This is a genomic window from Streptomyces sp. NPDC051018 (assembly GCF_044456085.1).
GTDB lineage: Bacteria > Actinomycetota > Actinomycetes > Streptomycetales > Streptomycetaceae > Streptomyces.
In genome coordinates this window covers 173,015-227,898 of sequence record NZ_JBITFN010000013.1, presented here as the reverse complement: position 1 = coordinate 227,898, position 54,884 = coordinate 173,015, and the positions used below count along the sequence as shown (strand labels likewise).

Annotated in this window: 37 protein-coding genes and 2 pseudogenes (1 of these 39 cut by a window edge); 13 read left to right on the top strand and 26 right to left on the bottom strand. The window is 72.3% G+C overall.

What is annotated here, in order from left to right:
* The first annotated feature begins 66 nt into the window (after positions 1–66).
* From ACIBCM_RS23150 to ACIBCM_RS23140, 3 genes are all read left to right on the top strand, one after another.
* Entirely contained in the window at positions 67–390 is a 324-nt protein-coding gene (locus ACIBCM_RS23150) for a transposase (protein WP_399246078.1), read from the top strand.
* 117 nt (positions 391–507) lie between these two features.
* On the top strand, positions 508–840 hold the full coding sequence (locus tag ACIBCM_RS23145; protein ID WP_399246076.1) for a hypothetical protein: 333 nt from the start codon (positions 508–510) through the stop codon (positions 838–840).
* A 127-nt stretch (positions 841–967) separates the two neighbouring features.
* Entirely contained in the window at positions 968–1,774 is an 807-nt protein-coding gene (locus ACIBCM_RS23140) for a class I SAM-dependent methyltransferase (protein ID WP_399246074.1), read from the top strand.
* Between the two features lie 515 nt (positions 1,775–2,289).
* Here the strand turns inward: ACIBCM_RS23140 and ACIBCM_RS23135 are convergent.
* The 3 genes from ACIBCM_RS23135 to ACIBCM_RS23125 form a co-directional block, all read right to left on the bottom strand.
* Complete coding sequence (locus ACIBCM_RS23135; protein WP_399246072.1) at positions 2,290–3,504, bottom strand: hypothetical protein; 1,215 nt, start codon at positions 3,502–3,504, stop codon at positions 2,290–2,292.
* A gap of 781 nt (positions 3,505–4,285) precedes the next feature.
* Positions 4,286–5,140 carry a glycoprotein gene (locus tag ACIBCM_RS23130; protein ID WP_399246070.1) on the bottom strand — a complete coding sequence of 285 codons (855 nt, stop codon included), beginning with the start codon at positions 5,138–5,140 and terminating at the stop codon, positions 4,286–4,288.
* 2 nt (positions 5,141–5,142) lie between these two features.
* Positions 5,143–5,673 carry an RNA polymerase sigma factor gene (locus tag ACIBCM_RS23125; protein ID WP_399246068.1) on the bottom strand — a complete coding sequence of 177 codons (531 nt, stop codon included), beginning with the start codon at positions 5,671–5,673 and terminating at the stop codon, positions 5,143–5,145.
* Positions 5,674–6,194: 521 nt separating this feature from the next.
* On the opposite strand from ACIBCM_RS23125, the gene ACIBCM_RS23120 reads away from it, so the two are divergent.
* Positions 6,195–7,004: an SAM-dependent methyltransferase gene (locus tag ACIBCM_RS23120; RefSeq protein WP_399246066.1), complete on the top strand. Its 810-nt coding sequence runs from the start codon at positions 6,195–6,197 to the stop codon at positions 7,002–7,004.
* Between the two features lie 114 nt (positions 7,005–7,118).
* On the opposite strand, the gene ACIBCM_RS23115 is transcribed toward ACIBCM_RS23120, so the two are convergent.
* Positions 7,119–8,864: a SulP family inorganic anion transporter gene (locus tag ACIBCM_RS23115; RefSeq protein ID WP_399246064.1), complete on the bottom strand. Its 1,746-nt coding sequence runs from the start codon at positions 8,862–8,864 to the stop codon at positions 7,119–7,121.
* Between the two features lie 202 nt (positions 8,865–9,066).
* Here ACIBCM_RS23115 and ACIBCM_RS23110 point away from each other — a divergent pair, with 202 nt between their 5' ends.
* Positions 9,067–10,641, top strand: coding sequence for an oxidoreductase (locus ACIBCM_RS23110; protein ID WP_399246062.1), 1,575 nt, complete (start codon positions 9,067–9,069; stop codon positions 10,639–10,641).
* A gap of 335 nt (positions 10,642–10,976) precedes the next feature.
* On the opposite strand, the gene ACIBCM_RS23105 is transcribed toward ACIBCM_RS23110, so the two are convergent.
* Complete coding sequence (locus tag ACIBCM_RS23105) at positions 10,977–12,863, bottom strand: glycerophosphodiester phosphodiesterase (RefSeq protein ID WP_399246060.1); 1,887 nt, start codon at positions 12,861–12,863, stop codon at positions 10,977–10,979.
* 422 nt (positions 12,864–13,285) lie between these two features.
* Here ACIBCM_RS23105 and ACIBCM_RS23100 point away from each other — a divergent pair, with 422 nt between their 5' ends.
* Positions 13,286–15,241: a TerD family protein gene (locus tag ACIBCM_RS23100; protein WP_399246058.1), complete on the top strand. Its 1,956-nt coding sequence runs from the start codon at positions 13,286–13,288 to the stop codon at positions 15,239–15,241.
* Between the two features lie 227 nt (positions 15,242–15,468).
* Here ACIBCM_RS23100 and ACIBCM_RS23095 read toward each other — a convergent pair whose 3' ends face one another.
* The 3 genes from ACIBCM_RS23095 to ACIBCM_RS23085 form a co-directional block, all read right to left on the bottom strand.
* Positions 15,469–17,022, bottom strand: a complete 1,554-nt coding sequence (locus ACIBCM_RS23095; RefSeq protein WP_399246056.1) for an MFS transporter — start codon at positions 17,020–17,022, stop codon at positions 15,469–15,471.
* A gap of 488 nt (positions 17,023–17,510) precedes the next feature.
* On the bottom strand, positions 17,511–17,909 hold the full coding sequence (locus tag ACIBCM_RS23090) for a RidA family protein (protein WP_399246054.1): 399 nt from the start codon (positions 17,907–17,909) through the stop codon (positions 17,511–17,513).
* Complete coding sequence (locus tag ACIBCM_RS23085) at positions 17,906–19,165, bottom strand: acyl-CoA dehydrogenase family protein (protein ID WP_399246052.1); 1,260 nt, start codon at positions 19,163–19,165, stop codon at positions 17,906–17,908. The genes ACIBCM_RS23090 and ACIBCM_RS23085 overlap by 4 nt, the downstream gene beginning before the upstream one ends.
* A 121-nt stretch (positions 19,166–19,286) precedes the next feature.
* On the opposite strand from ACIBCM_RS23085, the gene ACIBCM_RS23080 reads away from it, so the two are divergent.
* Positions 19,287–20,903 (top strand): AMP-binding protein, encoded by a 1,617-nt coding sequence (locus tag ACIBCM_RS23080; protein WP_399246050.1) that lies wholly within the window; start codon positions 19,287–19,289, stop codon positions 20,901–20,903.
* Between the two features lie 15 nt (positions 20,904–20,918).
* On the top strand, positions 20,919–21,791 hold the full coding sequence (locus ACIBCM_RS23075) for a PaaX family transcriptional regulator C-terminal domain-containing protein (RefSeq protein ID WP_399246048.1): 873 nt from the start codon (positions 20,919–20,921) through the stop codon (positions 21,789–21,791).
* Between the two features lie 131 nt (positions 21,792–21,922).
* Here the strand turns inward: ACIBCM_RS23075 and ACIBCM_RS23070 are convergent, their stop codons facing one another.
* Complete coding sequence (locus tag ACIBCM_RS23070; RefSeq protein WP_399246095.1) at positions 21,923–24,211, bottom strand: bifunctional salicylyl-CoA 5-hydroxylase/oxidoreductase; 2,289 nt, start codon at positions 24,209–24,211, stop codon at positions 21,923–21,925.
* Between the two features lie 332 nt (positions 24,212–24,543).
* A complete protein-coding gene (locus tag ACIBCM_RS23065) occupies positions 24,544–25,371 on the bottom strand; it encodes an enoyl-CoA hydratase family protein (RefSeq protein ID WP_399246046.1) in 828 nt (275 codons plus the stop codon).
* A 416-nt stretch (positions 25,372–25,787) separates the two neighbouring features.
* On the opposite strand from ACIBCM_RS23065, the gene ACIBCM_RS23060 reads away from it, so the two are divergent.
* Entirely contained in the window at positions 25,788–26,216 is a 429-nt protein-coding gene (locus tag ACIBCM_RS23060) for an ATP-binding protein (protein ID WP_399246044.1), read from the top strand.
* Between the two features lie 111 nt (positions 26,217–26,327).
* On the opposite strand, the gene argF is transcribed toward ACIBCM_RS23060, so the two are convergent.
* From argF to ACIBCM_RS23000, 12 genes and pseudogenes are all read right to left on the bottom strand, one after another.
* On the bottom strand, positions 26,328–27,332 hold the full coding sequence (gene argF, locus ACIBCM_RS23055) for an ornithine carbamoyltransferase (protein WP_399246042.1): 1,005 nt from the start codon (positions 27,330–27,332) through the stop codon (positions 26,328–26,330).
* Positions 27,333–27,538: 206 nt separating this feature from the next.
* Positions 27,539–28,771 (bottom strand): arginine deiminase, encoded by a 1,233-nt coding sequence (locus tag ACIBCM_RS23050; RefSeq protein WP_399246040.1) that lies wholly within the window; start codon positions 28,769–28,771, stop codon positions 27,539–27,541.
* Positions 28,772–29,062: 291 nt separating this feature from the next.
* Positions 29,063–31,753: a polynucleotide kinase-phosphatase gene (locus ACIBCM_RS23045; protein ID WP_399246038.1), complete on the bottom strand. Its 2,691-nt coding sequence runs from the start codon at positions 31,751–31,753 to the stop codon at positions 29,063–29,065.
* Positions 31,750–33,330 carry a 3' terminal RNA ribose 2'-O-methyltransferase Hen1 gene (locus ACIBCM_RS23040; protein ID WP_399246036.1) on the bottom strand — a complete coding sequence of 527 codons (1,581 nt, stop codon included), beginning with the start codon at positions 33,328–33,330 and terminating at the stop codon, positions 31,750–31,752. The genes ACIBCM_RS23045 and ACIBCM_RS23040 overlap by 4 nt, the downstream gene beginning before the upstream one ends.
* 202 nt (positions 33,331–33,532) lie before the next feature.
* Positions 33,533–34,237 carry a hypothetical protein gene (locus ACIBCM_RS23035; RefSeq protein WP_399246034.1) on the bottom strand — a complete coding sequence of 235 codons (705 nt, stop codon included), beginning with the start codon at positions 34,235–34,237 and terminating at the stop codon, positions 33,533–33,535.
* 655 nt (positions 34,238–34,892) lie between these two features.
* Positions 34,893–35,858: a homocysteine S-methyltransferase gene (gene mmuM, locus ACIBCM_RS23030; RefSeq protein ID WP_399246032.1), complete on the bottom strand. Its 966-nt coding sequence runs from the start codon at positions 35,856–35,858 to the stop codon at positions 34,893–34,895.
* A 4-nt stretch (positions 35,859–35,862) separates the two neighbouring features.
* Positions 35,863–36,786 (bottom strand): LLM class F420-dependent oxidoreductase, encoded by a 924-nt coding sequence (locus ACIBCM_RS23025; RefSeq protein ID WP_399246030.1) that lies wholly within the window; start codon positions 36,784–36,786, stop codon positions 35,863–35,865.
* A 1,042-nt stretch (positions 36,787–37,828) separates the two neighbouring features.
* Positions 37,829–38,344 (bottom strand): annotated as a pseudogene (locus tag ACIBCM_RS23020) (DUF6099 family protein); the annotation flags it as partial.
* A 512-nt stretch (positions 38,345–38,856) separates the two neighbouring features.
* Positions 38,857–39,207, bottom strand: a complete 351-nt coding sequence (locus ACIBCM_RS23015; protein WP_399246028.1) for a nucleotide pyrophosphohydrolase — start codon at positions 39,205–39,207, stop codon at positions 38,857–38,859.
* The gene (locus tag ACIBCM_RS23010; RefSeq protein WP_399246093.1) at positions 39,204–40,361 is read right to left on the bottom strand and encodes an AAA family ATPase; all 1,158 of its coding nucleotides are present in this window, start codon (positions 40,359–40,361) and stop codon (positions 39,204–39,206) included. Before ACIBCM_RS23010 ends, ACIBCM_RS23015 begins: the two co-directional genes overlap by 4 nt.
* A gap of 93 nt (positions 40,362–40,454) precedes the next feature.
* Positions 40,455–40,871: a cell division protein SepF gene (locus ACIBCM_RS23005; protein WP_399246026.1), complete on the bottom strand. Its 417-nt coding sequence runs from the start codon at positions 40,869–40,871 to the stop codon at positions 40,455–40,457.
* 221 nt (positions 40,872–41,092) lie between these two features.
* Positions 41,093–44,809 (bottom strand): AfsR/SARP family transcriptional regulator, encoded by a 3,717-nt coding sequence (locus ACIBCM_RS23000; RefSeq protein WP_399246024.1) that lies wholly within the window; start codon positions 44,807–44,809, stop codon positions 41,093–41,095.
* A gap of 151 nt (positions 44,810–44,960) precedes the next feature.
* On the opposite strand from ACIBCM_RS23000, the gene ACIBCM_RS22995 reads away from it, so the two are divergent.
* The 3 genes and pseudogenes from ACIBCM_RS22995 (at position 44,961) to ACIBCM_RS22985 (ending at position 48,405) form a co-directional block, all read left to right on the top strand.
* Positions 44,961–45,872, top strand: a complete 912-nt coding sequence (locus ACIBCM_RS22995; protein ID WP_399246022.1) for a ParB/RepB/Spo0J family partition protein — start codon at positions 44,961–44,963, stop codon at positions 45,870–45,872.
* 703 nt (positions 45,873–46,575) lie between these two features.
* Positions 46,576–47,142: pseudogene (locus ACIBCM_RS22990) on the top strand (MarR family winged helix-turn-helix transcriptional regulator); the annotation flags it as partial.
* 531 nt (positions 47,143–47,673) lie between these two features.
* A complete protein-coding gene (locus tag ACIBCM_RS22985; protein ID WP_399246020.1) occupies positions 47,674–48,405 on the top strand; it encodes a gamma-glutamyl-gamma-aminobutyrate hydrolase family protein in 732 nt (243 codons plus the stop codon).
* Positions 48,406–48,736: 331 nt separating this feature from the next.
* Here ACIBCM_RS22985 and ACIBCM_RS22980 read toward each other — a convergent pair whose 3' ends face one another.
* The 4 genes from ACIBCM_RS22980 to ACIBCM_RS22965 all read right to left on the bottom strand — a co-directional run bounded on the left by ACIBCM_RS22980 (position 48,737) and on the right by ACIBCM_RS22965 (position 52,951).
* Positions 48,737–49,582, bottom strand: a complete 846-nt coding sequence (locus ACIBCM_RS22980; protein WP_399246018.1) for a fumarylacetoacetate hydrolase family protein — start codon at positions 49,580–49,582, stop codon at positions 48,737–48,739.
* Positions 49,579–50,517, bottom strand: a complete 939-nt coding sequence (locus ACIBCM_RS22975; RefSeq protein ID WP_399246016.1) for a 3,4-dihydroxyphenylacetate 2,3-dioxygenase — start codon at positions 50,515–50,517, stop codon at positions 49,579–49,581. Before ACIBCM_RS22975 ends, ACIBCM_RS22980 begins: the two co-directional genes overlap by 4 nt.
* Positions 50,510–51,979 (bottom strand): aldehyde dehydrogenase family protein, encoded by a 1,470-nt coding sequence (locus tag ACIBCM_RS22970; protein WP_399246014.1) that lies wholly within the window; start codon positions 51,977–51,979, stop codon positions 50,510–50,512. The genes ACIBCM_RS22975 and ACIBCM_RS22970 overlap by 8 nt, the downstream gene beginning before the upstream one ends.
* Positions 51,980–52,138: 159 nt before the next feature.
* On the bottom strand, positions 52,139–52,951 hold the full coding sequence (locus ACIBCM_RS22965; protein WP_399246012.1) for an acetoacetate decarboxylase family protein: 813 nt from the start codon (positions 52,949–52,951) through the stop codon (positions 52,139–52,141).
* A 251-nt stretch (positions 52,952–53,202) separates the two neighbouring features.
* On the opposite strand from ACIBCM_RS22965, the gene ACIBCM_RS22960 reads away from it, so the two are divergent.
* A protein-coding gene (locus ACIBCM_RS22960) for a glutamine synthetase family protein (protein ID WP_399246010.1) crosses the window boundary here: on the top strand, positions 53,203–54,884 show its 5' portion. Its footprint extends 1 nt past the window's final position; only the first 1,682 of its 1,683 coding nucleotides appear in the window; its start codon is at positions 53,203–53,205; only part of the stop codon is in view: it crosses the right edge, with 2 bases visible at positions 54,883–54,884.

Here is a 54,884-nt window from a genome sequence, read left to right as displayed (position 1 = left end):
CACTTGGTTGGAGGACCCCGGCCGAGGCATTCAACGAGCAGCTACTCTTGCTCCAACAAGCCGGTGTTGCAACGACCGGTTGAGTCCAAGCAATATGTATCGATTCGCTACACCGATCGGCTCGCGGACATAGGTGCTTCCGCGTCGGTCGGTTCCGTCGCGGACTCGTACGACAACGCCATGGCGGAGGCGTTGAACGGCACTTTCAAGGCCGAGCTGATCGAGATGCAAGGCCCCTGGAAGGACCCCGCCCAGGTCGAGCGAGCGATCTTCCAGTGGGTCACGTGGTACAACGAAGAGCGTCTCCACTCCGCGCTCGACTACGTGCCACCCGCCGAATACGAACGCGACTTCCGGCAGAGCCAGGAGCACACCCCACAGTCCGCCTAAAACAAGATCACCGGACTCTACGAAACTCGGGGCAGCTCAGTCCTCGTCCACCCACGGACGGAGAAGGCTGCGACCCCCGCCATCGGGGACGCGATCGCCGCACTGCGCTACGGGACCGTGGGCGTCAACTGCTGGCCGGCGATGGGGTTCCTCCTCGGCTACACCCCCTGGGGCGCCTACCCCGGCCACACCCGCCAGGCAGTCGGCAGCGGCACCGGATTCGTCCACAACGCCTTCATGCTGGGAGAGATCGAGAAGACCGTGCTCCGCGCACCCTTCGCACCGGCCCCACGTGGCCTCTTCGCCGGTTCTCCGTCACTCTCACCACGCCCGCCGTACTTCGCCACGAGTCGCACCGGGCGCGCGACTCTGGAACGGCTCACCCGCTTCGTCGCCGCACCGCGGGCCAGGCACTTGCCGGCGCTCGCCTTCTCCGCACTCAGGAGCTGACGCGAGGCCGAGCACTTCCTCGCCTTCGTCGGCATCGCCCGCACCCTCATCCGCCACCGCGGACTCACCACAGATGACTTCCACCTCGCCATACCCGACTGCCACGACGCACAAGGACCACTGAACGATGACCAGCAATCAGCCGCAGAACCCCGCGTACGGGTACAACGAGAGTTCGATCGGCCATCAGGTGCAGAGCGAACTCGACAGGCTTCGCCGCCTGGAGGACGCGTGGGATCCCGAGACCATCAGCCTGCTCTCCGACTGCAAGGTCCAGCCGGACTGGCGATGCCTGGAGCTGGGCGCAGGCGCCGGGTCGATGGCGTACTGGCTCGCCGGAACGTGCCCTGAGGGGCACACCACCGCCGTCGACCTGGACACCCGCTTCCTCGACCAAGGGGCTTTCCGCAACCTGACGATCAGTGAGCGGGACGTTCTCGACTGCGACTTCGCTCCGCAGTCCTTCGACCTGCTCCACGCACGTTCGCTGCTGGTTCATCTCCGCCGGCGAGAGGAGATCTACCGGCGCGCCGCTCAGTGGCTCGCTCCCGGTGGATGGCTCGTGACCGAGGACCCCGTGATCATCGACGACCGCGAATCGCCCTACCCGCAGTTCAGCAAGATGACCCGAGCCGTCAGTTCCCTCTTGGGAAAGCATGGCGCGGACTTTGGATGGCCGAGGTCCCTGCCCGCTCTGGCCCTGCAGAACGGCCTGACGGACCTGTCCGTCTCCGCCCGGACACTGCAGTGCGGGCAGGGGGGCACGAGTGACCGCCACTGGACGTTCATGATCAACCAAATGCGCGCTCCTCTGATCTCCGAAGGACTTCTCACGGAGGAGGAGTGGCAGGCGGGCATCGACTGCTTCAACGATCCGGCCTTCCTCGACATCAGTCTGGTCATGATCTCCGTCCGGGCACGTCGCCCTGCCTGACGGCATGCCACGTCAGGGACCGGGCAGTTGGGAAGGTGGCCGTTCCAGACGCGGGATGAGTCCGGATCGCGCCACGCCGCCAACTCCCGCGCGACCTCCTTGAGCAACCACTCACCGGGGAACCATCCGGTGTCCTCCGACGTGCGGAGCTGGGGGACATGCCGGGCGGGGAGCTGGTGCGGTGCCACCGTGTGCCCGGACGGCATGTGGTGGTCGAGTCAATGAGACGGTGACCTCGTCGGGGGTGAAGTCGCCCTGTGTCCAGGGCGATTCGCCTGGCGGGAGGGAGTGATGCCGGGCCGGATTCCCCGAGCATGCCGGAAGGCGGTACCGGTGACTCCGATACCGCCTACGACCTGCGACGATTATCGGGACTCAAGGGAATTCGCCAGTACTCACATCGCGCACAGAAGAATCTGCCGTGCGCTGCCGCGTACACCGTGCGGTCCCCGCCCGGTCTGCCATGGCTGTGCGCCGCCTTCGGTCGCGGGACCGGAGCGGCAGTCGTCAGGGCGTCAGCGCTTCCAGACGGTCGCACGCCAGGTCGTCGCGTTGCCGGCGCCGTCGGTGCCGACGGCGAATCCGGCGATCACTCCGGCGTCGTTGATCGCGAACGCCGCGGCGTAGGGACCGAGAGGCGACGGTGGCAGCGGGACGACCGTACCGTCGGGCTTCCACAGCAGGGCCTTGTCCAACGCGGGGTTACCGGTCGGCGGCCACGCGTACCCGACGGCCGTGCCCCGGTTGTTGATCGCCAGCACCTCCCCGGCCGCTTCGGCCGGGTTGGCGAGCACTGTCCGGGTGCCGTTCGCATTCCAGCGGGCCGTGTCGCCGTTCGGGTTGTCCTCCAGCGAAGCCCCCACGGCCGTGCCCGCCCGGTTGACGTCGTATCCCCGCCCGCGCCCGGCGTCGCGGACGGTGCCGTCTGCCGCCCACACCAGGACCCGGTCGTACTCCGTGCTCCCGGCCGGCCTGCCGTGACCGAGGATCACGCCGTTGTCGGTGATCCGGCTCGTCCGGGCCCCGACGAACCCCGCGGGGAGGGGCAGCGCGCTCACGGCACCCGCCGCGTTCCAGCGCACGGGGTGCGCGGGGCCACCGGTGCCGTCGCGTTTCTCGGTCCACCCCACCGCCGTGCCCGCATTGCTGATCGACGTCACGGTGCCGCTGTTGTCGCCGGGCAGCACGGGCAGGTCGGTCCTGCTGCCGTCGGACCGCCAGCGCAGGGGGTGGGAGCGGTTGTTCTCATCGGACGCGTCGCCCACCGCGACCCCGGAGTTGTTGACGGCCGACGCGTTGCCGCCGAGAGACCCGGCGGGAAGCGTCAACCGCGTCGGGGTGGCGCCCGATGTCCAGCGGACGGGGTTCGACTTGGACACGCTGTTGTAGGACAGGCCGACCACCCATCCGCCGTCGCTGAGCGCGGTCGTGCGGCTGAACTGCTCACCGGGCAGCGGCGCCAGGCGGGTGTAGCCGGGACGGCCGGCGTTCCACCGGATCGCGAGCGGCCCCTCGGAGCCCTCCACGTAGTAGTCGCCGATGACCGTGCCACGGCTGTTCAGCCCCTTGACGAAACTGTGGAGCCCTCCCGGCGGGATCGGGAGCAGCCGTGAGGTCGGGAGCAGATCGGAGGGTTCGGCGCCCGCGGCGGTGGCCGAACCCAGGAGGAGCAGGGCGGTCGCCGCCGCGGTGGCGAGGGTTGCGGTTCGGGGAACGCGCGAGCGGGCCATCCGGACACTCCTGATCTCTTCAATGACATGAACGAAAATGACATGGACGAGCAAGTGCAGGGGCATTTCGTCTGTTCAGGTCGGCAGGGAACCCGCGCGACGGCTCAAGTTTCCGCTTGTGGTCACCCGTTGGCAGCCCGATCCCCGAAACGGCCGGATTCATACACCCGTTCGCCTGGACCCGTACTCGCGCTGTCCGACGCGTCCGCCCGCCCCACGGACGGGCCCGGCCTCCAGGTGACCCGCCCCAGCAGCACTCCCGTTCCCACGGCGACGGTCACGGCCGACAGTCGGTAAGCGCCCTCACCCGCCCGTGCGCGGCAGGAGACCTCGGTGGCTTCCGGCCACCCGCTCGGCCCCACGCCCGCGCCGGCACCGAGACCCGGGCCGCCCGGGACAGCCCAGGCACCCTCAGGCGGTGCGGTCGAGCAGTGGGTGCCGGTGGCCTCCGGGGACGAGAGCGCGCCGCGGGCGCCCGCAGCCCGGGCATGTTGTGCAGCGTGACCACGGCCGGGGGGGGGACGACCTTGACCCGTGCCGCCCTACCCGTACCCGGTCCGACCCGCTCTTCAGCGCGCCGGGGAGGAGGGCGGCGGCATCCCCGGGAGGTGCCGAACGGCCGTACGGCGGCCCGGAGGTGCTTCGCGGCCTTCGCCGGACACGGTTACGGAGGCCGCGCGACCGGCCGCCGTAACCCCGGAGTTCCGGAGGCCGCCCGGACACCGGCCGGGGGCACGGGATCAGGCCCCCCGCGGGCAAGGCGCGGCGCGGCCGGGCCGGTTCAGCCGTCGGCCGTTCCCGTACGCCCCGGGACACGGCGTCGCGGCCGTGTGCAGCCCGACGCCCTGGTCCGGACGCGGATCACCGTCCGGCTCCAGGCGCGTCTCGCCGCCGCCGTCCAGGACCACTCCCGTGCGACGGGGTGGTCCTGGAGGGCGGTGAGCGTGTGATCGGGGCGCGGGACCTCGCCGAAGTCCCGGACGTCGTCCTCGACGGGAAGTCCGTGGACGAGTGCCTGGACGGCGGGCGGGAGAGCGGGGCGGTCGCCCCGGTGACAGCGCCCGATCAGCTCGTGCCGGACGCTCGCGGGCAGGAACCGCACCGGCACCCCGCCGGTGTGCGCGGCCCGCCGCGGCCGTCCGCGGTGACGGATCCGGTGCTCGGACCGGCCGGTGGCCTTGAGCAGCGCGCTCCGTTTGCGCCAGTACCGTGCCGTGCGGAACTCGGCCCGGTTCTCGTGGAGCAGGGAGAGGCAGAACGCCGCGTCGCCGTTGCCGCCGTCGGCGGCGGACTGCCACCAGAACTGGGCGCCTTCGAGGTGCCCGGCGAGATGGAGCAGGGCGGCGAAGACCAGGGCGCCGGAGGGCGCACCCCGGTGGTGGTCCAGCAGGCGGCCCAGACAGGGCGCGGCCTGCGGGGTGTTCACGATGAGGGTGGCGGCGAGGTCCAGATCCCTCCCGGCCTGCTCGCACCGCGACAGCCCCTGACCCGGCAGCAGGGGCCCGGGCCCGGACGCCGCCGGACGCGGGTCCCGGCCCAGCCGGTGCAGGGCGGCGCCGGTGTCGTAGTCGTCGTACGCGCTCTTCAGTACGGCGGCGCCCCGGAGCACCTTGTCGATCGCCGAGGGCTCGGACACGGTCAGTCACCGTCCTTCCGGTTCAGATCGTCGAGGGGGATACCGAGCCTGCGTGCGAGCCCGCCGCGCGCGTGGCGGACATGGGAGCGCACCGTCGCGGTCCCGATGCCCAGCAGGCCGGCCGTCTCGTCCTCCGTGCACGACAGGACGTAGCGGAGCACCACCACGTCCTGCTGGCGTTCGGGCAGCTCCGATATCGCGCTGTAGAGGCCGATCTCCTCACTGAGCACCGAGAACCCGTCGCACGACCCGTCCAGTACCAGACGCTGGACGGCCCGCTCGAACCCGGCCGTCCCGGCCAGTTGCGGCTCCAGCCCCCGCTGGTCCAGCCACGCGTCCACCTCCTCCTTCAGCAGGGTCCATGCGAACCGGGGCACCGACTCCTGGGTGAGCGCCTGCTCCCACGACCCGCGCAGACGGACGAACGCCTTCTCGGCCACGGCCTCCGCCGCCCGGCGTCCGACCTGGGTGTGCGCGTACCGCATCCACAGCCTGCGGTGGTACTCGTGGAACGCCTCGAACGTGACCGTCATGGCCTCCCGCGGCCCCGGCCGCCCGGGCCCGGTCACCGCCGCGCTCCCCGCACGGAGGCGGCGGGAAGGTCTGTCCGGGGCTGAAGCCCCGCCCGGGGCAGGGGCCGTCCGCTGCCGTACCCGGCCCGCGGTACGGACACGGCCGACGGACCCGGTGGGGTGGCGGGGCCGCCGCGGCCGGCTCTCAAGGCTGCCCGAGGGGGCGGGGGATGGCGCACGTCCGCAGACACAAGTGGTCCTCTGAGGGTGAAGAGACGACACGGAACCGGGCCGGGGCGGCGCCGGTTCGGATCGGGAGGTTCTCCCTCCTGTAGCCAACCCGACATCGGCCCGTTCTGTGCAGCAGGACAGCAAATTTGTCCTGTCGGACCAACATGGCTTAAAAGAAACGTATATGAGTACGCATCAGGTGGGCAGGGAGGAACGCGCGGGCGGGCTCGCCCGTTCCCGGGGCGGTGCGTGAAGGCGGATCCGAGGGGCGCCGCACCGGTCGGTGACCCGATCGAGAGCATGGAGGCGGCATGAACGACGACAGCGGTGTGGATCTCGCCATGGACCGGGCCCACTCGGCCCGTATGTACGACTTCTACCTCGGTGGCATCACCAACTTCCCCGCCGACCGCGAGACCGCGGTACAGGCGCTCCAGGCTTTCCCCGCGGCACCGATCGCCGCACGGATCAACCGCCGGTTCATGCACCGCGCCACCCGCTGCGCCGCGGCCGAACTGGGCATCCGCCAGTTCCTCGACATCGGCACCGGTATCCCCACCTCTCCCAACCTCCATGAGGTCGCCCAGCAGCAGGCCCCCGCCTCGCGTGTGGTCTACGCCGACAACGACCCCATCGTCCTCGCCCACGCCCAGGCCCTCCTGCGCAGCCATTCCGACGGCACCACCGCGTACCTCCAGGCCGACGCCCGCGACGCCGACAGCATCCTCACCCACCCCACGCTCACCGGGGCCCTCGACTTCAACCGGCCCATCGCCCTCAGCCTCATAGCCCTCCTCCACTTCCTGTCCGACGACGACGCCCGCACCGCCGTCGACCGCCTCAAGGCCGCGCTCCCCTCCGGCAGCACCCTCGCCATCAGCCACGCCACCCCCGACTTCGACCCCGAGGGCGTCGCCCGCGTCACCGCCACCTACGCCCGTGCCGGCACCAGCGTCCGCGCCCGCGCCCGCGACGAGATCGAGCGCTTCTTCGGCGGCTGGGAGATCCTCGAACCCGGCCTCGTCCCGACCCGCCACTGGCGCCCCGACCCCGACGACCCCACCGGCACCACCACCGACGCCGAGGCCTCCACCTACGCCGCCCTCGCCCGGAAGCCCTGACCCCGCCGGGCCCGGACGCGGCTGCCGTCCGCTGCCACGGGCCGCCCGCGGGAAGGAAGTCCCGCCCGGCCCCGGCCACATCAGGCCGGGAGCCGGGCCGGCGGCTCGCCCGAATCAGCCGGCGCCGTCTCCCCGCCCGCTCCTGTGCTCGTGGTACGCGGCCACCGCGGTCGGCAGCGTGGGATAGATCCGTTCGGGGTCGACCACCTCCGTCAGCCCGTACGCGTCGAGTTGCTCACGCAGGTCCTGTTTGACCCTGGCCATCGCGAACGCGATGCCCCGCCGGGCCAGTTCGGAGCGCAGCGACGCCAGCGAGTCGAGCGCGGTGATGTCGACCTCCACGTTGGCCTCGGCGTTCAGTACGAACCACAGGACGCGCTCCCCGTGCTCCTCCTGCTCGTCGACGGCGGCCAGCGCGCGGCGTCTGAAGTCCTCCGCGTTGGCGAAGAACAACGGCGAGTCGTACCGGTAGACGAGCAGTCCGGGAACGGTCCTGGCCTGCGGATAGTCGTCGATGTCGTGCATGCCCGCGACACCCGGGACCAGTCCAAGGACGGCGTCGTGGGGGCGGGCGACGCGGGTCAGGAGCTCCGCCACGGACAGTCCCACGGCCACCAGCACACCGTAGAGGATCCCCAGGGCGAGAACCCCGACCAGACAGGCGACGGCCAGGGCGAACTCACGGCGGCGGAAGGACGCCAGACGCCGGAATCCGGCCAGGTCCACCAGCCGGACCGCCGCGTAGACGACCAGCGCCCCCAGCACCGGCACCGGGATCAGCGCGAGCGCGGGGCCGAGGAACACCAGGACCGCCACGATCACCGCACCCGCCGCGAGGGAGTACATCTGCGTGTGCGCCCCCGCCGCCTGGGCGAGCGCCGTACGGCTGGCACTGCTGCTCACCGGGAACCCGCGCAGCAGGCCGGCGCCGATGTTGGTCGCGCCGAGGGCCAGCAGCTCGCGGTTGGCGTCGGGCCGGCCGCCGGGTTCCGGCCCGGCGAAGGCGCGCCCGGTGAGGATCACATCGGTGTAGCCCACCAGGAGGACACCGAGGGCGGGCAGCATCAGTTCGGGCAGGTCCCCCGCGGAGGGCAGCTGCGGCCGGGGAAGTCCCGTCGCCACCTCCCCGACCACGGCGATCCCCCGCTCCTGAAGATCGAAGGCGGCGACCACCAGGGCCCCGGCCACGACCGCGAGAAGGGGGCCGGGCAGGGCGGGCAGAAAGCGGGCGACGGCGAACAGCAGGACGAGCGTGGCGGCGCTGAGCGCCGTCGTGGCGGGTTGCAGTGCGGGCAGTTCCCGGACGAAGGTGACGAGCCGGGGGAAGAACCCGCCGTCGCCCGTCGGCACACCCGTCACCTTGGACAGCTGATCCACCACCATGATCAGCGCGATGCCGCCGAGATAGCCCACCAGCACGGGACGCGAGAGCAGATCGGCGACGAATCCGAGCCGCGCGGCCCAGGCGGCCAGACACAGCAGCCCTACGGCGATCGCGAGCCCGGCCGCGAGAGCCGTGTAGCGGTCGCCGTTCCCGGCGGCGAGCGGTCCGATCACCGCGGCCGTCATCAGCGCCGTGGTGGACTCCGGTCCCACGGACAGCAGCCGCGAGGTGCCGAGCAGCGCGTAGAGGAGGAGGGCGGGCAGGGTAGCCCACAGTCCGGTCACCGGCGGGAGCCCCGCCACGCTCGCGTACGCCATGACCTGGGGCACCAGATACGCGGTGACCGCGAGCGAGGCCAGCAGGTCCCCGCGCAGCCACACACGCCGGTACCGCAGGAGTAAGGCCGCGCCCGGAGCCACCGCCGCGACAACGCCGGGAGGACCGCCTCGCGCCGGGCCGCCGCCGCCCTGGGACATGCGCCTCCTATCGCCGTACGCCCCGCCCGGAGTCCGGGCGCGCACAGGGGATGATCAGGGCACACGGTAGCCCGGTCGCCCCCGGACCGGGACCGCCGTAACCGTGCCTCCCCCTCCGGGGCGGAACGCGGAGCCCCGGACCGGCCCCGGCGATCCCCGCCGGTTCTGGTCCGCGCCACGGAGCCCCCAGTACCCTGTACGGGTGCTCTCCTACGATGAGTTGACTCCGCCGGAGCGTCAGTTGTGGGATGCCTTCCCCGAGGGACACCGGGTGGACCTGCGCGCCGGAACTCCCGGGGACGACGAGGTGACCCGAGGCGGGCAGTGGGGGCCCGAACGCACGGTCCGGGCAGCCGTGATCGCGGCGCTGCTCCTCGGGGCGAACGCCGCGCAGGCGGGCGCCGTCTCGTGTCTGCGGCTGACGGGCGCGCGTATCTCCGGGCCGCTCAACCTCTCCGGAGGGCAGATCAACCATTCCCTGGGGCTGGAGGGTTGCTGGTTCGAGGAGAGCGTGGACCTCTTCGGGGCGTCGACCAGGACGATCACGATCACGGGCAGCAGGGTGCCGGGCGTCAACGCGGGGTCGACCCATATCGACGGACGCCTGGATCTGCGCCGATCCATCGTCGACAGCGGTCCTGTCTCCCCCTTCCACGGCCGCGTCACCGGCCTGATACTCATCCACGCCCATGTGACCGGCGAGGTGATCCTCAGCGGGTCCGAGATCTCCGTGCCCGGTGGGTGGGCCGTGACCGCGGGCGGGCTGTTCCCGGAAGGTGGTGTCTTCCTCAGGGACGGATTCACCGCCCGGGGCGGGATCCGGATGATGGGGGCGCAGCTGCCGGGCGGGCTGTTCATGAGGGGCGCGCGCCTGGAGAGCCCCGGTCCGGGTGGTGTGGCTCTCGCCCTCGACAACTGCGTCGCCTCGACGCTGAACTTCTCCGGAGGGTTCACCGCGAACGGGAGCGTGAGTCTGCGGGGTGCCCGGGTCTCGGACCGGGTGACGTTCGAGGACGCCGTGCTGAACGCGGCGCCCGAAGCCGACGGGACGGCCGAAGGCGACGGGACGACTCTGCACGCCACGCTGATGCAGGCCGTCGACTTCGACTTCGCACTCTCCCGGCGGCCGTCCGGCACCGTGGATCTGCGGGGTGCCCAGGTGTCGTATCTGCACGACAACGGCAACAGCTGGCCGGACGTGGTGGAGCTGGACGGATTCGTCTACGGCTCCATCACGGTGACCGGGGAGGGCGAGCAGCGGGAGACGGCGAGGCGGCGGGATTCCGTGGCGAACCGTCTGAAGTGGATACGGCGCAACCCCGGTTACAGTCCGCAGCCGTACGAGCAGTTGGCGGGCTGGTACCGGACGGTCGGCCACGACGACGACGCCCGCAGAGTGCTCCTGGCCAAGCAGCGCCATCGGCGCCGGACGCTGCCCTCGGCGGCACGCGTGTGGGGGCATCTGCTCGATGTGACCGTGGGCTACGGCTACCGTCCGTGGCAGGCGGGCCTCTGGCTCCTCGTGCTGAGCCTGCTGGGCGCCCTGATGTTCGGAGCGCATTCCCCGTCCCCGGTGAAGCCGGGCGAAGGCGCCCCGTTCCAGCCCCTCGTCTACACGCTCGACCTCCTGATCCCCATCGGGGGTCTGGGGCAGCGCACGGCGTGGTACTGGACCGACGACGGGCCCCAGTTGCTCGCCTATGCGCTGATCGCCTCCGGCTGGATGCTGACGACGGCCGTCATCGCGGGAGTCACCCGTACCCTGCAAAGAAGCTGATGCCGCATCACGCGTGCTCGCCCCGGGCGGGAATGCCTCCCGGTTGCGGTGTCGGGGTCCCCGCCGGAGCGAACCCGCGCCGGAGCGGCAGTGGGCGTGCGGATTCGCGTTCCGCCGGCCGGGGAGCAGCCGGAGTCCGGCTTCCCGGGTCGGAGGCCACCCGGGGGAGGTCCTGGCGCGGGCGACCGCGGCGCGCGCGTACGGGGGCGAGTCATCGGGCCGCCGGCGGGACCGGGCGCGGCCGGGGCCGGAGTCGGGTGCGGCCCCGGCGGCGCGGGTGCGCTGCCGGGGCCACGGGGCCCTGTCCGGGTCGGGTCGGGTCGGGTCGGGGCGGGTCAGCCTGCGGCCAGTGCGCGTGCCTCGGTGGCGATCAGCTTCGCGCGGTCGGCGGGGATGTGCTTGCCGGAGTGCTGCTCCACCCAGCGGGCCAGCTGGGTGTAGTGGCCGCGGCCCAGCATGGCCGTCATCGTGGAGACGCGGTTCGCGTCGGCGTCCGCGGTCAGGATCAGATGGGCGAGGCCGGTCCGGGTCGCCCGGACGGTGAACACCGACTCGGCCCGGGTGACTCCGCCGGGTCCGGTGGCCTCGGCGCGCAGGGTGTGCGGCCCGGCGGCGAGCCCCGTGAGGTCGATCGGTTCGCCGGCCGTGACGGGGGCGCCGTCCAGGGTGAGCGTGACCTCGTCCGCGCCGGTGGCCTGCACCGCGGCGACCGGGCGCTGGGCGCGGTCGAGTTCGGTACCCCGGGCCGGGGAGGTGATGGCCACCAGCGGCGCCTTCGGCGGCTCCGGGCGGCTCTGGAGCTGAGCCGCGTTCCATCCGGTCAGCTCGGCGGGCCGGTTGGTGATGATGGCGTCGACGCCCATCGCGTCGAGGGCCTTCCAGCGGTCCGCGCTGTCGACCGTCCACACCATCACCGCGACACCGGCGGCGTGCAGATCGGCCACCACGCCGGGCCGCTTGGCCAGCGCGCCGTCGGAGGGGTTGTACGATGCCAGGCGCAGTTCCTTCGCGAGGGCCACCGGGTCCTCGTCCAGGCTGCTCCGGAGCAGGCCGAGCGGCAGTTCGGGCGCCAGTTCGCGGGCGTACCGCAGATGGTCGACCTCGAAGCTCTGGACGAAGACCCGCTCGGCCATCCCGCTGTCCCGGACCGTCTTCACGATCGTGGCGACCTGGTCACGGGTGTGCGAGCCCTTGATCTCCAGCAGCATGTCACCGCCCCGCGTACGCAGATCGTCGAGCTGCGCCGCCAGGGTGGGCACCTTGGTGCCGGTGTAGGCGGGGGCGAACCACGAACCCGCGTCCAGCCCGTTCAGCTGCGTCGAGGTGAGATCGCGGATCGGTCCGGCGCCGTCGGTGGTGCGGTCGACCGTGGTGTCGTGCATCACGTAGGGGATGCCGTCCTTGCTCGGCTGCACATCGTTCTCGATGTACTCGGCCCCGCCGCGCCGGCCCACCTCGTCGGAGACCAGCGTGTTCTCGGGCGCAGCCGAGGAGCCGCCGCGGTGCGCGATGACGGTCATCGGCGAGCCCTCGGGGCGCAGGAAGCCCTGCTCGGGCAGCTCGGTGACCGTGAGGTCGTCGAACGAGACGGTGGCGCCGTTGACGACGAGGGCCTCGACGCCCCCCTCCGAGCGGACGACCCGGGTGGTGCGCATGGCCTCGCGGCCGTCGAAGAACCAGCGGGCCTTCGAGTCGTGCACCTCCACGGCGATCCGTACATCGCGTCCGACGCCGGCGGCCGACGGGGCCGCGGCGGTGTCGGTGACATTCCAGCCGCCCGCCGTGGTGCGCTGGGCGAACTCCAGCCCGTTGGCGGCGGTGGTACCGCTGCGCATGGTGGCGATGGACCACGGCACCGAACCGTCGGCGGGGACGTCCATGCCCATCGCCACCCAGCGCGCCGAGTCCCTGACGGACTCGAACCGTGCGGTCACCTCCATACGGAAGTCGTCGAGGTGCTCGCCGAAGGTGATACGGCTCTGCTGGCCGGCATCGGCCGACGTGCCGTACAGACGGCCGTCCTTGACCTCCCACTTGCCTTCGACGGCGCGGAAGCCCGCGGGGAGGGAGTTGCCCGAGAAGTCGGCCGAGAGTACCTTCCGGCCCTCCACGGCGACGGCGGCGGGAACCGTCCCCGCACCGGCGGACGACGCGGTGAACAGGGAGGCGAGGGTCGCGGTCGCGAGAACCGCGGCGGGAATACGAAGTCTTCGCAGGGACATGCCGAGAACGTAGAAAGCCGGAACGAACAACTCCGTACACGGCGAGTAACACCTGCCGTCGCACATATGACCGGACAGTGCCGGCACGGTTCCTGACGGGTACGTGGGGCCGGGCCCGTCGCTCCCGGGTGGGCCGTTTTCTCCGGCCCCTTCAGGGCCGGAACCGAGTGCAGGAAGTGTCGCCGCCCGGGATGCGCCGGCTGCCGCATGGGGGTGTCGGGTGCCGGCGAGGACGGCTCGCGCACCCGGGCAGGGTGTGGCGGCAGCGAGTCCGGGACAAGGGTCCCGGCTGCCGACGGGGCAGGGACAACGGGCGGTGGTGGCGGCTCAGTTGTCTCAGCAACCCCAGTAGAAACGCACAGACAGGGGCAAATGGGCGTGCGACTTGAAGAGGTCGTGAAGAGACCTTCATTCTTTCCGCCATGAGTGCCGCTACCGCCGCCCCGGATGTTGCCGATCTGCGTGACTACGCCCATGACTGGGCGCTGGTGGACGTGGAGACCTCGGGGCTGGTGCCCCGGCAGGACCGTGTGCTGTCGATCGCGGTGATCACGGTCGGTCCGGACGGGGAGCAGACCGGTGAGTTCTCCACCCTGCTCGACCCGGGCGGTGATCCCGGGCCCGTCCACATCCACGGTCTTACCGCCGAACGGCTGCGGGGTGCGCCCGCGTTCGGCGAGGTGGCCGACCGTATCGGGGCCATGCTCCGGGGCCGTGTCCTGGTGGCGCACAACGCTCGGTTCGACTACGACTTCCTCGCGCACGAGTTCGCCCGCGCCGGGGTGACGCTCCCGGTCGCCCGGCGGCTGTGCACCCTGGCCCTGAACCGGCAGGTGGACCCGCCCACGGACGATCTGCGCCTGGGCACCCTGGCCGCCCACTACGGCGTCCGCCGGCTGCACGCGCACGACGCGCTCGACGACACCCGGGTGCTCGCCGGAGTGCTGAAGGCCTCGCTGCGGGAGGCGGCGCGGCTCGAACTGCCGCTGCCGCTGGTGGCCTGTCCGCCCCGGCAGGACCCCCGGTTCACCCCGAAGCCGCCGAAGGCACCGTGCGGATTCCGCAACCCGGGGCGGCTCGCCCCGGGAGGCCCGCTGACGCAGGGCATGAAGGTCGCCCTCACCGGAGAGACCGCCGTCTCCCGGGCCGAGCTGATGAACCGGGCGGTCGCCGCCGGGCTGAACATGATGTCGACCGTCAGCCGGCACACCAGCGTTCTGGTGACCAACGACCCGGCGTCCGGCTCCGCGAAGGGACGCCGGGCGGCCGCCGAGGGCGTACCGGTCATCGACGAGACGGCGTTTCTGCGCCTGCTCGACGACGTACGGCCGGGTACCGCCCACCAGGGTGCCGCCCCGGCGGACCCGACGGCGGCCTCGACGCCGGACACCGCCACGACGGACACCGCCACAACGGACGGCGCCACGACGGAGGCCGCGTCCGTCCCGCCCGCCCGGACACCCGAACCCTCCCGGTCACAGGACGCCGAACCTCAGGGTGTGGAACCGCAATCCGCCGGACCCGGGCTCCCGCGTCCCGCCCCCGCGCGGTCCGGACGCCCCCGGCGGGCCGTCGCCACCGCCGGGAAGCCGCTCGTGGGGCGGCGGGTTCTCGTCCTCGGCGGCACTCATCCGGACGCGGCGGCCACCCGCGTACGGATCGTCGAGCTGGGCGGAGCCGCCGCGATCAATCTCTCCGCGAGCGTCACCGATGTGGTGCTGCTCGCCGGGGGCGAATCCGACCGCAGGATGCGCCGGATCACCTCACTGCGGCTCCCCGCCCACCGGAGCGACTGGCTCGACGCGCCCACGGTCACGGCTCCCGGGTCGCCCGACGAGCGCCGTTCCGTCCTGGTGCTGCCGCGCGGGGGCGTCGCCGATCTGCCCGAGGCTCAGCGATGGTCCGCCTGGAACCTCACGGCCACCTGGGCCCAGCGGACGACCTGTGAGGTCGATCTCGTCGCTTTCGTCGTCGACGAGGAGGAACAGGTCTCCTGCGACGACGACTTCGTCTTCTACGGAGCACCCGAGAGCCCCGACGGCACCGTACGGCTCTCCACGGACGGGCCGAAGGAGCAGACCATCACCATCGATCTCGCCTCGATGCCGCCGGGCGCGCGCAAGGTGGTGATCGCCGCCGCCGTCGACGGCACCCCGACCTTCGGCGATGTGGGGGCGATCCAGATCAGCACCGGTTCCGACGGCAGCGCGGCCCCGCTCGCCCAGGCCGCGCTGGACGCCGCGACGACCGAGCGGACCATGCTGCTGGCCGAGATCTACCGCCGGGGTCACCTCTGGCGCTTCCGGGCGGTCGGCCAGGGGTACGACCACGGGCTGGACGCGCTCGCCCGCGGTTACGGGGTCGACATCGCGGACTGAGCGGACCGGCGCGGCGGGGCCGTACCCGCGGAAGCTTCGAACCCTGCCCGCGAAAGCTTCAAGCCGTACCCGCGAAAGCTTCGAACCCCGCCCGCGGGTGCTTCGAGCCGTACCCGCGGGTTCAAGCCGTATCAGCGGGCGCTTCACGTACTGCCTGCGGGCTCCGGCCCCCAGCCCCTGCCCGCCGGTACTTCAGGCGCCGCAGCGCGCCCCTGTCTCCCGGTACTTCAGCCGCCGCCCCCGGGCGGTGGCACTCCGCCCTTGAGGCGCTCGATGTCCGACGGCCGGACCTGGATGACGAACAGCGCGATCAGGGCCGCGACCGCCGTGAAGACCGCCGCCATCACAAAGGCCGCCGAGATCCCGGAGGTGAGGATCTCGGCGCCCCAGGGCGCCGGCAGCTGCCCGGTCCGCTGGAAGGCGATCCGCTCCGCAGGACTCGCCTGCGCCAGGAACGCGGGAACCTGCTTCTCGGCCTCGTTGCGGCTGGCGGTGCCGAACACCGTGACCAGGATGGACAGCCCCAGCGAACCGCCCACCTGCTGCGTCGCGTTGAGCATCCCGGACGCGGCGCCCGACTCGTGGCGCGGCACCCCGGAGACCGCCATCAGCGTCAGCGAGACGAACTGGAGGCCCATCCCGAGGCTGAAGACGAGCATCGGCCCGAGGATGCTGCCGAGATAGGTGGAGTGGATATTGGTCAGCGTCAGCCACGACAGACCTCCCGCCGCCAGAACCGCACCGGTCACCATGAAGGGTTTGGGCCCGAACTTCGGCAGCAGCCGGGAGGTGATCCCGGCGCCGACCGCGATGACGACGCTGACCGGCAGGAAGGCGAGGCCCGCTTCGAGCGGGCTGAAGCCCAGCACGTCCTGGACGAACAGCGTGAGGAAGAAGAACATGCCGAAGATCGCGGCGGCGAAGCTGAGCATGATGCCGTAGGTGCCCGCGCGATTGCGGTCGGCGAACATGTGCAGCGGGGTGATCGGCTGTCTGGAGTGCCGTTCGACGAGGACGAACGTCCCGAGCAGCACCACCGCCGCGGCGAAGGAGCCGAGGGTGAGCGGGTCCGTCCATCCGTCCTGGGCCGCGCGGATGAAGCCGTAGACCAGCGCGACCATGCCGAGGGTGGAGGTCAGGGCGCCCGCGACGTCGAAGTGGCCGGGATGGCGTTCGGACTCCCTGATATAACGGGGAGTCGCCAGCAGGATCAGGACGGCGATGGGCACATTGACGAAGAACACCCAGCGCCAGGTGAGCCATTCGACGAGTACGCCCCCCGCGAGCAGACCGATCGCTCCCCCGCCCGCGGAGACGGCGGCGAACACCCCGAACGCCCGGTTGCGCTCCGGCCCTTCCCGGAACGTGGTGGTGATCAGTGCCAGCGCGGTGGGCGACGCGATGGCGCCGCCCACGCCCTGGAGGGCGCGGGCGGCGAGGAGTTGCCCGGATTCCTGGGCCAGCCCGCCGAGGAGGGAGGCGATCGCGAAGATCGCGACTCCGGTCATGAACACCCTGCGCCGGCCCAGGATGTCTCCCGTACGGCCGCCGAGGAGCAGCAGTCCGCCGAAGGTGAGGGTGTAGGCGTTGACGACCCAGGACAGCTGGGTCGTGGAGAAGTGCAGGCCGGTCTGGATGTGCGGGAGCGCGATGTTCACGATGGTGATGTCCAGGACCACCATCAGCTGGCAGGACGCGATGACGAGGAGCGCTATCCCCTTTCCGTCACCGGACCTCGCCGGCGGGCTGGTCGTCACGGAAGGGGGTTGCGGGGTCGCCATGGCTCATCGTGGCCTCACGGGAGGGTGGGTGAACGGTTCCGTCCACCGAGTCCTCCCCCATGACGGTACGCCCGCCCGCCGGGCCCCACCAGTCGATCACGGAGGGTCCCGGGGGCGGACCGAGGCCCGTGTGCGCACCGCGGGAACCCGCTGACGAGGCTCCACGCGGGACCGTGACTCGCCGCCCGCGCCCCTGTGCGGCCCGCCGACGGGGTTCCGTACGGGCCCGTCGGCACGGTTCCGGGGCCGGTGGACCGCCGCCCGCGCCCGAGCACGCGGACCCGGGACCGTACGGGCGCGGCCCCGGGACGTACGGGCCGGGCGCCGGGCCCCTCCGGGGCCGACGCGCCGACGATCGCGCGCGGTGCATTGCGGCGAGCGGAGGGGCGGTTGCGGACCCAGGTGCCGGCAAGGTCCCCGCTTCTGCCGGGCGCACGTCGGGACGGCCGTACGGGCGGCGGCCCCGGCCGATGCGCCGCCCGGTCCGATCAGGGCAGTACGGCCGTCCCGTCCAGCTCCACCAGCGCCTGTTCGTCCCAGAGGCGCACCGCCCCGATGACCGCCATCGCGGGATAGTCGCGGCCCGCCAGCCGGCGCCAGATACGGCCCAGCTCGGGGGCGTGGGCGCGGTAGCCGCCGACATCGGTGGTGTAGACGGTGACACGCGCGAGGTCCCGGGGCGCGCCCCCGCAGGAGGCCAGGGCGGTGAGGAGGTTCGTCAGCGCCGTCTCGAACTGCTCGGGCATGGTCGTCCCCACCACCGCCCCGGCCGCGTCCAGCGAGGTCTGCCCGGCGAGGAAGACCAGCCGCGACCCGGTGGCGGTGACGGCGTGGGAGAAGCCCTGGGGCGGTGACAGCCCGGCCGGGTTGTGGCGGTGCAGACTCATGCGTACAGCTCCTTCGCGATGATCGAGCGCTGGACTTCCGTCGCACCCTCGTAGATGCGCGGCGCCCGCACCTCCCGGTACAGATGCTCCAGCAGATGCCCGCGCTGGAGGGCCCGGGCGCCGTGGAGTTGTACGGCCGCGTCGACCACGTACTGCGCGGTCTCCGTGGCGAACAGTTTGGCCATCGCGGAACGCATGGGCACATCGGCGGCGCCCGCGTCGTAGGCCGCGGCCGCCGCGTACACCAGGGTGCGGGCGGCCTCGGTACGGGTGGCCATCTCGGCGACCCGGTGGGCGACGGACTGGAGGTCGCTGAGGGGGCCGCCGAAGGCCCTGCGCTGGGCCGTGTGGGCGATGGTGGCGTCCAGGGCGGCCCGGGCCATGCCGACGGCGAAGGCACCGACGCTGGGGCGGAAGAGGTTGAGGGTGTTCATGGCGACCCGGAACCCGCGGTCGGGTTCGCCCAGGACGTCGTCGGCGGTCACGGGAACGCCGTCGAAGTCCAGCGCGCCGATGGGGTGCGGGGAGAGCATCTCCAGGCTGGTCCCGGTCAGCCCCGGGCGGTCGGCGGGCACCAGGAACGCGGTGACGCCGCGGGCGCCCGCACCCTGCCTCGTCCGGGCGAAGACGGTGTAGAAGTCGGCCTCGGGGGCGTTGGAGATCCAGCGCTTGGCGCCGCTCAGCCGCCAGCCGGGGCCGTCCGGTACGGCCCGCAGCGCCAGCGCCGCCGCGTCGGAGCCCGCGTCCGGCTCGCTGAGCGCGAAGGCGGCGACGGCCCGGCCCGCGACCACCTCGGGGAGCCAGCGGTCCCGCTGCGCCGGGGTGCCGGACTGGACGACCGGGAAGGTGCCGAGGCCCTGGAGGGCGAGGGCGGTCTCCGCCTCCGTACACCCGTGGGCGAGGGATTCACGCAGGAGGCACAGCTCCAGCGCTCCCGCGCCGTCGAACAGTCTCTTCAGCAGGCCGAGTTCGGCGAGGGCCGCGAGCAGGGCGCGGTTCACCCGCCCGGCCCGGCGGGGTCCCGCAGCACGCCCGTCCCTCCCCCTCGGAGGCTCCTCCCCGCCGGTACGGTCCTCCACACCGACGGGAGCAGCCCCGCCGACGGGCTCCACCGTGCCGGGGAAGTCCTCCGCGCCTCCAGGACCGGCGGTGGTGCCTCCCCGGCCGTCGGCGAGCGGTCTCAGTGTCTCGGCGGCGAGCGTACGAAGCTCCGCACACCAGGCGATCTGTGCGGAATCAAGCGAGAATACGGGCATTCGTGCCCCCACTCCTCCGATGGATCCGTGCCGGATACAACCCATCTATCGCGGACCGTTGACTGCCGTCACCATCACGATACGCTCCATCCACGACCCCACCACGAGAAGGGGGCGAAACATGGAGCTGTCACCGTCGGCCCACCTCGACACCTTCGCGCGTGATCACCTCCCGCCCGCCGGGCAGTGGCCCGGCCTCCTCTTCGACCTGCCCGAGCTGCGCTACCCGGACCGGCTCAACTGCGGACACGAGCTGCTGGACCGCACGATCGACCGCTTCGGCCCCGGCCGGCCCGTGTTCAGGACCGGCTGCGGGGACCTCTGGACGTACGGGGAACTGCGCGACCGGGTCGACCGGATCGCCCATGTCCTCACCTCCCGGCTGGGCGTCGTCCCCGGCAACCGGGTGCTGCTGCGCGGCCCGACGACGCCCTGGCTCGCCGCCTGCTGGCTGGCGGTCATGAAGGCGGGCGCGGTGGCCGTCACCGTGCTCGCCCAGCAGCGGGCGAGGGAGCTGGCCACGATGTGCCGGATCGCCTCCGTCGGCCACGCCCTGTGCGACGCCCGCTCGCTGGACGACCTGGTCGCGGCCGACGTCCCCGGGCTGCGGATCACCTCGTACGGCGGCGACTCCCCCGGCGATCTGCTGCGGCTGGCCCAGGACGCGCCCCCGGAGCCGTATCCGGCGGTGGCGACGGCGGCCGACGATGTCGCGCTGATCGCCTTCACCTCCGGGACCACCGGCCGCCCCAAGGGCTGTATGCACTTCCACCGGGACGTGCTGGCCGTCGCCGACACCTTCTCCGCGCGGGTGCTGCGGCCCGAGCCGGACGACGTGTTCGCGGGGAGCCCGCCGCTCGGCTTCACCTTCGGGCTCGGCGGACTGGTGATCTTCCCGATGCGGGCGGGCGCCTCGTCCCTGCTGCTGGAACAGGCGGGCCCGGCGCATCTGCTGCCCGCGATCGGTGAGCACGGGGTGTCCGTCCTGTTCACCGCGCCCACCGCCTACCGGGTGATGCTCAACGACCCCCGCGCCCCCGAGCTGGGCTCACTGCGGCGCTGTGTCTCCGCCGGGGAGAATCTGCCGGCCGCCACCTGGCGTGAGTGGCTGGAGCGGACCGGTCTGCGCATCATCAACGGCATCGGCGCCACCGAGTTGCTGCACATCTTCATCTCGGCCGCCGACGAGTCGATCCGGCCGGGGAGGACCGGCGTTCCCGTGCCCGGCTGGCAGGCGCGTGTGGTGGACCGGGGCGGGGTTCCCGTCCCCGACGGGGAGCCCGGGCTGCTGGCCGTGCGCGGCCCGGTCGGCTGCCGCTATCTGACCGATCGGCGCCAGCTGGAGTACGTACGCGACGGATGGAACCTCACCGGTGACACATATGTACGTGATCCGGACGGCTACTTCCGCTATGTGGCCCGCGCCGACGACATGATCGTCTCAGCCGGCTACAACATAGCCGGACCCGAGGTGGAGGAGGCGCTGATGCACCACCCGGACGTGGCCGAGGCAGCGGTGATCGGCCGCGAGGACGGGCTGCGCGGACAGATCGTGGTCGCGTACGTCGTCCTGCGGGAGGGGGTGCCGAGGGGCGACGGCACGGCGGCCGCGCTGACCGAGGCGGTGAAGGCCCGGCTCACCCCGTACAAGTGCCCCCGGGAGTTCGTGTTCCTCGACGCCCTTCCGCGCACCCCGACCGGCAAGCTCCAGCGCTTCCTGCTGCGGACCCGTGAGTGAGCCTAGAGTGACCACGTGGCCGACCAGCACACCCCCCGCTCCCTGATCGTCACCCTGTACGGCGCGTACGGACGCGAACGGCAGGGGCCGCTGCCCGTGGCCGAACTCATCCGGCTGATGGCCGCGCTGGGCGTGGACGCGCCGTCCGTACGCTCCTCGGTGTCCCGGCTCAAACGGCGGGGGCTGCTGGTCCCCGGCCGTACCCCGAGCGGCGCGGCCGGATACGCGCTGTCCCCCGACGCCCGTCAGCTCCTCGACGACGGCGACCGCCGTATCTACGACCGGCGCGTCCCCCTCCTCTCCGACGGCTGGGTCCTCGCCGTCTTCTCCGTGCCCGAGGCCGAGCGCAACAAGCGCCATCTCCTCCGCTCCCGCCTCGGCCGCCTCGGCTTCGGCTCGGCGGCCCCCGGGGTCTGGGTCGCCCCCGCCCGGCTGTACGAGGAGACCCGGCACACCCTGCGCCGCCTCCAGCTCGACCCGTACGTCGAACTCTTCCGCGGCGAGCACCTGGGCTTCGCGGCAACGGCCGAGGCGGTGGCGAGCTGGTGGGACCTGGGGGCGATCGCCAAGCAGCACGAGGAGTTCCTGGACGCGCACGAGCCGGTCCTCGGAAGCTGGTCGGCGGGGCGCACGGCATCCCCCGAGGACGCCTACCGCGACTACCTGCTCGCCCTGGACTCCTGGCGCCGCCTCCCGTACGCCGACCCGGGCCTCCCCGTCGAACTGCTCCCGGAGGGCTGGCCGGGCGCCCGCTCGGCGGATGTCTTCGGCCGACTGCACGAACTCCTCCGCAACGCGGGCGCGGCCTTCATCCACCCCCCGGAATCGCCCGCTTCAGCCCCTCCCGAGGGGCCGGAAGCCGGGAAACCCGGCCTCTCCGGCGATTGAGGAGCGGGTGGGTCCGGGGGCGGAGCCCCCGGGAGGGTCAGGTGCGGAGCCCCCGGGTGGGTCAGGCGCCGGAACCCTGGGGTGGCTCAGGCGCGGAGCCCGGTCAGGTGCCGGAACCCCCGACGGGCCGGTCAGCCGCGCGTCACCCGGACCGCACCCGCCCCGGGCCTCGGCCCCACCCCGTCCGCCCGCCCCGTCGGCGGCCTCCTGCTCCCCGCCGCGTACGGGGACGGCCAGGGCGCGCCCGGCCCCGCATAGCCCTGCTCGGCCGCCGCGTGCAGCGTCCAGTGCGGGTCGTACAGATGCGGTCTGGCCAGGGCGCACAGATCGGCGCGGCCCGCGAGCAGCAGGGAGTTGATGTCGTCCCAGGACGAGATCGCGCCGACGGCGATGACGGGGACGCCCACGGCGTTGCGTATCCGGTCGGCGTACGGCGTCTGGTACGACCGCCCGTACTCGGGACGCTCCTCCGGGACGACCTGCCCGGTGGAGACGTCGATCGCGTCGGCCCCGTGCGCGGTGAAGGCGCGGGCGATGGCGATGGCGTCCTCCGCGGTGGTTCCGCCCGCCGCCCAGTCGGTCGCGGAGATACGGACCGTCATGGGCCGGTCGTCCGGCCAGACCTCCCGTACCGCGTCGAACACCTCCAGGGGGAAGCGGAGCCGGTTGCCGAGGCCGCCGCCGTAGGAGTCGGCGCGGTGGTTGGTGAGGGGCGAGAGAAAGCCGGAGAGGAGATAGCCGTGCGCGCAGTGCAGTTCGAGGAGGTCGAAGCCGCTGCCTGCGGCACGCCGGGCGGCGGCGGTGAACTCCTCGCGCACGGCGGCCAGTCCGGTACGGTCGAGGGCCGTCGGCACCTGGTTGACACCGGGCCGGTACGGAAGGGGTGACGCGGCGGCCAGGGGCCAGTTGCCCTCGGGGAGGGGCTGGTCGATGCCCTCCCACATCAGCCGGGTGGAACCCTTGCGTCCGGAGTGGCCGAGCTGGACTCCGATGGCCGTGCCGGGCGAGCGCGTGTGGACGAAGTCGGTGATCCGGCGCCAGGCGGCGGCCTGCTCGGCGGTGTAGAGACCGGCGCAGCCGGGGGTGATCCGCCCCTGGGCGCTCACACAGACCATCTCGGTCATCACCAGTCCGGCCCCGCCGAGAGCGCGTGCGCCGAGATGGACGAGATGGAAGTCGCCGGGTACACCTTCCTGCGCGGAGTACAGGTCCATCGGCGAGACGACGACCCGGTTGCGCAGGGCCAGCCGCCCGAGCCGGAAGGGGGTGAACATCGGCGGTGTGGCGGGCGGGCAGCCGAACTCGCGCTCCACGGAGTCGGTGAAGGCGGCGTCCCGCAGCCGCAGATTGTCGTGGGTGACCCGTCGGCTCCGGGTCAGCAGATTGAAGGCGAACTGGCGTGGCGGCTGGCCGAGGCAGCCGGTCAGCTCCTCGAACCAGCGCAGACTGGCAGCCGCCGCGCGCTGGGTCGACTCCACGACCGGGCGGCGCTCCTCCTCGTACGCGACCAGTGCCTCGTCGAGCCCGGGCCGCTCCTCGATACAGGCGGCGAGCGCGAGGGCGTCCTCGACGGCGAGTTTGGTGCCGGAGCCGATGGAGAAGTGCGCGGTGTGGGCCGCGTCGCCGATGAGGACCGTACGGCCGTGGGACCAGCGGTCGTTGACGACGGTACGGAAGGCGAGCCAGGCGGATCTGTTGCCGCGCAGGGGCCGTCCGCCGAGCGCGTCGGCGAAGATCTCGGCGCAGCGGCCGGCGGACTCCCGCTCGTCCCCGGTGTCGAAGCCGGCGGCCCGCCAGACCTCTTCCCGCATCTCGACGATGACGGTGGAGGCGTCGGGTGCGTACGGATAGCCGTGCAGTTGCATGGCGCCGTACTCGGTCTCGGCGATCTCGAAGCGGAACGCGTCGAAGGCGAAGTCGGCGGCGAGCCAGATATAGCGGCAGCGGTGGGTGGTGATCCGCGGCCCGTACGCCTCGGGGTCGGCCTCGCGGGTGGGGCTGTTGACGCCGTCGGCGGCGATGACCAGATCGTGCGTGGCCGCGAGCGCGGCGGCGGGCGGGGCGGGGGTGCGGAAGCGGAGCCGTACGCCGAGGTCCTCGCAGCGGCGGTGGAGGATCTCCAGCAGCCGGCGCCTGCCCAGCGCGGCGAAGCCGTGGCCGCCGGAGGTGAGGGTACGGCCCCGGTGGATGATGTCGATGTCGTCCCAGCGCACGAACTCCTTCTGGAGCTCGCGGTGGACGGCGGGGTCGGCGTGCTCGATCCCGCCGAGGGTCTCGTCGGAGAGCACGACGCCGAAGCCGAAGGTGTCGTCGGGGGCGTTGCGCTCCCACACGGTGATCTCGCGCCGGGGATCGAGCCGTTTGAGCAGCACGGCCGCGTAGAGCCCGCCGGGCCCGCCTCCGATGACGGCGATACGCAGCGGGGCGGGGGCCGCGACGGACGCGGTTCCGGACCCGGCGGGCCCCGGCTCGGCGGAACGGGGTCCGGACTCCAGGGGTCCGCTCTCGGCGGGCCGGGGCCCGTGCTCCGGAGGTTCGGCCCCGGCGGCCCCGGACCGACCGGAACCCGGCCCGGACCCGGCCGAACCGGACCCGGCCGAGACGGAAGCTGACTCGGCCGAGGCGGAACCTGACTCCCCGGCACTGGTTCCGGAGGCCCCGGCCCCACCGGGCCCTGACCTGGAAGGCCCTGACCCGGACGGCTCCGGACCGGACGGCTCGGGCTCCGGCCCACCGCGCCCGGGCCGCCTCTTCACCGGCCCCGCCACTTCGGCGGGCGCTTCTGCGTGAACGCGGCGTGGAACTCGGCGTAGTCCTCTCCGTTCATCAGGAGCGCCTGCGTCGCGGCGTCCAGTTCGACCGAGGCCGCGAGCGGCATATCGAGTTCGGCCGTGAGGAGCGCCTTGGTCTGGGCGTACGCGAGGGCCGGGCCGGAGGCGAGACGGCGGGCCAGCTCGGCCGCGCGGGTGTGGGCCTCGCCCTCGCCGGTGAGTTCGCTGATGAGGCCGATCCGTTCGGCCTCGGGCGCGCGGACCGGTTCGCCGAGCATCAGCAGACGTGTGGCATGGCCGAGGCCGACGACTCTCGGCAGCAGATACGCGGCACCCATGTCACCGCCCGAGAGACCGACCCTGGTGAAGAGGAACGCGAACCGCGCGGACGGGTCCGCGACCCGGAAGTCCGCCGCCAGCGCGAGAACGGCGCCGGCCCCCGCCGCGACCCCGTGGACCGCCGCGACCACGGGGAAGGGACACTCGCGGATCGCGCGGACCACCTGTCCGGTCATCCGGTTGAAGTCGAGCAGTTGGGCCGTGTCCATGGCGAGCGTGGCGCCGATGATCTCGTCGACATCGCCGCCCGAGCAGAAGCCGCGGCCCTCGCCGCCGAGCACCAGCGCCCGTACGGACCGCTCCCGCGACAGTTCGGCCAGCAGATCCCGCAGATCGGCGTAGGCGCCGAAGGTGAGGGCATTGAGCTTCTGCGGCCGGGCGAGTGTCACGGTCGCGACCCCGTCCTGCCTGGTCAGCCGCAGATGACGCCATTCCTCGGTGCGCGGCGCGGAGCCGGTGAAGGGACTCATGGAGTGTGGCCTCCCGCAGGGGTCCGCTGTCTGCCTTCCCTCGAAGTTATACCCCTAAATGACTGTCGTCACGAGTACGCGATATACCTGGGCGTGCACAGCGCTCTGTGCGCGGAGCTCCGCGCAGGGCCCGTGCGCACAGGGCCCGTGCGCAGAGCTCTGTGACAAACGCGCGCCCCGCCGGGCCGGAGAATCCGGGCCGGACGCCGCCCCGGCCCCCGGGGCATGTGACACGGCAATGGTCCTGTCGCGGTTGTGGCACAGGTCCTGACCAAGTGGTCCGGGGACCCTCACAGAGGTCTCGGGGCTCCCTACGGTGGGAAAGGGGACGGCGCGACCCGAGAATCCCCGGCCCCGGCCGAACGGAATCCATCCGGTCCACGTATCCCTCACCAGACGCCTGGAATGGACCCTCTTTGCTCGAAGCATCCGGCCCCGCCGCCACCTCATGGCGCATCGCACTGCCGCACACCACGGCGGCGGTGCCGATGGCGCGTGCCCTGATCCGTACGGCGCTGGCGGACATCGAGCCGGCCGCGGACAGCGACACGGCCGAGCTGCTGACGGCGGAACTGGTCGCCAACGCGGTGGAGCACACCAGCGGGGACTCCCCGATAGTGCTGGTGGTGGAACTGCTGCCGACGGGCTGTCAGGTGGAGGTCCACGACGGCGACCCGGTGCTGCCGGGCCGGCTGATCTGTCCGGCGGCGGAGGCCGGGGCCGCCGACCCCTGGCAGGAGCACGGACGCGGACTGCTGCTGATCCGGGCGCTCAGCTCCGACTGCGGCCACCGTCCGACCGAGGCGGGCAAGGCGGTCTGGTTCACCCTGCCGGCACGCCGCTGACGGCCGCGCCGGCACCGGCCTCCCGGGCCCGACGCGGCCCTGCGGGGTGATGACCCCGCGGGCGCCGCCACCCCGGCCCGCCCCCGGACGCGGACCGTGCACCCGCCCCGCTCAGGGGCCGGCGAGGGTCGCGACCAGCACCGCCTTGATGGTGTGCATCCGGTTCTCGGCCTCGTCGAAGACCACCGAGTACCCGGACTCGAAGACCTCGTCGGTGACCTCCAGCTCGGTCAGACCGTGGGTCTCGTGGATCTCGCGCGCGACGCTCGTCCCGAGGTCGTGGAACGCGGGCAGGCAGTGCAGGAACTTCACCTCCTGATTCCCGGTGGCCCTGAGCACGTCCATGGTCACGGCGTACGGGCCGAGTGCCTTGATCCGCTCGTCCCAGATCTCCTTGGGCTCCCCCATCGACACCCAGACGTCGGTAGCGACGAAGTCCGCGCCCCGTAGGCCCTCGGCAATGTCCTCGGTGAGGGTGATCCGGGCTCCGCTGCCCGCGGCGAGCGCGCGGGCACGGGCCCGGACCTCCTCGGCGGGCCAGTAGGCATGGGGAGCGACGATCCGTACGTCCATCCCGAGGAGGGCTCCGGCGACCAGATAGGAGTTGCCCATATTGAAGCGGGCGTCGCCGAGGTAGGCGTAGGACATCCCGGAAAGGGGCTTGGGGCAGTGCTCCGTCATGGTGAGCATGTCGGCGAGCATCTGGGTGGGGTGCCAGTCGTCGGTGAGGCCGTTGTAGACCGGCACCCCGGCGTACCGCGCCAGCTCCTCCACCGTGGCCTGCGCGTCACCGCGGAACTCGATGGCGTCGTACATCCGGCCCAGCACCCGGGCGGTGTCCCTGGCGGACTCCTTGGTGCCGATATGGGAGCCCGCCGGGTCGATGTAGGTGGTCGAAGCACCCTGGTCCGCGGCCCCGACCTCGAACGCGCAGCGGGTCCGCGTCGACGACTTCTCGAAGATCAGCGCGATGTTCTTCCCGGTCAGCCGGCGGACCTCGGTCCCGGCCCGCTTGGCGGCCTTCAGCTCGGCGGCCAGCTCGATCAGACCGCGGAACTCGTCGGCGGTGAAGTCCAGCTCCTTGAGGAAGTGGCGGCCTTCGAGATGTATGGCCATGATGGCTGCTCCTGGGGCACAAAAGGGTCGCGGACACGGTGATGATGGAAGTCTATACGAGACCCCGCATCGCTATACAGCCCCCGGGGTCTCCGGGTTCCAGCACACGCCTTCCCCCGGGAATCGGGAGGTACCCGGACACGCCCCTCCCAGGAACCGGGAGGTACCGGGCACCCCCTTCCCCGGGACCGGGAAGGCACCGGGCGCTACACCGCGTCCCTCTGCACCGGGCAGCTCATGCACCGAGGCCCACCCCTCCCCCGGCCCAGCTCACTGCCCGGGATCTCGATCACCTCGATGCCCCGCTTGCGCAGATGGGTGTTGGTGGTGACATTGCGCTCGTACGCCACGACCACACCCGGCTCGACGGCGAGGACGTTGCAGCCGTCGTCCCACTGCTCGCGCTCCGCCGAGTGAACGTCCTGCGTCGCCGTGAGAACCCGGATCTCCTTCATCCCGAGCGCCGCGGCGATCGCGCTGTGCATCTGCTCCGGCGGATGGTCGCTCACCCGGAGCGCCCGGGCGCTCTCGGCGGGTTCGATGGTGTACGAACGGAGCATGCCGAGGCCCTCGTACTGGGTGAAGGTGTCCGCGTCGACCATGGTCATCACGGTGTCGAGATGCATGAACGCCCGCCGCTTGGGCATGTCCAGCGCCACGATCGTGCGCGCCGAACCGGCCTCGAAGAGCCCTCGGGCCAGCATCTCCACGGCCTGCGGGGTGGTGCGCTCGCTCATCCCGATCAGCACCGCGCCGTTGCCGATGACCAGCACATCACCGCCCTCGATGGTGGAGGGGTAGTCGTCCTGGCCCTCCGACCAGTGGTGGAACGTTCCGGCGTCCGGCCCCGTGAACAGCGGGTGGTACTTGTAGATCGCCTCGAAGTGCACGGTCTCCCGCTGCCGGGCCGGCCAGCGCATGGCGTTGATGGAGACGCCGTCGTAGATCCAGGCCGAGGTGTCACGGGTGAAGAGATGGTTGGGCAGCGGGTCCAGGAGGAAGTCGTCCAGGTCCATCACATGGAACCGGACAGAGGTCGGCTCGGGGTGGCCGGCCAGGAACTCCCTCTTGGTCATCCCGCCGACCAGCGCCTCGACCAGATCGGCGGTCGGCAGGTCGTCGAAGACGGCCCGGAGGTGGTCGGTGGCGAGCGGCCCGTACTCCTTCTCGTCGAAGACCCGGTCCAGGACAAGCTTCCGGGCCTCGTGGATCTCCAGCGACTCGCGCAGCAGATCGCCGAAGAGATGGACCTCGACGCCGCGGTCGCGCAGAACGTCGGCGAACCCGTCGTGTTCGTGGCGGGCGCGGCGCACCCAGAGCACATCGTCGAAGAGCAGGGCGTCCTTGTTGCTCGGCGTGAGGCGCTTCAGTTCGAGATCGGGCCGGTGGAGTATGACCCGGCGCAGCCGCCCGGTCTCGGAGTCGACGTGGAATCCCATGACCCCATCCTCACCGCGCGGAGCCCGGTTCACCCGGTGAACGCGAAGAGCGGTTTCCCGCCGGCCCGCGCGCCGGGGTGCCGCCCGCTCCTGTGGCCCGGCGCGCGGAGGGCCCACTTCCGGTGCGTGTGGGCCCGTGGGGAGCTGTCGGCGGCTCCCCACGGGCCAGGGACTCACGTACAGGACGCGCGGTACGGGTCCGGGCACGGGTGACGGGCCGGGACGCGGACACAGAGGCCGGGCGCCGGCAGCGGATACCGGTCGGGGCCACGGTCCCGGGGCCGCCCCCGGTCAGAGCCGGGGGTCCACCGGCTCCGACTCCAGGGCGAGTACGGCGAAGACCGCCTCATGAATCCGCCACAGCGGCTCACCGTCGGCGAGCCGGTCCAGCGCCTCCAGCCCGAGCGCGTACTCCCGCAGCGCCAGCGACCGCTTGTGCGCCAGGAACCGGCCGCGCAGCCGCTGAAGGTTCTCCGGCCGGGTGTACTCGGGGCCGTAGATGATCCGCAGATACTCGCGGCCCCGGACCTTGATGCCGGGCTGGACGAGCGCGCCCTTCTCGGTACGGGCGATGGCCTGGAGCGGCTTGACGACCATGCCCTCGCCTCCCCTCGCGGTCATCTCCAGCCACCAGTCCACACCCGCCCGCACCGATGCCTCGTCCCCGGTGTCGACGATCAGCCTCCGGGTGACCTGCATCAGTCCGGTGTGGTCGTGCTCGACCAGCCGGTCGAGCATGCTCAACTGCTCGTCGTGCGGTACGGCCGCGAGTGAGCGGCCCTCGGCGGCCAGGATCTGGAACGGCGCGATCCGGACACCGTCCAGGCCTTCGGTCGGCCAGCAGTAGCGGCGGTACGCCTCGGTGAAGGCGGCGGCGTCGGCCGCCCGGTCCCGCTGGAGGCCGAGCAGCCCGGCGACGTCGACTCCGCGTGCGACGGCGGCTTCGAGGGCGGCGGTCGCCCCCGGGAAGACGGCGGCGGACGCGGCGCCGACGGCCGCGTACTGGGAACGCAGCAGTCCGGACGCCTTCAGCGACCAGGGCATCAGTTCGGCGTCCAGCAGCAGCCAGTCGGTGCCGAGTTCGTCCCAGAGCCCGGCGCCGGTGACGGCGGCGCGCAGCCGGCCGAGGATCTCCTCGGTGACGGCGGGGTCGTTGAAGAAGGGCCGTCCGGTACGGGTGTGGAGTGCCCCCGTCGGTCCCCCCGGGCCGCCCGGGCCGTCACCGGAACCACCGCCGGAGCCGGTGGCGCCGCTTCCGGTGCCGAAGCGTTCCCGGGCGGTCACGGCGTCCCGGCACAACAGCACCACGGCCCGGGACCCCATGTGCTTCTCCTCGCACACCACCCTGCTCACACCGTCGGCGCGGTACTGCGCGAACGCCTCGGCCGGGTGCTCCAGATAACCCTCCGTCCCCGAGGTGGCGGTCGGTGCCATCGTGGGCGGCAGATAGAGCAGCACCCGGGGGTCGACGGCGAACCGGCTCATGACCTCCAGCGCCGCGGCCGCGTTTTCCTCGCGCACGGAGACCCGGGCCATATGACGGGTCTCGACGACCCGCCGCCCGTGCACATCGGCAAGGTCCAGCGGCCGTCCCTCACGGGCTCCCGGGGCCTCGGTGAGGAGGGGCTTGACGGGTTCGTACCAGACCTTCTCGGCGGGTACGTCGACGAGTTCCCGCTCGGGCCAGCGCAGGGCGGTCATCTTCCCGCCGAAGACCGCTCCGGTGTCCAGGCAGATGGTGTTGTTGATCCAGGAGGTGCTGGGGACGGGGGTGTGACCGTAGACCACGGCGGCACGGCCCCGGTAGTCCTCCGCCCACGGGTAGCGCACCGGCAGGCCGAACTCGTCGGTCTCGCCGGTGGTGTCCCCGTACAGCGCGTGCGAGCGGACCCGGCCGGAGGTGCGGCCGTGGTACTTCTCGGGCAGCCCGGCGTGGCAGACGACCAGTCGGCCGCCGTCCAGGACGTAGTGGCTGACGAGGCCGTCGATGAACTCGCGCACGCGCTCCCGGAAGGTCGGGTCCCGGTCGTCCTCGCGCTCCAGCTGCTCGATGGTCTCGGCCAGTCCGTGGGTGTGCTGGACGTTTCTGCCCTTGAGATAACGGCCGAGCTTGTTCTCGTGGTTCCCGGGAACACAGAGCGCGTCGCCGGACGCGACCATGGCCATCACCCGGCGCAGCACCCCGGGACTGTCGGGTCCCCGGTCGACCAGGTCGCCGACGAAGACGGCTGTACGGCCCCCGGGGTGGACGCCGTCCTCGTATCCGAGCCTGGTGAGCAGGGTCTCCAGCTCCGAGCTGCAGCCGTGGACGTCACCGATGATGTCGAAGGGGCCTGTGAGGTGTCTGAGGTCGTTGAAGCGGCGCTCGCGGACGATCTCGGCGTTGTCGGCCTCCTCCGCGCTGCGCAGGATGTGGACCTTGCGGAAGCCCTCGCGCTCCAGGCCGCGCAGGGAGCGGCGGAGTTCGCTGCGGTGGCGCCGGATGACACGGCGGGGCATGTCCGCCCGGTCCGGGCGGACGGCGTTGCGCTCGGCGCACACCTCCTCGGGCAGGTCGAGGACGACGGCGATGGGGAGCACATCGTGCTCACGTGCCAGCCGGATCAGCTGTCTGCGGCTCTCCGGCTGCACATTGGTGGCGTCGACGACGGTCAGCCGTCCGGCCGCGAGCCGCTTGCCGGTGATGTAGTGCAGGACGTCGAAGGCGTCGCCGCTGGCGCTCTGGTCGTTCTGGTCGTCGGCGACGAGCCCCCGGCAGAAGTCGGAGGAGATGACCTCGGTGGGTGCGAAGTGCCTCCGGGCGAAGGTGGACTTGCCGGAGCCGGAGGCGCCGATGAGGACGACGAGGGAGAGATCGGTCACCGGGAGCAAGCGCGTGCTCCGCTGCTCGTTCGGTTCCTCGTTCCGCTGCTCGTCCCGTTCGTCGTTCAGCCTCTCGGCGGTGCCGGTGTCGTTCGCTCCGGTCGAGTTCGCTCCGGTCATGCGGCCTTCTCCTCCTTCTTCTCTCTGCTGCCGACCGGACCGGTGTCCGCCTGCTGCCGGGTGACCCCGGGTCCGCTTCCGTCCCCGCCCCTGCCCGCGGCCCCGCCGCCGTCGCCCGGTGGACGGGACTCCTGCGCGTCGGTGCGGGTGAACACGGCCATCTGGGTGGGCGGTCCGACCTCGGGGTCGTCGGGGCCGACCGGTACGAACCGCACGCCGTAGCCCTCGCGTTCGGCGACCTCCTCCGCCCAGGCGCGGAACTCCCCTCGGGTCCACTCGAACCGGTGGTCGCCGTGGCGCACATGACCGGCGGGCAGGGTCTCCCAGCGGACGTTGTACTCGACGTTCGGGGTGGTCACGATCACGGTCACGGGCCTGGCGGACCTGAACACCGCGTACTCCAGAGCGGGCAGGCGCGGGAGGTCGACATGCTCGATGACCTCGCTGAGTACGGCCGCGTCATAGCCGGTCAGCCGCTTGTCGGTATACGTCAGGGAGCCCTGGAACAGGCTGACGCGCGCGGCCTGGCGCTCGCCCAGGCGGTCCAGCTTCAGCCGGCGTCCGGCGATGGTCAGGGCGCGTACGGAGACATCGACGCCGACGATCTCGGTGAAGCGCACATCCTTGAGGAGGGCCTGGACCAGCTGGCCCTGGCCGCAGCCGAGATCGAGGACCCGGCTCGCTCCGGCCGTGCGCAGCGCCTCCAGAATCGCGTCCCGCCGCTGCAGTGCGAGCGGCACGGGCCTGTCCTCCGTGTCGGACGTCTCGTCCACCGCGTTGTCGACGTCCTCGACACCGAGATCGTCGGTCTCGGCGAGCCGGACCAGTTCGAGCCGTTCCATCGCCTGCCGGGTCAGGCCGCGGCGGCGGGACAGATAGCGGCTGGTGATCAGCTGCTGCTCGGGGTGGTCGGCCAGCCAGCCCTCGCCCGCGCGCAGCAGTTTGTCGACCTCGTCGGGGGCGACCCAGTAGTGCTTGGCGTCGTCGAGCACCGGCAGCAAAACGTACAGCTGCCGCAGGGCGTCGGCGAGCCGCAGCTCGCCCTCCAGCGCCAGCCGGACATAGCGGGAGGCGCCCCACTCGGGGAACTGCCCGTCCAGCGGTACCGGCGGTGCCTCCACCAGGGTCCAGCCGAGCGGTCCGAAGAGCTTCCCGACCAGTTCCTCGCCACCGCGCGCGGGCATGGCGGGTACCTCGATGCGCAGGGGCATCGGGGTTTCCGCCCGCTCCGGCATGGCCGCGCACACACCGCGCAGCGCGCTCTTGAAGACGGTGCTCAGCGCGACGGCCAGCAGCGAGGACGCGGCGTAAGGACGGTCGTTGACGTACTGCGCGAGTGCGGTGTCGGGAGCGCCGCCACGGCCCTTGCCCTTGCCGCGCCGCACCAGCGCCACCGGATCCACCTCCAGCAGCAGTGCGGCGGTGCACCGCTCGGCGGACGCCTCGGGGTAGAAGACGTGGGCCGTGCCGTGCGAGGTGGAGAACGTCTGCGCCCGCTCGGGATGTTTATGGAGCAGAAACCCGAGGTCGGTGGCGGGACGTTCAGGGGTACCGGTCGTACTGATCGTCAGGAACACACGTCCGAGTATCAGTGCCGCTCCGTCGTCCGCAAAACTCGATTATCCCCTCGGCCGGCCCCCGGTGCCCGGCCGGCCGGCGCACCGGACGGCTCGCTCACGGCCGGCCGCCTCCCCACCGGGCCCCTCCGGCCCCGCCGACGGCAGGTGACGACTCGGGCGCGGCGGGGAACGGCGGACTGCGGCAGGCAACGGCGGGGGTTCAGCCGCCCCTGGTGACCTTCTCCCGGTAGTACGTCTCCGCGGCGTCGGCGAACTTCTGCAGGAAGTAGGCGTTCACCCCCGCACCCGCCAGCGCGCCGAGCAGCGGAACCGCTCCGGTGACGGCCTTGGACCCGAGGATCGCGGAGAACTTCACGGCGACCTTCTGGGCGATCTTCTGGATGAACGGCTTGCTCAGCTTGGCCAGGGCCTTGCCGCCCTTCTTCCCCGCGATCTTGGCGCCCACGGTGGAGACCCCCGCCCCGGTACCGGCCGCCAGCGCCTTGGCCATGACCGCGGCGCCATACGTCGGGTAATGGGCGTTGAAGACGATCCAGCCCGCGGACGCGCCCGCGCCGACGGAGGTCACGCTCAGCGCGTCGGGCTCCAGCGCTCCCGCCCACAGCCCCAGGATGACGGCGAGATCGTCCTCGGCGTCCACCGACGCCCCCAGCTTGAAACCGATCCCCCAGGCGCAGATCGACATCTTGTGCAGCAGAAAGCCGACATCCGCGGTGAGCGCGGCGAGATGCGCTCCGGGCACGGCCATCGCGGCCCCTCCGGCCAGGGCGACCTGTGTCGTCTGGGACGCCCGCCACCCGGCGAGGGTGTCGTATCCCGCGGCGCCCCTCCGCGCCATCTCGGTGTCCCGCCCCAGCGCGTTGAAAGCGTTGACGAATATGTTTGCGGTGACTTCCGACCCCATACCCCCACCTCTCGGCCAGATCAGATCCGGGCGGACGGACGGCCTCACCACCCCGCCCCGGACGCACCGAATCGATGCCCGAAGGCCGGTGACAGAAAACACCCGACCATCGCACTTCTCATGGCAAGTGCCGTGAAAAGCAACGGAGTTGGCAATTCCGCTCAGTCCGGGCGGCCCTGATCTGCCCATCGGTACGCATGATCCCGCTGTGACGCACGGTACGACCGGTCCCACTCCGCCGAACGGGCCGGCCCTGCTCATGCCTCCGGACGGTCCCGGATGGTCCTGCCCGGGCGGACAGCGGGGGCGCGCCCACGCCTCCGGACGGCCCGGGCGGTCCCGTTCCAACGGGCGGTACGGGCCGGGCCTACGCGTCCGGGCCGTCCGGACGGTCCCGCCCCGCTCAGCGGTCCGGATGTTCATGCTCGGCCGGACGGTACAGATGGTCCTGCCCGGCCGGACGGTCCGGGTGGACGTGCTCCGGCGGACGATACAAGTGGTCCTGCCCGGCGGGACTGTCCGGGGCTGCCCGCCCGGGCGCCGTCGTCGACCGCCTGGTCCGCAGTACCGCGCTCCCGCGCGGTGAGGCGGCCCGGGTCGTCCTCGACGGGGCCCGCCCTGGCGCCGGGGCGGGCCCTGTACGGCTCGGGTGGCCCTACTCCTCCTGACGGTTCCGGCTGCCCGCCGGGCCGCCGGGTGCGGCGCCACCGGGCCGGATGAGCGCGGCCAGCTCGCCGATGGCTCCGGGGCCGACCCGGCAGCAGCCGCCGACCAGCCGGGCCCCGGCCGCCTCCCAGCCCCGTATCCGAGCGGGGTCGGCGGCCGGGACGAAGGCGGGCCGGCCTCGCCACGCCCGTGCTCCGGCGTCCCACACCTCACCGCTGTTGGGATAGACGACAACCGGCTTGCCACCGGCCTCCGCCGCCGACTCCACGGCCCGCAGCACCTCCTGCGGCTCACAGCAGTTCACGCCCACGGCGACCACCTGGTCGAGCCCCGCGACAAGCCCGAAGGCCGCCGCAAGGCCCTGTCCGGCACGGGTACGACCCCCGCTGACGGTGTACGAGAGCCATACGGGCACCCCGCAGCCCTCGACCGCCCTCAGCAGCGCCTCCGCCTCGTCCACGTCCGGCACCGTCTCCAGCGCGAGCACATCGGGTCCGGCAGCCGCCAGCGCCTCGATCCTGGGCCGGTGGAAGCGCTCCAGCTCGGACACCGACAGCCCGTACCGGCCGCGGTACTCGCTGCCGTCCGCCCGCATCGCGCCGTACGGCCCCACCGAGGCCGCGACCCACACCTCCTCCTCCGTCGTCCCGCCCGCCTTCCGCGCCAGACGCACACTGCGGGCCAGCAGCCCGGCGGCCTCCTCCCGCCCCACGCCCCTCCGGGCGAACCCCTCGAAGGTCGCCTGATAGGAAGCGGTGATGAGCACCCGCGCCCCCGCCCTCGCATAGGCCCGGTGCGCCGTCTCGATCTGTCCGGGGTCGTCGGCGAGGAGCCGCGCCGACCACAGTCGGTCCGACAGATCGCACCCCTGGGCCTCCAACTGGTTGGAGAGCCCGCCGTCGAGCACGACCGTGCCCCCGGCGAGGGCCTCGGCGAGCGTACGCGCGGGGCGCACCGGATCAGCCCAGCTGTGACTGGACCTGGGCCGAGATCAGCTCCAGATGGTCCAGATCGTGCAGATCGAGGACCTGGAGATAGATCCGCGAGGCGCCGATCGCCCCGTACCGGCCGATCTTGTCGACGACCTCGGCGGGCGATCCGGCCAGCCCGTTCGCCTTCAGCTCATCCACCTCCCGTCCGATCGCGGCGGCCCGGCGGGCCACCTCGGCATCGTCCTTGCCCACGCAGACGACCAGGGCGTTCGAGTACACCAGGTCGTCCGGCGCCCGTCCGGCGGTCTCGGCCGCCGCCTTCACCCGGCCGAACTGCCGCTCGCTGTCCTCGATCGAGGCGAACGGGATATTGAACTCGTCCGCGTACTGCGCGGCCAGCCTCGGAGTGCGGGTGGCCCCGTGTCCGCCGATCAGCACCGGCACCCTGCCCTCGACGGGCTTGGGAAGCGCGGGCGAGTCGGTCAGCTGGTAGTGGGTGCCCTCATACGAGAACTTCTTGCCCGGCTCCGTCGCCCACAGCCCGGTGACGATCGCCAGTTGCTCCTCCAGCCGGGCGAACTTCTCCCTGGGGAACGGGATGCCGTACGCCCGGTGCTCCTCCTCGAACCATCCGGCGCCGAGCCCCAGCTCGACCCGGCCGCCCGACATCTGGTCAACCTGGGCGACCTGGATGGCCAGCACCCCCGGCAGCCGGAAGGTGCCCGCCGTCATCAGCGTGCCGAGGCGGATCCGCCGGGTCTCCCGAGCCAGCCCGGCCAGCGTGATCCAGGCGTCGGTCGGCCCGGGCAGCCCGTCGGCGCTCCCCATCGCCACATAGTGGTCCGAGCGGAAGAACGCGTCGAACCCGAGGTCCTCGGTGGCCTTGGCAACGGTCAGCAGGGTGTCGTAGCTCGCCCCTTGCTGGGGCTCGGTGAAGATTCGAAGATCCATACATCCATCCTGCACCTTCGAACACCACCCGACCCCGCCGCCCCGGCCAGGCCCCCACCGGCTCGGTGGGGTGAAACCGCGGCCCCGCGCCACCCACCCTGACAACCGCCACCTCGCCACCTGCCGACGGGTGCTCCGCAGGCCCTCGCGAGGACGGTCACGCGTCCGCAAAACGGTGTGAAGGTCCGGCCGTCCCTTGCCTGTGCGCCGAGAACAGGCCGGGGCCCGCCGGACCAGACCGCGAGGTACACGCCCGGGCCCCGGGCACCCCAAGGTCCGGCAGCCCGGAACCCGGTCGCCGACCCGCCGGTACCCCAGCCACCACGGTCCCTCGCCTCCGGCCCGGTCGCCGACCGCGTACCCCATGTCACAGACACCCGGCCGGGTCCGACGGCCGGGCTCCGCCGCCGGTGCGTCACCGCCCGCCCCGGGCCTCCGGGTCCTCACCGGCCGAGGCCTGCCCGGTCCCTGTGCCGGAACGCCGGGCCACCGAACCGGCGGGACGCCGGCACGCCGAACCGCCGGAACACCGGGCCAGGGGTCCGCCCGCAGGGGTCTCGACATCGCCCCTCGCCGCCCCGGCCGGCGGAGGGCCCGGTCACGATGGACCCGCCGCCGAGTCCACTGTGTCCGGGGCCTCCACCGGACCCCTGCCCGCCAGGGGATCACCCGGGCCGCCGGTGCCAAGAAGGGCCCCGGAACGGAGTCGGGCGCCACCGGACCCCGGACCGCCGGTGCCGGGAGGATCCCCAAGGCCACCGGGCCGGGGCGGCGGCCGGGGAACGTACGACGCCTCGGACGCGTCAGGCCGCTCCGTACCGGAAGGGCCGTCCTCCCGTGCAGGACCGGAGCCGTCCCTCACCGGGTCCCGGCGCTCCCGCGCCGTGCCGGACGACTCCCCCACGGCGCCGGTCTCGCCCGGGGAACGCGCACCGTCCCGAGGAGGGCCGACACCGCCCGGTCCCCGGGCGGCACTCCGCCCCCCGGCCTGCCCGCTGCCGCCGCCGACCGGGCCCGACGCGTCCCGCGAGCGCCCGTCACCCGCCGGGCCTTCATGGGAAGGGCCCGCTCTCTCCCTGACCGTGCCCGGAGCTCTGCCCACATCGCGCACCGCAAGATCCTTCGCAGCGAGTCTGCGCAGCATCGCCCGCACCCGGTCGTTCGACTCGTCGGCCGCGTCCATCGCCTCGATGCACTGCCAGTACAGCCCTTCCTCGTCCGTGGCACACGCCACCCCGACGAGGGCGATACCGACATCGCCCAGCAGTGCTCCCAGCCGGGTCAGCGTCCCCCGCGGGTCCGCCACACCGGACAGCAGGGAGGCCCTGATCCCGCCGGCGCGCACGCCTGGATGATCGAGCGACCCCAGGCCCTGACCTCCGATCTCGCAGAGACCCCGCGCGTCGGCCCTCAGTTCCAGCGGGCCGTGCACCGCCAGCCAGCCGCCGACCGCCTGTGCCAGGGCCTGGCCCTGCCATGCCTCCGCCACGACATCCGGCACCGCGCGGCTCTGTGCCAAGGCGTGCCGGCTCATGTCGATGAGTCGTTCCGCGTCCATGTACGCGCCCCCGTTCGTACGACGTCCTGCCCACTAGTTCATTACCCAGCGTGAAGGTCATTGAGCCCAAACACCAGGGGAATTCGGAAATCTGTGGACAGCAAGCCGGTTGTGGATAAGTCAATGACTCCGGAGAGTGACGAAACCATGATCGATAGCCCTTCATCCGCCCGGCCCTCCGGACCACGGACCGCCAAGGACCCGGCACCGCACCCCCGATCACACACCGACCCCGAACCGACCTCGAGCCGGCCCCGAACGGGCCCCGAAACCAACAAGAAGTCGCCTCGAACCGACGGCAAGCCGATGGCGACCCGACCGCGAGCGCCACCGACCATGAGCTCGTACCGCCCGCGCCACCGACCACGAGCCCGTACCACCCGCGAACTCCACCGAAACGAGCCCGCCCGCCCCGCCGCCGGCCGAACGCACACAGACCCGCGCAGCACCCGCCCGGCCCCGCAGGACACCCGCCCGGCCCCCCTACCCGGGCCCGTTCCCGAGGCCCGATCTCACGGCGCGGGAAAGCGGATCTCGTTCCGGTCGATCTTGGCGGAGAGCGCGGCCAGCGCGTCCACCCCGAGCACCTCGCAGAACTGCAGCAGATACGCCAGCACATCCGCCACCTCGTCCCGTACGCGATCGGCGGACTCCTCCTCGTCCATGACCCGCGCCGACTGTTCCGGCGTCAGCCACTGGAAGATCTCGACCAGTTCGGCCGCCTCGACGCTCAGCGCCACCGCCAGATTCTTCGGGGTGTGGTAGGGCCCCCAGCCCCGTGCCTCGGCGAACTGGGCCAGTCTGCGCTGGAGTCCGGCCACGTCCAGTGCGTCGTCTCCGGGACGACCGTTCTCATCCGTCACGGCATCAGGTCTACCACCGTCACCCCGTTCACCCCCCGTGCGAACGAGGCGTCGGAGACGGCCCCCACCAGCCGTACATGCCCCCGCGCCGCCATCTCCGCGGCCAGGGAGACCAGTTCGCGCGCCTGCCCCGCATCGAGGCAGCGGTCGAAGCCGTCCGCGAGGACGGTCAGCGACTGATAGGCGGCCGGGACCTCCGCGGCCTGGTCCATCGCGAGCACCCCCGGCCCGGTGAGCAGGACCAGCGCGAGCGCCAGGAACCTCAGCTCACCCTCGCCGAGCCGCGCGAGGGGCGTCCCGCGTCCGCCGTCCCGGCCGAGCAGCGCGCGCAACGTCCCGTCGGCCAGCTCCTCGACGGTCAGATCGGCGACCTCGCCGGAGCAGCCGGTGCGAGCGGCGGCGGTCAGCCGCGCATGGCGCCGCGTGCACTGGTTCCGGGTGCGGTGCAGCACCTCGGCGAGGTTGTCGCAGCCGCCGCGCAGCCTGCCGTCGCCCGGAACCACCGGACGCCGCATCCCGCGCGGCTGGGGGTCGCAGGCGAAGACCGAGCGGAGTCCCACCACGAGTTGCTCCGCCGCCGCGAGGACCCGCAGCTGTCCCTCCGTCCTGCCCGCCACACGCAGGGGCAGCAGGGCCGTGCCGAGCCGGTCGTCGGGCAGGGGCCCGCGGGTCACCGAGGCGGATCCGGCCGTGAGCCAGGCGGCCTGGACCGAGGAGCGCCCCGGGTCGCGCAGCGCCGTGGTCAGCAGGGTCCGGCCGTCGCAGGTGAGCCGTTCACCGACGATACGGAGGCCGGGTTCCGCCTGGACGGCGAGATCGAGGCGTACGGGACCGGCCGGGCCGTCGACCGTACAGCCGATCCTGAATCCCCGCCGCCCCTCGGCGTCGGCGCCCGCCCACTCCGGAACGCAGGATTCAGGTTCGGGGAAGGCGTCCCGGAGCCCGTCGCCCGCGGCCAGCCGCGCCAGGGCCTCGTACGCCTGGAGCGCGCTCGACTTGCCGCTGCCGCTCGCACCGGCGAAGAGCGTCAGCCCGCTGAGGGGGAAGACCGCCCCGCGGTGTGTCCGGAACGCGGAGAGCCGTAATTCGGTGACCGTGGGGCGGGTGGTGACCGTGGGGCCGGTGCCACGCACGCTTCCCGCCGGAGTGTCCATGTCCATGATCCGGACGGTACGCAGCACCGGCCACGCCGAACCGTTACACCTCGGCGAGCTTCCTACGAACGGGCGACGGGCTTGTGAGAAGCCTCAGTTGCGGGGGGTGGGCCGCTGGAAGGTACCCGTGGCCGCGGCGATCCCCTCGACCTCCGTGCCCGCCGGTGCCAGGAGGAATACATTCCGGTCCACCCGGTGCATCGCGCTGCCGAGACCGAAGACGACACCGCTGCTGAAGTCCAGGATGCGTTTGGCCACATCACTGTCCGCGCTCGTGAGATCGAGCAGCACCGGGATCTGGGCGATGAGGTACTCGGCGACCTCGCGCGCGTCGGCGAAGACCTGCACCCTCAGCACGACGAATCGGCGTTGCTCGGCGGCCGCGTAGCCCTGGGGGACGGTGCGGTGGTCGACCCTCGACGGCCACTCGTCACGGCCGCGCAACGGTACGACCTGCGCCAGGCCCTCCCACTGCTCGTCGGTGACGTCGTACCTCTCGTACCTACTCATACATCCATCCTGGCGTTCCTCACCCGTTCGGCCCAACAGCGACACGGATGGGCCGCGCACGTATCGGCCACCGGGCCCCCGTCCCGGTTTCGACCGCCGGGCACCTTCTGCCCGGTTCTCCCGGCCGACCGGCCGGGCCGCGCCGGGCCGGGCGCCCCACCGGGCCCGGGTGTCGGACGCCCGGCACTCCTGGTGACCGGCACTCCGAGGGACCGGCACCCCTAGGGAAGCGACAACTCGACATATCCATCCGCCGGATGCAGACCTTCCGTCGGGCGGCCGAACGGCGAGTGCAGCGGCCGGTATCCCGTGCCTGCGTAGATGTCCTCCGCCAGCCGTCCGGCGCGCTCCGCGGCCTCGGGGTCGCCGCAGGCAGCCTGCGCCAGGGCGATGACGGCATGCGATCTGCCCTCCTGGAGCCGTAGCTGGGCCTCCTGAGCGAGCGTCAGCGCGTCGGCCGCGTAACACAGCCCCTCCAGCGGTCTGCGGCCCCTGACCGCGCAGACGCCGAGGCCGAGCAGGGCCATGATGCGTCCCTTGAGGTGGCCGATCTCCTCGGCGGTCCGGCGGGCGATACGGAAGTGCTCGAAGGCGCGCTCGTACTGGCCGAGTTGATAGCGGGCGTGCCCCATGGCGATCATCGCGTCCAGCCCGAGGTGCGGCCGGCCCGATCTCCGGCTGAGCCGGCACGCGGTCAGCGCGGCCCGCAGGGCGCCGTGGCCGTCGCCCGCCTCCGCCCCGATCATGGCGATGACGCTGTGCACCTGGGCCTCACCCGCGAGATTGCCGATGGCCTGGAAGCCCTGGCGGGCGGTGGTGGCCAGGTCCTGCGCCTCGACCAGTTCCCCGAGGTCGAGGGAGATCGTGGCCAGGGTGCAGCTGACCTGGGAGATGCTGTCGGGCGCGGAGAGCTGGTGGGAGAGGGCGAGCGCGCGCCGGCACAGCCGTTCCGCCTCCCCGAGGCGGCCCATGCCGTGCAGCACCTCACCCAGGCCCAGCAGCGTCTGGGACGGGGTACGGCGCAGCCTGCGGTCGAGCCTGATGGCCCGGTCGTAGTACTCCGCCGCCTCGTTCAGCAGTCCGAGATCGGCGGAGACCCCGCCCAGATTGGACAGGGCGACCGACTCGCAGGCACCCCAGCCCGCCCGCCGTGCCAGCTGTATGGCCTGCTGGAAGTGGCTCCGGCTCCGTTCCAGATCGCCGATGGTGAAGCTGACGAGCCCCAGACTCTGGTGGGCGGCGGCCTGGCCCCGGAAATCACCGGCGTGATGCGCGGTCCGCAGTGCGACCGAGGCCACGGTCGTCCAATTGTCGGTGTTGTGGCGGAGCCAGTAGTAGCCGCGCAGGGTGTCCGCGAGTATCCAGACGGTCGGATCGGGCTCGTCGCCGGTTCCGTTCCCCGGTCCCCGACCGGACGGTGGACCCGGCTCGAAAACCGTAGGTGATACGGAGGCGGTATCCGGGTCGGAGGTGATACGGGGGCCGGAGGCGGCTGCGGAGCCACCGTCACCGCCCTCCACCTGCACCGCCCGTTCCGCGGCGCGTTCCCCGGGCAGCGGCTCCGCCCCCGCGACCGGACGCGCCTGCGACGGTGCTTCCGCCTCGGTCACGATCAGCCGGACGAGATGGGTGTGCTCGGCGTCGAACCAGTCCGCGGCGAGCTGCGGATCGTCGAACCGGGCGGGCCGCGCCTGCGCGTCCACCGGCTCGACGTCCAGCCGCAGTATCTGCGGATACAGACAGCGGGCCGCGTCGTCCGCCGAGTCCGCGTACCAGCTCAGCAGCCGCCGGCGGGCGGCCCGGTGCGCGGGGGCGGGTTCAGCGGCGTCCGCCAGCAGCCGCGCGTACCACCAGATCAGATCGTGGAGCCGCAGCCGGTCCTGGCCGACGCGTTCCACCAGGTGCTCCGCGAAGAGCCGGTCGAGTACATGGACGGCGGACGCGAACGTACGCCCCAGCAGCGCCGCCACGGCGGCCACCGTCGTCGCGGGCCCCGGCAGCAGGCCCAGCATCCGGAAGGCGTCCCGCTCCTCCGGTTCGAGGCGCCGGTAGGACAGCTCGAAGGCTCTGCGTACGGCCGAGTCGGGGTCCCCCGCGACCGTCAGGCTCTCCAGCGGATTGCCGGACCGCAGCTCCCGGACGTGGTCGGCGATCCGGCTGTCGGGGTGGAGCGCGAGGTTCGCCGCCGCGATCCGCAGCGAGAGCGGGCTCCGGCCGCAGATGGCTACGAGGTCGGCCAGCGCCTCGGGCTCGGCGAGGGCCCGGCGCGCACCGACCACACTGCGGACCAGATCCTGGGCTTCGCCGGAGTCCAGCGGGCGCAGCGGCAGCATGGACGCGCCATGGGACACGATCAGCGAGCCGAGGCGGTTGCGGCTGGTCACCAGGGCGAGACAGCCGGAGTCGTACGGCAGCAACTGGCGCACCTGGTCCGCCGATTCGGCGTTGTCGAGGACGATCAGGACCCGTCGGTCGGCCAGGGTGCGCTGGTACAGCTCCGCCATGTCGGCCGGATCGCGCGGGACGTCCTGGTACGGAACGCCGAGCGCGCGCAGCAGCCCCGAAAGCGCTTCCCCCGGCTTCATCGGGGTCTCGTGGCTGTGGCCGCGCAGATCGAGGAAGAGCTGGCCGTCGCCGAAGGCGTCCTCGGAGCCCCGGCACCACTGGAGAGCAAGCGCTGTCTTCCCGCTGCCCGCGGGCCCCACGATCATCAGGACGCCGGAGCCGCCCCGGGCCTCGGCGGCGAGCGCGGTGAGCTGCTCCAGTTCCTGGGACCGGCCGATGAACGCACCGGTTCTCGACTGGCGCTGTACGGACTCGGCCTCGGGGCGGCCCAGCGCGGGGCGCAGCGGCCTGTCCGGGGAAGCGCTTGCCCAGGGGCGCGGACCGTCCCCCGTGCCGGAGGTACCGCTCTCCCGCGCGCCGCCGTCCGCCGCCGTGGCGGTGCCCGTCCTCGCGGGGGTGGCGGCCGAGGTACGCCCGGGGGCGGGCGCCTGCTCCGACTCCGGGCGCGGAACGGGGCGGGGGCGGGTGGCCGAATCCAAACGGTCCGATTCAGGCCATGTGGGCTCCGGCCACCGGTCCCGGTCGTGCCTCAGCCCGGGGGCCGCGCCGGGCCTGCGGCCGGCCGGTGTCCGGCCGCGCTCGGTCCCCGGCACCACGGCGTCCTCCAGCAGCCGCGGATCCGCGTGGAGGATCATGTTCTGTACGCGCCGCAGATCCGCGCCCGGGTCGAGGCCCAGGTCCTCCGCGAGCCGGGCACGGGTCTCGTTGTAGACCTCCAGTGCCTCTCCGCGGTGGTCGGCGCGGTAGAGCGCGATCATGCGGAGCATGGCGAGGCGTTCGTGGAGCGGGTGCTCCGCGGTGGCGCGGGCGAGTTCCTCCAGGACGAGTTCACGGTGGCCGAGGGCGAGCCGGGCCTCGGCGCGCTGGGTGATGGCAGAGAGATAGGACTCGTCGAATCCGGTGCCGAGCCGGCGGACCAGTCCGTCCGAAGCGGTTCCGGCCAGCACGGGACCGCCCCAGTCGGCAAGGGCCAGTTCCAGCACCCGCAGCCGCTCGGCATGGCTGTCGGTGCGTTCCGCCCGCCGGAGCGACATACGGAATCTGTGCAGGTCGACGGCGCTCGGATCGCCGTCGACCATATAGCCGTCGCTGCCCTTGAGCAGGGCGAAGCCGTGCTCCTCGGCCCTCTCCTCGACAAAGCGCCCGCGCAGCCGCGAGACATGCACCTGGAGGCTGCCCCGCGCGCTCGTCGGCGGATGCCCCTCGTCCCAGAGCAGATCGATCAGCCGGTGGGCGGGAACCACCCGGCCGATGTCGAGCAGCAGCAGGCCCAGCAGCAAGCGCTCACGACGGCGCCCGATCCGTAGGGAACCCCCATGGGACAGCCACTCCAGGCCACCCAGAACACGAAACCGCATTCCCCCACCGGTCATGCGGTGAATCCTCCGCAATCACCCTGCTCCATGGCAAGCGCCTGGCAAGTACTTGGCCAGCCCGTGGCCGGTGATTTCTGCGACTTTGCCAGCCTGCTCGGGCTCAACACGGGGGGCTCGGGCGGCAGGCAAGAGGAAGGTGTCCATCAGCATGTCCTCCGAGATGTCCCAGATCGACGACCGGATCGACCGCACTCGCTTTCACGCCGAAGCCGGCGCCCTGCAGCCGTCCGAGCTCCCCCTGGCCTGGATCGGCCAGAACCCGGACAACCCGCGCGAGGCACTGAGAGACCTCCAGCCGCTGACCACCAGTATCCGAGAGATCGGCCTTGTCAACGCCATCACCGTCGCCTCCGTCGAAGCGTATGTACGGGAACGGCCGGGGCGCGCGGTCGAACTCGATCCGCAGGCGCGCTACATCGTTGTCGACGGCCACCGTCGTCTCGAAGCCGCCCGGCTCGCCGGGCTCACCCATGTCCGCGTGAGCGTGGACGACGCGCTGGTCTCCACGGACCGCTCGCTGCTCGAAGCCGCGTTCGTCGCCAATGTTCATCGCGATGACATGAACCCGCTGGAGCAGGCCCACGCGCTGAAGAAGCTCGTCGAGTTCTACGGCTCCCAGAACAAGGCGGCCAAGCGCCTCGGTATCGCCCAGTCGACGATCTCCTCCAAGCTCTCCGTACTGGAACTCGGTCCCGAGCTCCAGGCCGATCTGCTCGCGGGGCGCCGGAAGGTCGTCCATGTCCGCAATCTCTCCCGCCTCAGTCCGCAGCAGCAGAAGCAGCGGGCCGACGCCCGGGCCGCCGCCTCCGAGTCCAGGACCGCGGAGACCCGGGCCGCCGATTCCCGGCTCCGGCAGACGGTGCCGCAGCCGGCCGGGCTGTCGGCCATTCCCCGGCAGCGGGCCGTGGTGACGATGCCGTGGTCCGACGGCGTGGCCTGTGCGGAGATCGCGATCTCCCGGATGCGGCCCGCCGAACGGGCGCGGATGCTGCGCCGGCTCTGGCAGGAGGCCGAGAAGGAGGCTCGCGCGGCACGGCTGGTGACACCCCGGCGGGTCTGAGTACGGCTCCGCCCACGCCGCTCCCGGGCCCCCGCCGATCGGTGACCGGTCCCGGCACCGCGCCAGTCTCGGCCGTGCCGTTCGGTGGCCGTACCGAACGGTGGCAGCCGGGTTCATGGCCACACCGGTCTATGGCACCGGTCCATGGCATCGGTCCATGGCACCGATCCGCATCCGCACCGGCCGCGCTCACCCGCGCTGCCTCGTGCCGACAGCCGCTCGTATCCGTTTCTGCCCACTCACGGCCGCGTTCGGCCTCGTGCGGTACGGGCACCTGCGTCTGTCGCACCCACCGAGCCGGTTCCGGCGCCCTCGGCCCGCGTCAGGGCCAGGGCGCCGGTGCCCACCGGCCCCGACCCAACCGGACTCCCCCCGTCCGGGAGGGTCGGGGCCCACCTCACCGAGCTCACCCCACCGGGCCCGGACGATCGGGGGATCCGCCCGCCCGGGACCGCTCCACGCGCCGTCCGGCCGTGGGCCCCGTACGTCCACCCCCAACCGCCGGGAGGCATATCCGTCCACACCCCCGACCTGCACCGTCCGTGTCCGCCGAGGCGGTGGAGGCGGCCTTCACCCCCGGCGCCGTCCGTAGGCGCAGGCGGGTCCGCACCCTCCGGGCGGCGGCCGTCCCCCGACCGCCGGCGCCGGGCACCTATGATTTGAACCCGAACGATGCGGTCAGCCATCAGTCAGAGGAGGGTTCGTGCCTGCTCAGCGACCCATTGCCGAGACGGAGCGCATGATCCGGGCAAAGCTGGGAGACACTCCGATCCGGCACGATCAGATGGCCATGGTGGGCAATATCCACCGCGCAGCGGCGGCGGTGCGCCAGCATGTGGAGAACTCCGTACTGCGCGGCTCCGATCTGACCTGGACCGGCTTCGTGGTGCTGTGGGTCGTCTGGATCTGGGGCGAGATGGAGACGCGCCTGGTGGCGGAGGAGGCGGGCATCTCCAAGGGCACGCTGACGGGTGTCGCCCGGACGCTGGAATCCCGTGGCCTGGTCAGCCGCACGGAGCACCCCTCCGACGGTCGCCGGGTCCTGCTGGCGCTCACCGATGAGGGCGAGGCGCTGATGAGGAGGCTGTTCCCGGAATTCAACGCGGAGGAGGACTTCGTCGCCGGACGGCTCACCGATGAGGAGTGCCGCCGGACGGCGGACGCACTACGTCAGGTGGTGGTACAGATCGAGACACATGGCGAGCAGCGCCGCGAGGAACTGCTGGGCGGCGAGCCCCCGGTCCCCCGCCGCAGCGGCCGGCGCCGCCGGGACACGGCCCGTCGTGCCCGGCCGGTACCGGCCGGACGGCGACGGCCGTCGGGTACGGAGGATCCGGGTCCGGCGGCGCCGGGCGAGGGTCCGGTGAGCTGACCCCGCGGGACGGCTCACGAACTCCGGCGCTCCGGTGCGACCGCACCCGGTCCGCGTCGGTGTCACACCTCCGGTCGCGTCCGCCGGTGCTCACCTCCGGTCCGTATCCACCGGCTGACACACCCGGTCCCCGTCCATGGGCTCTCAATGGCCGGTCCGTGTCCGCGGGTGTTCCCGTCCGGGTGCGAGTCCGGATACGGGTCCGGGCGTGGTCACCTCCACGACAACCCGCTCACCGCCGGTCGTGCGGAACCCTTGCCCATTGATCGGGTCACACCATACGATCCCGACCTATCGTTTGACCTCAAATTATATCCGGGGTGACTGACCATCCCCCGAGGACCCACCGCGCCACGCCCACAAGGTTCCCCGCGCCCTGGAGCAGACTCCGTCCGAACACGACGTGACCGAAGACGACTTGGATCCTCTGTGACCCTTCCCAGACCCCTCATCGCGATACCCGCCCGATTCTCCGCCGCCGCCTCCGCCTTGCGGTACGCGGCCGAGGTCAGCGCCCGCGCGCTCGTCGAGGCGGTGTGGCGGGCCGGCGGCGAGCCCGTCACCATCCATCCGTACGCCCCCGGGGGGTTCGCGTACGCGGCCGACGTCGCCGCCCGGCTGCGCCGGTTCGACGGGGTCCTGCTGCCGGGCGGCGGTGACATCTCCCCGCATCGCTACACCGACGACGGCGACCGGCACGAGCGGCTGTACGACATGAACGACGAGCAGGACGGCTTCGACTTCGAGGTCACCCGCCAGGCCCTGCGCTCGGGGATCCCCCTGCTCGCCGTCTGCCGGGGGCTCCAGGTCCTCAACACCGTGCTCGGCGGGACCCTGTGCCAGGACATGGGCGGTCCCGCTGCGGAGCACCGACAGATGATCCACCCGGTGACCCTGAGGCCCGGCTCCCGGATCTCCCGGATCATCGGCGGCGAGAAGGCCGAGGCGTCCTGCTACCACCACCAGCGGATCGACCGGCTAGGCGAAGGGCTGCGCATCACCGGGCGGGCCGCCGACGGCACTCCCGAGGCGCTGGAACTCGTCGGCGCGAAGGGCTGGCTGACCGCCGTCCAGTGGCACCCCGAGGACACCGCGCACAACGACCCCGCGCAGCAGCGGATCTTCGACGCGCTGATCGGAGCGGCGACGGGCTCGCCGTGACGGACCGCCACCGGGCCGTACCCATGGGCCGTACGCACGCACTGAGAACACGCACCGCCACCGCGACTCACGGGCTCCGGGCTCCGGGCTCCGGGCTCCGGGCTCCGGGCTCCGGGCTCCGGGCTCCGGGCTCCGGGAACAGGCTCGCGCGATCGGCGCGCCACGGCCACTCGCTCACGGTCACGGGTCACCAGGCCGGGCCCGGACCGGGCCCACGGCGGCCGTCGCCGACGCCGGCGACCCCGGCAACGACTCCCGGCGGGCCGGGGGGTGCCGGCGGGCTCAGGGATTGCCCCGCGCGGTCACCCGGCGGGCACCGGCCCCCACGCCCCTACCGTCTCGGCGGGCGAATCCCCCGGAACTCCCAGTCCCCGCCGAGCGCCGTCGAGAGCACCTCCTCCGACGCGGCGGGCTGGGCTCCGACATCCCTGCGGATGCCTGCCGGACCCCCGACGACATGGTTTCTGAGCCGGCCGAGTCCCTCGGCCTCCACCTCCACCACATCTCCGGGCTGTACCGGCCGTGAGCCGGCGGGCGTACCGGAGAGCAGGACATCACCCGGTACGAGGGTGATGGTGCGGGCGATATCGGCGACGAGATAGTGCATGTCCCACCGCATCTCGTCGGTCGAACCGTCCTGGACCACCTCGCCGTTGACCAGCGTACGCAACCGCTTGTCCCGGAAGTCCCAGCCCGTGACCAGCCCCGGGCCGAGCGGGCAGAGGGTGTCCGCCCCCTTGACGCGCAGCATGGAACCGGCGTCGGTGTCGCGGAAGTCGTGCAGGCCGTAGTCGTTGGCGAGGGTGTAGCCGCCGATGTACTCCCCCGCCTCCTCCGGTGCGATGTTGCGGCAGGTGCGGCCGATGACGATGGCGATCTCGCCCTCGTAGTTGAGCCAGTGGCAGCCCTCGGGCCGGACGACCGCGCCGCCGTGCGCGTTCAGCGACGAGACGGGTTTATGGAAGTACGTGGGAGTGTCCGGCAGCCGTATCCGGAACTCCTCCACACGGCTTCGGTGGTTGAGATGGACCGCGATGATCTTGGTGGGGAGCACGGGCGGCAGATGTGCGGGCCCCTCGGCCGGGACGCGACGGCCGTCACCGGCGACCAGGTCACCGCCCTCCCGGACGGTCTCGACGACAGCGCCGTCGAGAAGGACACGGCGGTACTCGGTCATGGTGTTCGGCCCTCCTGATCCCGGGATACGGTCCGGGCGCCGGTCATGGAACCGGTCCAGCCGGCGGCCGGGCGGTCGAACCACAGATGCGCCTGGCCGGTGCCGATGGCGTTCTCGTACTCCCCGTACTGGCGGGCCCTGGCCGTACAGCGTTCCTCGCCGAGTGCTCCGGCCAGCATCAGATAGTGGGAGAACCGGGCCTCGGGACGGAACCGGGCGAACTCCGGCATCGTCCGCAGGACTTCGTCGTGGCGGCCTTCCGTGAACCAGTCGATGCGCTCGCGGTCGGCGTCGGCGGCCGCGGCGGTGAAGATATGGGAAGGGTCTCCGGCCTCGTGCTCGCGCAGTTCTCGCAGCGGCCAGAAGGTGTGGGAGAGCGCGCCGGAGGCGATCACCAGCACTCCCCGGCCGGGGGTCGCCGCGATTCCGTCGGCGAGGGCGCGGCCGAGGCGCAGATGGTCCTCCGGGTCACCGGTCTGGCAGACGCCGATGCTGATCCAGCGCCGGTCGGGCAATCCCTCGCCGAGGAACTTCCACAGATTGAGCGTGGCGTAGTGGATCGGCAGCCAGGGGTCGTCGATCGCGGTGATCCAGGTGCCGTGTTTCCGGGCGAACCGGGCGACGGTGCGGGCGAGTTCGGGATCGCCGGGGAAGTCGTACGGCATACGCCGCATCCCGCGCGGCAGTTCCTCCGAGGTGAACACCCCGGAGCGGCGGCCGTGGGCGGTGACGACGAACTCGACCGTGGTGGCCCAGTGCGAGTCCAGGACGACGACCGTGTCGTAGTCGGTACGGTCGAAGACGTCCCGGCGCAGTTGCCGCAGTCCGGTGACGAGGCTGATCTCCCGGCCTCCGTTGAGCGCTCGCCGGTCGGCCTCCGGGAGCACGATGGTCGGGACGTGCGAGAGCAGTCCCGCGCCGACGATCTCACCCATGGTCCCGCCATCCCCCCGGCGCCGTCACGGTGTTCTTGACGTCGCAGTAGAAGTCGAAGCTCCAGGTGCCGCCCTCGCGGCCCACACCGGAGAGGCGCGAGCCGCCGAAGGGCGCTCTGAGGTCGCGTACGAAGAAGCAGTTGACCCAGACCGTGCCCGCCACCAGCTGTGCGGTGACCCGGCCGGCGCGCTCACGGTCCCCGGTGACGACGGTGGCGGCGAGCCCGAAACGGGTGTCGTTGGCGAGGGCGACCGCCTCCTCCTGCGTACGGAAGGTCTGGAGCGTCAGGACGGGACCGAAGACCTCCTCCTGCACGATCTCGCTGTCCTGTGCGACGTCCGTGAGCAGCGTCGGGCGGTAGTACAGACCGCCCAGACCGGTGTGGGGCCCGCCACCGATCACGGCCCGTGCCCCGGACGCGAGGGCCCGCCGGACGAAACCGTCGATCCTCGCGAGCTGGCGGGCGTGGACGACCGGGCCGATATCGGTGGACTCCTCTCGCGGATCCCCCTGGACGAGGGAGGCCGCCCGCTCGGTGAACCGGCGGGTGAACTCCTGCGCGATCCGCTCGTCCACGAGGAGCCGGGTCGCGGCGAGGCAGACCTGTCCGGCGTTGTCGTACTGCTCGATGGCCAGGTCCGCGGCGAGATCGAGGTCGGCGTCGGCGAAGACGAGCAGAGGGGACTTTCCGCCCAGTTCAAGGCTGGTGGGGGTGAGATGGGCGGCGGCCGCGGCGGTGATCGTACGGGCCGTGGCCACCGAGCCGGTGAAGCTGATCCGGCGCACGTCCGGATGCGCGACCAGCGCGGCGCCCGCCTCGGAACCGTATCCCTGGACGACGTTCAGCACGCCCGGAGGCAGTCCGGCCCCGGCCGTGATGTCCGCGAGGAGCGACGCGGTGAGCGGGGACCATTCGGCGGGCTTCAGCACCACGGTGTTGCCGGCGGCGAGCGCGGGGGCGATCTTCCAGGTGGCGAGCATCAGGGGTGCGTTCCAGGGGGTGATCAGCGCGCAAGGGCCGGCGGGGTCCCAGGACACCCGGTTGGTGTGGCCCCGTGTGGTCAAGTCCTCCTGGCCGAGGGAGAGCAACCGGTCCGCGAAAAAGCGGAAGTTGTGGGCGACGCGGGGCATCACCCCCCGGCGGTGGGAGCGCAGGAGCGCGCCGTTGTCATGGGTCTCGACGAGAGCGAGGTCCTCCAGACGCTTGTCGACGCCGTCGGCGATCGCCCGCAGAATCCGGGCGCGCTCGGCTCTCCCGGTCGCCGCCCAGCCGGGGAACGCGGCCTTCGCCGCGGCGACGGCGGCTTCGGTCTCGGCGGCCGTACCACGGGCGATCGCGCCGAGCGGGCTGCCGTCGACGGGTGAGACATCGGCGAAGGTGCGGGCGGAGGCGATCCGTTGCCCGTCGATGTAGTGACGGGTGTCGACGGGCACACCGGCCACGGTGGTCCTGGCGGTCATGACGTGAGGCTCCTCGGGGAGGTGATGAGTCCGGCGGACTGCGGTGGCCACGGCCCGGCCCGTCCGGCGGCCGAGGACCGGGGGCCCGAAGGCTCGGCTCCCACCAGGGCCCGCGTACGAGGCAGGGCTGCCGCAAGGACCCGTATGCAGCGCGCCCGCTCAGCGCGTCGCATGTGCGGACCCCGTCCGCTCCAGCACCCGGCCGCCGTCCCAGACCACGCCCACCTGCTGGAAGTACGCCGCTATCGGCTCGTGGATCTCCAGCCGGGCCAGTTCCTCCGTCGGCGAGTCGAAGAGTTCCAGTTCCGCGTCGCCGCGCCATGCCTGCCCGGCCTCGACCTGCGCGGCGCCCGATTCGACCAGTTCGTCGAGAGCCGGGCCCCGGCCCTTCTCGATGGACGGAAGCCGCCGGTGGTGGGCCATGGGGTGGGCGTTGACGAAGCCGCCGGTCGCGGAGGGCTCCCGCAGTGTGACCACGGCCTGCGCGAGCCGCCGGTCGGCCGCCGCGAGCGTAGCGCCGAAGCGCGCGCCCGGCTCGATCCGCGGGGCGGGGCCGTACGGATGGGGCCGAGTCTGGTGGATGGAGCCCAGCTTCTTCGGATATCCCTGGTGCAGCCCGCGGGCCATCGCGAAGTCCTTGTCGACCCAGATGTGGACACAGCGGGAGTACGTCCGGCCCCGGAAGCCGCAGCGGACGACCGCCAACGCCTCCTTGTACTGGGCACGCACGGGATCGAGCAGTTCCGCGCGCGAGTCGGAGCAGGACTGCCAGTCCGCCCAGATGAGGGCGACGGCCCCGGGGTCCTCCTCGGCCGGCTCCAGCGGCTCGGGCAGCAGTTCGCGCACCCGCGCCGGGTCGGTGCGGTACTCGATCGTGAGGAGGTCCCCGGAGTAGCGCCACGGGGGTGCGGGGATCAGGGACGAGTCGCCCGTCGCCGTCCTGGGGTGGAAGAAACCATAGGTCGGGGGCACGATGCCTCCTATTCGTTTGGATCCAAATCAACATGCCCGGACACCTGCCGTCAACCCCGGGGGCGAAGCTCGCGAACAATGCCCGCACAAGGCTTGCCTGCCCGGTGGACACCCCATACGTTTGACCCCAAACAGAACCCCCTGAAGCACTGTCAGCAACCTCCGGACAACCGGACAGCTCCGCCGGACCGCCCCGGACCGGCCGCTGGACGGACCATGGGCCGCCCGGACGAGCCGGAATGGAGCACGCCGTGTCCGACCGCCACCTCCCCGCCCCGCCCTCCGGCCCGGGCGGTCCCCGTGTCCCGGGAACCCCCGCCCCGGCCGGGCACACCCCGGCCGCCTCCGGCCACCCCCTCGCTCCCGCCTCGGACTACCGCGCCACCCCCGACGACCACACCCCGGACGGCACCGACCCCCGCAGCCGCACCTCAGACGACCGCGCTCCGGGCAACCGGCCCCCGGACAGCCCCGCACTCCTCAGCGGCGCCACCCCGCCCGGACATACCCCCGGCACCTCCGGCGACCTCGCCGGCCCCGGCCCGGACCACCCCGCGAACGCGAACGGCCGGGCCCAGGGCGCCCCCGCTCCCGGCAACCGCGCCCCGGACGGGCTCGCCGCGCTCGCCGACCGGCTCGCGTCCGAGGGCATCGACCTCGTCCGTGTGCTGTGGAGCGATCTCCATGGAGTGGCCCGTGGCAAGGACGTCCATATCGGCGAGCTGACCCGGTTCGCCGGGCCGGGGCTCTCCTTCTGCCAGGCCGTCCTGGTCACCGATCTCGCGGGCAACCCGCTGGAGGTGCCCGAGAGTTCGGGCAGCGGCTGGCCCGACGCCCGTGCCCGGATCGACCCGGGCACCGTCGCCGTCCCCGGCTACGCCCCGAAGACCGCGTACGTCCTGGCCGACCTCCTCGGCTCCGGCGGCTCCCACGCCCCGCTGGAGCTGGACCCGCGCGGTCTGCTGCGCCGACAGGTCGAGCGGCTGACCCGCCGGGGCCTGCACCCCGTCGCCGCGCCGGAGCTGGAGTTCTATCTGCTGGCCCCGGAACCGGCCACGCCCCCGGGCTGGCGCGGCTACTGCGGACACGACACGGCCGGATACACCGTCGGCGCGGCCCATGACCCCGAACTGCTGCTGCCCCTGCTGATCCGGGAGTGCCACACGCTGGGGCTCGGCGTCCTGACCGGCAACCAGGAGTTCAGCGGCGGGCAGTTCGAAATCAACCACACCCACGGTCCCGCCCTGGACGCCGCCGACCGCGCCTTTCTCTTCAAGTACGCCGTCAAGGAGATCGCGGCGGGACACGGACTGCGGGCCACGTTCATGGGAAAGCCGTTCACCGGCAAGGCGGGCAGCGGCCAGCACGTCCATCTGTCACTGGTGGACGCCGACGGCGGGAATCTCCTCGCGGCTCCCGACGCCGACGACGGATTCAGCGGCCTCGGGCGGTCCTTTCTGGCGGGCGTCCTGGAACACGCGCCGGCCCTCACCGCCCTCCTCAACCCCACCGTCAACGCCTACAAACGGCTCGCCTCGGCGGACTCCCTCGCACCCACCACGGCCAACTGGGGCCACGACAACCGGACCGCCTACGTCCGTATCCCTCCGGAGCGGGGCTCCGGCACCCGGATCGAGGTCCGCGCCGCCGACGGCGCCGCCAATCCGTATCTCGTCGTCGCGGCCCTTCTCGCCGCCGGTCTGGATGGCATCGAACGCGATCTCATCCCTCCCCCTTCCCTGGATCCCCACAGCACGGTGCTCCCCGCCACCTTCCGTGACGCCCTCGCCGCCCTCGACCGGGACACCGTGCTCGCCGACGCGCTCGGCTCCCGGTTCACCGAGGTCTTCGTCGCCCTGAAGCGCGAGGAGCTCTCACGCTTCGAACGCGCGGTCACCGACTGGGAGTTCCGCGAGTACGCCCGCATGCTCTG

Bases quoted from the DNA above. Each gene is read 5' to 3' on its own strand.
- argF (WP_399246042.1), bottom strand. From the start codon at position 27,332: ATGGCCATACATCTCGAAGGCCGCCACTTCCTCAAGGAGCTGGACTTC.
- ACIBCM_RS23125 (WP_399246068.1), bottom strand. From the start codon at position 5,673: ATGACGGTCACGTTCGAGGCGTTCCACGAGTACCACCGCAGGCTGTGG.
- ACIBCM_RS23010 (WP_399246093.1), bottom strand. From the start codon at position 40,361: ATGGACACTCCGGCGGGAAGCGTGCGTGGCACCGGCCCCACGGTCACC.
- ACIBCM_RS23095 (WP_399246056.1), bottom strand. From the start codon at position 17,022: ATGGCGACCCCGCAACCCCCTTCCGTGACGACCAGCCCGCCGGCGAGG.
- ACIBCM_RS23100 (WP_399246058.1), top strand. From the start codon at position 13,286: ATGAGTGCCGCTACCGCCGCCCCGGATGTTGCCGATCTGCGTGACTAC.
- ACIBCM_RS23090 (WP_399246054.1), bottom strand. From the start codon at position 17,909: ATGAGTCTGCACCGCCACAACCCGGCCGGGCTGTCACCGCCCCAGGGC.
- ACIBCM_RS23065 (WP_399246046.1), bottom strand. From the start codon at position 25,371: ATGAGTCCCTTCACCGGCTCCGCGCCGCGCACCGAGGAATGGCGTCAT.
- ACIBCM_RS23135 (WP_399246072.1), bottom strand. From the start codon at position 3,504: ATGGCCCGCTCGCGCGTTCCCCGAACCGCAACCCTCGCCACCGCGGCG.
- ACIBCM_RS23000 (WP_399246024.1), bottom strand. From the start codon at position 44,809: ATGACCGGTGGGGGAATGCGGTTTCGTGTTCTGGGTGGCCTGGAGTGG.
- ACIBCM_RS23050 (WP_399246040.1), bottom strand. From the start codon at position 28,771: ATGGGATTCCACGTCGACTCCGAGACCGGGCGGCTGCGCCGGGTCATA.
- ACIBCM_RS22980 (WP_399246018.1), bottom strand. From the start codon at position 49,582: ATGACCGAGTACCGCCGTGTCCTTCTCGACGGCGCTGTCGTCGAGACC.
- ACIBCM_RS23035 (WP_399246034.1), bottom strand. From the start codon at position 34,237: ATGGGGTCGGAAGTCACCGCAAACATATTCGTCAACGCTTTCAACGCG.
- ACIBCM_RS23115 (WP_399246064.1), bottom strand. From the start codon at position 8,864: ATGTCCCAGGGCGGCGGCGGCCCGGCGCGAGGCGGTCCTCCCGGCGTT.
- ACIBCM_RS22995 (WP_399246022.1), top strand. From the start codon at position 44,961: ATGTCCTCCGAGATGTCCCAGATCGACGACCGGATCGACCGCACTCGC.
- ACIBCM_RS22975 (WP_399246016.1), bottom strand. From the start codon at position 50,517: ATGGGTGAGATCGTCGGCGCGGGACTGCTCTCGCACGTCCCGACCATC.
- ACIBCM_RS23105 (WP_399246060.1), bottom strand. From the start codon at position 12,863: ATGTCCCTGCGAAGACTTCGTATTCCCGCCGCGGTTCTCGCGACCGCG.
- ACIBCM_RS23025 (WP_399246030.1), bottom strand. From the start codon at position 36,786: ATGGATCTTCGAATCTTCACCGAGCCCCAGCAAGGGGCGAGCTACGAC.
- ACIBCM_RS23005 (WP_399246026.1), bottom strand. From the start codon at position 40,871: ATGAGTAGGTACGAGAGGTACGACGTCACCGACGAGCAGTGGGAGGGC.
- ACIBCM_RS23085 (WP_399246052.1), bottom strand. From the start codon at position 19,165: ATGCCCGTATTCTCGCTTGATTCCGCACAGATCGCCTGGTGTGCGGAG.
- ACIBCM_RS23045 (WP_399246038.1), bottom strand. From the start codon at position 31,753: ATGACCGGAGCGAACTCGACCGGAGCGAACGACACCGGCACCGCCGAG.
- ACIBCM_RS22970 (WP_399246014.1), bottom strand. From the start codon at position 51,979: ATGACCGCCAGGACCACCGTGGCCGGTGTGCCCGTCGACACCCGTCAC.
- ACIBCM_RS23140 (WP_399246074.1), top strand. From the start codon at position 968: ATGACCAGCAATCAGCCGCAGAACCCCGCGTACGGGTACAACGAGAGT.
- ACIBCM_RS23120 (WP_399246066.1), top strand. From the start codon at position 6,195: ATGAACGACGACAGCGGTGTGGATCTCGCCATGGACCGGGCCCACTCG.
- ACIBCM_RS23080 (WP_399246050.1), top strand. From the start codon at position 19,287: ATGGAGCTGTCACCGTCGGCCCACCTCGACACCTTCGCGCGTGATCAC.